At 52.9% G+C, this 57671-nt stretch carries 50 protein-coding genes; 21 read left to right on the forward strand and 29 right to left on the reverse strand.

The window, feature by feature from the left end:
• The 3 genes from rpsP to IEY39_RS24865 all read right to left on the reverse strand — a co-directional run.
• The coding region (gene rpsP / locus IEY39_RS29950) for a 30S ribosomal protein S16 (RefSeq protein ID WP_229689081.1) at positions 1-185 on the reverse strand (185 nt) is incomplete at its 3' end.
• 489 nt (positions 186-674) lie between these two features.
• A complete protein-coding gene (ffh, locus tag IEY39_RS24860; protein ID WP_444544442.1) occupies positions 675-1985 on the reverse strand; it encodes a signal recognition particle protein in 1311 nt (436 codons plus the stop codon).
• A 109-nt stretch (positions 1986-2094) separates the two neighbouring features.
• Complete coding sequence (locus tag IEY39_RS24865) at positions 2095-2970, reverse strand: sigma-70 family RNA polymerase sigma factor (RefSeq protein WP_229689082.1); 876 nt, start codon at positions 2968-2970, stop codon at positions 2095-2097.
• A 359-nt stretch (positions 2971-3329) separates the two neighbouring features.
• On the opposite strand from IEY39_RS24865, the gene IEY39_RS24870 reads away from it, so the two are divergent.
• Positions 3330-3710 carry an START-like domain-containing protein gene (locus IEY39_RS24870; RefSeq protein ID WP_188936744.1) on the forward strand — a complete coding sequence of 127 codons (381 nt, stop codon included), beginning with the start codon at positions 3330-3332 and terminating at the stop codon, positions 3708-3710.
• 58 nt (positions 3711-3768) lie between these two features.
• Here IEY39_RS24870 and IEY39_RS24875 read toward each other — a convergent pair whose 3' ends face one another.
• Positions 3769-4359, reverse strand: coding sequence for a hypothetical protein (locus IEY39_RS24875; protein ID WP_188936746.1), 591 nt, complete (start codon positions 4357-4359; stop codon positions 3769-3771).
• 44 nt (positions 4360-4403) lie between these two features.
• On the opposite strand from IEY39_RS24875, the gene IEY39_RS24880 reads away from it, so the two are divergent.
• The 4 genes from IEY39_RS24880 (at position 4404) to IEY39_RS24895 (ending at position 8973) form a co-directional block, all read left to right on the forward strand.
• Positions 4404-6113: an LptF/LptG family permease gene (locus tag IEY39_RS24880; protein ID WP_188936747.1), complete on the forward strand. Its 1710-nt coding sequence runs from the start codon at positions 4404-4406 to the stop codon at positions 6111-6113.
• 4 nt (positions 6114-6117) lie between these two features.
• Positions 6118-7152: a cation diffusion facilitator family transporter gene (locus IEY39_RS24885; protein ID WP_188936749.1), complete on the forward strand. Its 1035-nt coding sequence runs from the start codon at positions 6118-6120 to the stop codon at positions 7150-7152.
• Positions 7153-7315: 163 nt separating this feature from the next.
• The gene (locus IEY39_RS24890; RefSeq protein ID WP_188936750.1) at positions 7316-8593 is read left to right on the forward strand and encodes a thioredoxin family protein; all 1278 of its coding nucleotides are present in this window, start codon (positions 7316-7318) and stop codon (positions 8591-8593) included.
• Between the two features lie 62 nt (positions 8594-8655).
• The gene (locus tag IEY39_RS24895; protein WP_188936752.1) at positions 8656-8973 is read left to right on the forward strand and encodes a HigA family addiction module antitoxin; all 318 of its coding nucleotides are present in this window, start codon (positions 8656-8658) and stop codon (positions 8971-8973) included.
• 35 nt (positions 8974-9008) lie between these two features.
• Here IEY39_RS24895 and IEY39_RS24900 read toward each other — a convergent pair whose 3' ends face one another.
• Together IEY39_RS24900 and IEY39_RS24905 are read right to left on the reverse strand one after the other, a co-directional pair.
• Entirely contained in the window at positions 9009-9908 is a 900-nt protein-coding gene (locus IEY39_RS24900) for an AraC family transcriptional regulator (protein WP_188936753.1), read from the reverse strand.
• Positions 9905-10615 carry a YoaK family protein gene (locus tag IEY39_RS24905; RefSeq protein WP_188936755.1) on the reverse strand — a complete coding sequence of 237 codons (711 nt, stop codon included), beginning with the start codon at positions 10613-10615 and terminating at the stop codon, positions 9905-9907. Before IEY39_RS24905 ends, IEY39_RS24900 begins: the two co-directional genes overlap by 4 nt.
• A 114-nt stretch (positions 10616-10729) precedes the next feature.
• On the opposite strand from IEY39_RS24905, the gene IEY39_RS24910 reads away from it, so the two are divergent.
• Both IEY39_RS24910 and IEY39_RS24915 read left to right on the forward strand, forming a co-directional pair.
• On the forward strand, positions 10730-11539 hold the full coding sequence (locus IEY39_RS24910; protein ID WP_188936756.1) for a hypothetical protein: 810 nt from the start codon (positions 10730-10732) through the stop codon (positions 11537-11539).
• Between the two features lie 35 nt (positions 11540-11574).
• Positions 11575-12939, forward strand: coding sequence for a dipeptidase (locus IEY39_RS24915; protein ID WP_188936758.1), 1365 nt, complete (start codon positions 11575-11577; stop codon positions 12937-12939).
• Between the two features lie 24 nt (positions 12940-12963).
• On the opposite strand, the gene IEY39_RS24920 is transcribed toward IEY39_RS24915, so the two are convergent.
• Positions 12964-13131: a hypothetical protein gene (locus tag IEY39_RS24920; protein WP_188936759.1), complete on the reverse strand. Its 168-nt coding sequence runs from the start codon at positions 13129-13131 to the stop codon at positions 12964-12966.
• 27 nt (positions 13132-13158) lie between these two features.
• Positions 13159-13647, reverse strand: a complete 489-nt coding sequence (locus IEY39_RS24925; protein WP_188936761.1) for a DUF6934 family protein — start codon at positions 13645-13647, stop codon at positions 13159-13161.
• A 133-nt stretch (positions 13648-13780) separates the two neighbouring features.
• Here IEY39_RS24925 and IEY39_RS24930 point away from each other — a divergent pair, with 133 nt between their 5' ends.
• Positions 13781-14281, forward strand: coding sequence for an RDD family protein (locus IEY39_RS24930; protein WP_188936763.1), 501 nt, complete (start codon positions 13781-13783; stop codon positions 14279-14281).
• 57 nt (positions 14282-14338) lie between these two features.
• Complete coding sequence (locus tag IEY39_RS24935) at positions 14339-14833, forward strand: RDD family protein (RefSeq protein WP_188936765.1); 495 nt, start codon at positions 14339-14341, stop codon at positions 14831-14833.
• A gap of 20 nt (positions 14834-14853) precedes the next feature.
• Here IEY39_RS24935 and IEY39_RS24940 read toward each other — a convergent pair whose 3' ends face one another.
• The 8 genes from IEY39_RS24940 to IEY39_RS24975 form a co-directional block, all read right to left on the reverse strand.
• A complete protein-coding gene (locus tag IEY39_RS24940) occupies positions 14854-15015 on the reverse strand; it encodes a hypothetical protein (RefSeq protein ID WP_188936767.1) in 162 nt (53 codons plus the stop codon).
• 44 nt (positions 15016-15059) lie between these two features.
• Positions 15060-15527, reverse strand: a complete 468-nt coding sequence (locus IEY39_RS24945; RefSeq protein ID WP_188936769.1) for a DUF6934 family protein — start codon at positions 15525-15527, stop codon at positions 15060-15062.
• A 235-nt stretch (positions 15528-15762) separates the two neighbouring features.
• Complete coding sequence (locus tag IEY39_RS24950) at positions 15763-16632, reverse strand: retron system putative HNH endonuclease (RefSeq protein ID WP_188936770.1); 870 nt, start codon at positions 16630-16632, stop codon at positions 15763-15765.
• A complete protein-coding gene (locus IEY39_RS24955) occupies positions 16619-18700 on the reverse strand; it encodes an AAA family ATPase (RefSeq protein ID WP_188936772.1) in 2082 nt (693 codons plus the stop codon). The genes IEY39_RS24950 and IEY39_RS24955 overlap by 14 nt, the downstream gene beginning before the upstream one ends.
• Entirely contained in the window at positions 18697-20049 is a 1353-nt protein-coding gene (locus IEY39_RS24960; RefSeq protein ID WP_188936774.1) for a hypothetical protein, read from the reverse strand. The genes IEY39_RS24955 and IEY39_RS24960 overlap by 4 nt, the downstream gene beginning before the upstream one ends.
• Positions 20050-20055: 6 nt before the next feature.
• Positions 20056-22065 (reverse strand): ATP-binding protein, encoded by a 2010-nt coding sequence (locus tag IEY39_RS24965; protein ID WP_188936779.1) that lies wholly within the window; start codon positions 22063-22065, stop codon positions 20056-20058.
• Between the two features lie 193 nt (positions 22066-22258).
• Positions 22259-24643 (reverse strand): ABC transporter permease, encoded by a 2385-nt coding sequence (locus IEY39_RS24970; RefSeq protein ID WP_188936781.1) that lies wholly within the window; start codon positions 24641-24643, stop codon positions 22259-22261.
• 123 nt (positions 24644-24766) lie between these two features.
• On the reverse strand, positions 24767-25348 hold the full coding sequence (locus tag IEY39_RS24975) for a hypothetical protein (RefSeq protein ID WP_188936782.1): 582 nt from the start codon (positions 25346-25348) through the stop codon (positions 24767-24769).
• Positions 25349-25391: 43 nt separating this feature from the next.
• On the opposite strand from IEY39_RS24975, the gene IEY39_RS24980 reads away from it, so the two are divergent.
• The 5 genes from IEY39_RS24980 (at position 25392) to IEY39_RS25000 (ending at position 33567) form a co-directional block, all read left to right on the forward strand.
• Positions 25392-25931, forward strand: a complete 540-nt coding sequence (locus IEY39_RS24980) for a hypothetical protein (RefSeq protein WP_188936784.1) — start codon at positions 25392-25394, stop codon at positions 25929-25931.
• A gap of 75 nt (positions 25932-26006) precedes the next feature.
• Positions 26007-26741, forward strand: a complete 735-nt coding sequence (locus IEY39_RS24985; RefSeq protein WP_229689083.1) for a GntR family transcriptional regulator — start codon at positions 26007-26009, stop codon at positions 26739-26741.
• Entirely contained in the window at positions 26738-29494 is a 2757-nt protein-coding gene (locus IEY39_RS24990) for an ROK family protein (RefSeq protein WP_188936786.1), read from the forward strand. The genes IEY39_RS24985 and IEY39_RS24990 overlap by 4 nt, the downstream gene beginning before the upstream one ends.
• 9 nt (positions 29495-29503) lie before the next feature.
• The gene (locus tag IEY39_RS24995) at positions 29504-32449 is read left to right on the forward strand and encodes a glycoside hydrolase family 38 N-terminal domain-containing protein (protein ID WP_188936788.1); all 2946 of its coding nucleotides are present in this window, start codon (positions 29504-29506) and stop codon (positions 32447-32449) included.
• A complete protein-coding gene (locus tag IEY39_RS25000; protein ID WP_188936790.1) occupies positions 32446-33567 on the forward strand; it encodes an MFS transporter in 1122 nt (373 codons plus the stop codon). Before IEY39_RS24995 ends, IEY39_RS25000 begins: the two co-directional genes overlap by 4 nt.
• Here the strand turns inward: IEY39_RS25000 and IEY39_RS25005 are convergent, their stop codons facing one another.
• Both IEY39_RS25005 and IEY39_RS25010 read right to left on the reverse strand, forming a co-directional pair.
• Positions 33568-33723 (reverse strand): hypothetical protein, encoded by a 156-nt coding sequence (locus IEY39_RS25005; RefSeq protein WP_188936792.1) that lies wholly within the window; start codon positions 33721-33723, stop codon positions 33568-33570.
• 36 nt (positions 33724-33759) lie between these two features.
• Positions 33760-34215, reverse strand: coding sequence for a DUF6934 family protein (locus IEY39_RS25010; RefSeq protein WP_188936794.1), 456 nt, complete (start codon positions 34213-34215; stop codon positions 33760-33762).
• Positions 34216-34309: 94 nt separating this feature from the next.
• On the opposite strand from IEY39_RS25010, the gene IEY39_RS25015 reads away from it, so the two are divergent.
• Both IEY39_RS25015 and IEY39_RS25020 read left to right on the forward strand, forming a co-directional pair.
• The gene (locus IEY39_RS25015) at positions 34310-35089 is read left to right on the forward strand and encodes a hypothetical protein (protein WP_188936795.1); all 780 of its coding nucleotides are present in this window, start codon (positions 34310-34312) and stop codon (positions 35087-35089) included.
• A gap of 68 nt (positions 35090-35157) precedes the next feature.
• Entirely contained in the window at positions 35158-36537 is a 1380-nt protein-coding gene (locus tag IEY39_RS25020) for a DUF8728 domain-containing protein (protein WP_188936797.1), read from the forward strand.
• 24 nt (positions 36538-36561) lie between these two features.
• Here IEY39_RS25020 and IEY39_RS25025 read toward each other — a convergent pair whose 3' ends face one another.
• A complete protein-coding gene (locus IEY39_RS25025) occupies positions 36562-38472 on the reverse strand; it encodes a hypothetical protein (protein ID WP_188936799.1) in 1911 nt (636 codons plus the stop codon).
• Positions 38473-38573: 101 nt separating this feature from the next.
• Here IEY39_RS25025 and IEY39_RS25030 point away from each other — a divergent pair, with 101 nt between their 5' ends.
• On the forward strand, positions 38574-38960 hold the full coding sequence (locus IEY39_RS25030) for an RNA-binding S4 domain-containing protein (RefSeq protein WP_188936801.1): 387 nt from the start codon (positions 38574-38576) through the stop codon (positions 38958-38960).
• Between the two features lie 12 nt (positions 38961-38972).
• On the opposite strand, the gene IEY39_RS25035 is transcribed toward IEY39_RS25030, so the two are convergent.
• The 4 genes from IEY39_RS25035 to IEY39_RS25050 all read right to left on the reverse strand — a co-directional run bounded on the left by IEY39_RS25035 (position 38973) and on the right by IEY39_RS25050 (position 40909).
• Positions 38973-39425, reverse strand: a complete 453-nt coding sequence (locus tag IEY39_RS25035; RefSeq protein ID WP_188936803.1) for a protein-disulfide reductase DsbD domain-containing protein — start codon at positions 39423-39425, stop codon at positions 38973-38975.
• Between the two features lie 106 nt (positions 39426-39531).
• Positions 39532-39867: a hypothetical protein gene (locus IEY39_RS25040; protein ID WP_188936805.1), complete on the reverse strand. Its 336-nt coding sequence runs from the start codon at positions 39865-39867 to the stop codon at positions 39532-39534.
• Positions 39855-40460, reverse strand: a complete 606-nt coding sequence (locus IEY39_RS25045) for an RNA polymerase sigma factor (protein WP_188936807.1) — start codon at positions 40458-40460, stop codon at positions 39855-39857. Before IEY39_RS25045 ends, IEY39_RS25040 begins: the two co-directional genes overlap by 13 nt.
• A gap of 89 nt (positions 40461-40549) precedes the next feature.
• A complete protein-coding gene (locus IEY39_RS25050) occupies positions 40550-40909 on the reverse strand; it encodes an RNA polymerase sigma factor (protein WP_188936809.1) in 360 nt (119 codons plus the stop codon).
• Between the two features lie 66 nt (positions 40910-40975).
• On the opposite strand from IEY39_RS25050, the gene trmD reads away from it, so the two are divergent.
• Positions 40976-41668, forward strand: coding sequence for a tRNA (guanosine(37)-N1)-methyltransferase TrmD (gene trmD / locus IEY39_RS25055; protein ID WP_229689084.1), 693 nt, complete (start codon positions 40976-40978; stop codon positions 41666-41668).
• 559 nt (positions 41669-42227) lie between these two features.
• Positions 42228-43175, forward strand: a complete 948-nt coding sequence (locus IEY39_RS25060; protein WP_188936811.1) for a glycosyltransferase family protein — start codon at positions 42228-42230, stop codon at positions 43173-43175.
• Between the two features lie 147 nt (positions 43176-43322).
• Here the strand turns inward: IEY39_RS25060 and IEY39_RS25065 are convergent, their stop codons facing one another.
• A complete protein-coding gene (locus tag IEY39_RS25065; RefSeq protein WP_188936813.1) occupies positions 43323-44024 on the reverse strand; it encodes a hypothetical protein in 702 nt (233 codons plus the stop codon).
• A gap of 124 nt (positions 44025-44148) precedes the next feature.
• Here IEY39_RS25065 and IEY39_RS25070 point away from each other — a divergent pair, with 124 nt between their 5' ends.
• Both IEY39_RS25070 and IEY39_RS25075 read left to right on the forward strand, forming a co-directional pair.
• Positions 44149-44379: an HTH domain-containing protein gene (locus tag IEY39_RS25070; protein WP_188936814.1), complete on the forward strand. Its 231-nt coding sequence runs from the start codon at positions 44149-44151 to the stop codon at positions 44377-44379.
• 234 nt (positions 44380-44613) lie between these two features.
• On the forward strand, positions 44614-45840 hold the full coding sequence (locus IEY39_RS25075; RefSeq protein ID WP_188936815.1) for a c-type cytochrome: 1227 nt from the start codon (positions 44614-44616) through the stop codon (positions 45838-45840).
• A 12-nt stretch (positions 45841-45852) separates the two neighbouring features.
• On the opposite strand, the gene IEY39_RS25080 is transcribed toward IEY39_RS25075, so the two are convergent.
• The 5 genes from IEY39_RS25080 to IEY39_RS25100 form a co-directional block, all read right to left on the reverse strand.
• Entirely contained in the window at positions 45853-46284 is a 432-nt protein-coding gene (locus tag IEY39_RS25080) for an ORF6N domain-containing protein (RefSeq protein ID WP_229689085.1), read from the reverse strand.
• Between the two features lie 210 nt (positions 46285-46494).
• The gene (locus tag IEY39_RS25085) at positions 46495-47418 is read right to left on the reverse strand and encodes a hypothetical protein (RefSeq protein WP_188936817.1); all 924 of its coding nucleotides are present in this window, start codon (positions 47416-47418) and stop codon (positions 46495-46497) included.
• A 7-nt stretch (positions 47419-47425) separates the two neighbouring features.
• Entirely contained in the window at positions 47426-52090 is a 4665-nt protein-coding gene (locus IEY39_RS25090) for a DUF6443 domain-containing protein (RefSeq protein ID WP_188936818.1), read from the reverse strand.
• Between the two features lie 12 nt (positions 52091-52102).
• Positions 52103-55927, reverse strand: coding sequence for an RHS repeat domain-containing protein (locus tag IEY39_RS25095; RefSeq protein WP_188936820.1), 3825 nt, complete (start codon positions 55925-55927; stop codon positions 52103-52105).
• A 40-nt stretch (positions 55928-55967) separates the two neighbouring features.
• On the reverse strand, positions 55968-57530 hold the full coding sequence (locus IEY39_RS25100; protein WP_188936822.1) for a hypothetical protein: 1563 nt from the start codon (positions 57528-57530) through the stop codon (positions 55968-55970).
• Between the last annotated feature and the right edge of the window lie 141 nt (positions 57531-57671).

The raw sequence follows: 57671 nt of genomic DNA on the forward strand, positions 1-57671 counted from the left end.
TTGTGCAGCCAATCGAGCGCCTTCTGGCGATCGAGTTGAACTGAAGCAGGAACTGTCAATGGATTGTACGTGCCGATCTTTTGGATGAATTTACCATCCCTGGGCGCCCGGGCATCGGCTACTACGATGAAGTAAAAAGGTCGTTTCTTAGACCCGTGGCGTTGCAGTCTGATTTTAACAGCCATCTTAAATAGAAATTTAAAGGCGTGAATAAATAAGGTTACAGTTTCAAAAAATTGGAGTGCAATATTACACCTCCGTTATCACATTTCAAAAATAATACATCAGGAATTAAAGAGCGAATGTTACGGCGAAAATTTTATCCGCAGGGCCAAACTTTAACGTTAGCCGCGCCCACAGCGGGTTTCCGCACCAAAATACTCAAATTCTTTGCCAGAAAATCCCGCTTCCAGGCCCATCGTTTGCTATAGCGTTTTTGCACCGGCAAGGTCCCGCTTCCGCGGCCTTTTATCCCCCTCCAGGCGCCTTTTTGTCCCATTTTTACCCCCAAACGCTATTTTTGGCCTTGGGCGTCTCCCTTCGGGCCGGGCCATCTGCTATAGTCCTCGGCTGCGCCTCCGGGCTGCCGCTCCTGTCCCTGACGCGAATCCTACCGCCTCCCCACCCCTCTCATCGCCCCCAACATCGCCGCCTTCGGCGGCGCGGCATCTACGCTAATGTCTGGCCTTCGGCCGCGATGCCACTCCGGGCATCTTGTGCATCATCTTCATCATCTGCTTCATCTGCTCAAACTGTTTCAGAAACGCATTTATCTCCCCGATATCCTTCCCACAACCCTTCGCCAGCCGCCGCCGCCGGCTCTGATCGATGACGTCGGGATTGTTCCGCTCAAACGGCGTCATCGAATTGATGATCGCTTCGATGCCCTTAAAAGCGTCGTCGCTGATATCGATGTCCTTCATCGCCTTGCCCACGCCCGGGATCATGCCCATCAGATCCTTCAGATTGCCCATCTTCTTTATCTGCTCCAGCTGCTGCTTGAAATCCTCGAAATCGAACTGGTTCTTGCGAATCTTCTTCTCCAGCTTCTTCGCCTCCGCCTCATCGAACTGCTCCTGCGCCTTCTCCACCAGCGTAGTAATATCGCCCATCCCCAGGATTCGCTGCGCCATCCTATCCGGATAGAACACATCCAGCGTGTCCATCTTCTCGCCGCTGCTGATGAATTTTATCGGCTTGTTGACCGTATACTTTATCGACAGGGCAGCACCACCCCGCGTATCACCATCCAACTTCGTCAGCACCACGCCCGTGAAATCCAGCCGATCGTTAAAAGCCTTCGCCGTATTCACGGCATCCTGGCCCGTCATCGAGTCGACGACGAACAGTATCTCGCCGGGATTGACAGCCCCCTTGATGGCGGCCACCTCCTTCATCATCGCCTCGTCGATAGCCAGACGGCCGGCCGTATCGATGATGACGACATTCTTGTTCTTCGACCGCGCCTCTTTTATCGCGTTCCGCGCGATCTCTACGGCGTCTTTATTCTCGGGTTCGCTGTATACGTCGACCCCGATCTGCGATCCCAACACTTTCAGTTGTTCGATAGCCGCAGGCCGGTAGATGTCATCGGCCACCAGCAGCGGCGAGAGTCCCTTCCGGCCCTTGAGATAGTTGGCCAGCTTACCCGAAAAAGTCGTCTTACCGCTACCCTGCAGGCCTGCCACGAGGATGATCGCCGGGCTGCCCTTTGCGTTGAGTTCGCTCTCGACACCGCCCATGAGGCTCGCCAGCTCGTCCTTGACGACCTTCACCATCAGCTGGCCCGGACTCACCGCCGTCAGCACCTTCTGGCCGAGGGCCTTTTCCTTAACGGTATCCGTAAACTCCTTCGCGATCTTGAAGTTGACATCGGCATCGATGAGGGCACGACGGATATCCTTCACCGTAGCCGCGATGTTGAGCTCGGTGATCCGGCCCTCGCCCTTTATCTGTTTAAAGGCCGACTCCAGCCTCTCTGACAAACTCTCAAACATGGTAAAAAACAAGAGTGAATGTAAGCACGTTACATTCACTCCCGGGGCGTCAAAATTAACGATTTTTAGTGTATTTCTCTACTCAAATATTATTGATTTAAATTCCCAAATAACTCCGCAGCATCTTGCTCCTGCTATTGCTGCGCAGTTTAGTGATAGCCTTATCCTTTATCTGCCGCACCCGCTCCCGCGTCAGGTTAAACTTCTCGCCGATGTCTTCGAGGCTCATCGGATGATCCACCCCGATGCCAAAGAAAAAGCAGATGACCTCTTTCTGGCGTTCGGTAAGTGTTTTCAGGCTGCGGTCGATCTCCTGCTTCAACGACTCTTTATGCTCGATATTCGTCTCGGCGCGTTCGGCATTGGGGTTCTCCAAAACATCGATCAGCGTGTTGTCCTCTCCTTCGGACAACGGCGTATCCATGCTCACGTGCCGCGCAGCAATACCCAGCGTCGAGGACACTTCTTCAATGTCCAGCTCTAGCATTTCAGCGAGTTCTTCCGCAGAGGGTTCCCGCTCGAACTCCTGCTCCAATTGGGAATAGGCTTTCTGAATGCGATTCGTAAGCCCCACCTTGTTCAGGGGGAGACGAACGATCCGCGACTGCTCGGCCAGCGCCTGCAGAATGCTTTGGCGGATCCACCATACTGCGTAGGAAATGAATTTGAAACCGCGGGTTTCGTCGAAGCGTTGAGCAGCTTTGATCAATCCCAGGTTACCCTCATTGATAAGATCGGGTAACGACAGTCCTTGGTTTTGATACTGCTTGGCTACGGACACAACAAAGCGAAGGTTCGCTTTTGTAAGTTTATCGAGAGCTTTTTGATCTCCCTGCTTGATACGGATCGCGAGTTTTACTTCTTCCTCGGGACTGATCAACTCTACTTTACCAATCTCCTGCAGGTACTTCTCCAGGCTCTGAGATTCACGATTCGTTATACTCTTCGTGATCTTCAGTTGACGCATGCTCATAGGCAGAGGTCTTTAAAGGGTTTTTAGGTTTTAGGCCGTCTGATTTGATAATCTTCAGTAATCGATTGAAATTGTCTTATTTCGAATCTTTTAGCTCAGGTAAAAACGAATAAATAATTCTTTTCTTGTATCAAATAGTCGTCAACTGATTCCTGGGTAGATGTGATTAGCAATTTACCGATTTTGGGGGCCCCAACCAATTTTATTAATAAAATGTTGATTATCAATCCAAATTGGTTAAAATTCGATTAAAAACTACCCATTTGCCATAGTAATTTTTGGCGGAAAAAAAATTTTGATGGTTGAATTTTTTTTCTATCATTGCGCCTGAGGCGTATTCCAAAGTTCAAATGCAATAGATGACGAAGAAACAAATATTTACATTAGAGTATCCGGTCAGATGTTCACCCTCTATTTTATACGAATTTTTAAGCACCCCTGCAGGATTACAGGAATGGTTTGCAGACAAAGTCGATGAAAGAGATAATGTGTTCAGCTTTTCCTGGAATGGGACAACCGATAAAGCAGAAGTCACTGAAAGCGAATTCGAAAAGTTCATCCGATTCCATTGGATGAACGCTCCTCCCGAGGAGTATTTCGAGTTTCGCATCGAAAAATCGGAAGTGACCAACCAAACCATTCTCGTGATCAGGGATTTCGCAGGTAAGGGTGAGGTAAAAGACCAAAGTCAGCTATGGAGTTACCAGGTGAAAGACCTCTTTCACCGGCTGGGCAACTAGCGGCTACGTACTGGCGCCCGCGGCCCTTGCACCTCCCCTTCGATCGCACGGTTAAGTCTTAGAACAACACGGTTATCAGGGTTTTGAACATCCCAAGGAGCAATTCGGGCACATCTTCCCAACGGTGAAGCTCAACTGCCGCTGACAGCTTGAGGAAATCCCCATCGCGCCGCAGCGAATCTGCGTTGCTTACCACACCATAATTATCGGGTACGTGTTCATGCCGCCATTCGTCTTCGGACACCCCGACGTGGAAGCCCTCGTCGGCGAGGAGGAGCCAGTTTTTTTCTATAACGGGCAGATATAATTCCTTATAGCGCCCCTTCAGGTGGAGCGTGACACTAAAAGCATGGCCCCACCAGAACATCGTGCGGATGGCGAAAGTATCTTCCCGCCCGAAAAACCGCGGGTAATCGAGGATGGCCCAGGGCAATCCCAGGTAGTTCTCCCCCCGGGAGATCTTCGGCGAAGTAGCCCCCCATTCCTCGCCCGCCGCCGTCGCGGCGTCCCACACCGGCCGGTAGTCCTCGCTCAACCCCGCCAGCAGCTCTACCACCTTGGCCATCACCGAATTCTTCGTTAAAATGACGCCGGCGTCCGTCACCAGCCGCATTTCCTCTGCCGAAAGCAGTACCTTTGCTGCGCACATAATACTATTTTTTTCTATCCGTTCTAAAGATAAGCCATTCGCCCGTGCTCAGCCGCCTATTTAATAAACTGGATATTCTCCTCATAAAGGCCTTCGTCGGGCCTTTCTTCGCCACGTTCTTTGTGACCCTGTTCGTGCTGGTGCTGCAATTCATGTGGCTCTATATCGATGACTTCGTCGGCAAGGGCCTCGACACCTTCACGGTGATGCGGATGCTGTTGTATGTTGCCGCTACCACCGTTCCGCTCGCCCTCCCGCTGGCGGTGCTGCTTTCCTCGATCATGACGCTTGGGAATCTGGGCGAGACCTACGAACTGGTCGCCATCAAGTCGGCGGGCATCTCGCTGCTGCGCTTCCTTCGCCCGCTATTCATCGTTACCATCGGCATCACGCTTATCGCCTTTTATTTCAACAACAGTATTCTGCCGCTTGCCAATCTCAAAATGAACACCCTCAAATACGATATCATCGTCTCCAAACCCGCCTTCGCGATAAAAGAGGGAGTGTTCTATGACAAGATCGAGGGATTTGTCATAAAGATCGGGAAGAAAGAACGCGACGATTCCACCATCCGCAATGTCGTCATTTATGAGCAGAACAACGGCGGTAACCAGGACAACATGATCATCGCCGATAGTGGAACCATGGTGGTCTCGCCTGACAAGCAGTCGCTCGTCTTCACGTTGAAGAATGGCTCGCGCTACCAGGAGAAGGGCGACCGCTCGGTCAATAGCGGCACGGACCTGATCCGCATGGCGTTCAAGACCTATAAGAAGGTGATGGACCTCAGCTCGTTCAGAATGAACAAAACGGACGACAGCACCTTCAAGAGCAATTTCCAGATGTTGAGCATCAATAAGCTGGGCCACGCGATCGACTCGATGAAAAAGAGCAATGAGAGCTACGCTCAGCAGATGGAACGCACCATCTCGTCGGCACTGCGGTTCCCACCCTGGATGGATACGACGGGTTGGGCGGATATTGAGAAAGCCCCAAAGCCTTCCAAATACCTGATGTCCATTGACAGTGCCCGCGATTCGCTTCGCAAGGACTGGACGGTGGCGTTGAAGGCACAGGATTCGACGGACAGGGCCCACGATTCCATCCAAAAGAAACAGGATTCTATCCGCAAGGCACAGGAGGCCCTCGCAAAGGCAAAGGCCAATGCGGCGGGCGGCCATCCAACGCCCCCACCCACTGCGTCGCCCAACAACGCTGGCGCCCGGGTGCCAAAGACGGCCCCCGACCCCCAATTCTACGATCTGCTGCCCGACAGCATCCGCACCCAGGTACTCGACCGGGCCATCGGCGCGATCGCGGTCGCTAAGAACGGGATCATCCAGCCATCGGCATTCTATGACGCCGAGAAACATCAGCTTCTAATGCACGAAGAGGCCTGGCATGAAAAGATAACCATGGCCGTTGCCTGTCTCGTGATGTTCGTCATCGGCGCCCCCTTGGGGTCGATCATCCGCAAGGGCGGCATCGGGATGCCCCTGGTCTTCGCCGTCATCTTCTTTGTCATCTTCTTTCTGCTCAACAACTTCGGCAAAAAATTCGTGGGTCAGGAGGTGATGACGCCCCTTGCCGGGATGTGGATGCCTACGTATGTGCTTACCCCGATAGGGCTGTTCCTGGTCTACAAGGCCCTCAACGATTCACAACTATTTAATAAGGAATTTTATTTCCGGTTGACAAAGAAAATCAGACCTTTGTTTGCCTCTCGGCGCCGGCAGGCGCCGCAGAAGACATAAGCGAATGGACAAAGCCCGCCAAAATATATCCATCCAACGCTGGGTAGTGGCGATTGCCGTTATCCTCTTCCTGCTGAAGCTGGCGGCCTACTACCTCACGCAGAGCGTGGCCGTCCTCACCGATGCGCTGGAAAGCACGGTCAACGTTATAGCGGGCTTCATCGGGCTGTATAGCCTCCACGTTGCCGCCAAACCCCGCGATATCGATCACCCCTATGGGCATGGCAAGGCGGAATTTCTCTCGGCGGCCGTCGAAGGGGCGCTGGTACTGATGGCGGGGTTGATCATCATCTACGAGGCGATAATCGACTTTATCCATCCGCACCCGCTGCAAAAACTGGACAAAGGCATCTTCATCGTGGCCTTTACGGCGATCGTCAATTTTGCCGTCGGAGCCGTCTGCATCTACAAAGGCCGGCGCAACAATTCCATGGCGCTGACGGCCGGCGGCAAACACCTGCAATCCGATACGTATTCTACGATGGGCATCATCGCCGGCCTTGTCCTCATCTGGTTTACCCACCGCACCTGGATCGATGGCGTCGTCTCCATCATCTTTGCATGTATCATCCTCTACACTGGCTATCACATCCTGCGTAAGAGCGTGGCCGGCATCATGGACGAGGCCGATTTGCAGCTGCTGCAGGACATGATCGGTTATGTCAATCAACACCGGCGCGAGAACTGGGTCGATCTCCACAATCTCCGCGTGATCAAATACGGCGGTCTGCTCCACGTCGACTGCCATCTGTCTGTGCCCTGGTATCTGAACGTTCTAGAGGCGCATATCGAGATAGACGCCCTCACCGATCTCATCCGCAGCCGTTTCGGCGAGTCGATGGAGTTTTTCGTCCACACCGACGCCTGCCGCGACTTCTCCTGCCCCATCTGCACGAAGGAGGATTGCAATGTCCGCAAACATGCCTTCGAGGAGCGCGTCGAATGGACGCTCGACAATGTTATTGCCAACAAGCGCCACACGAGCCCCCGCATCCCGGTCCGCGAACAGCTGCCCATCGAGTTCCCCACCGAAGCCTGAGACACCGCTCCATCCATGCCCCGCCGTTGAACGGAGCGTCGCAACCGGGGCCCAATGCTTATTCCACCGCCGGCCCCCTGAAGCCCCACAGCACCGACACCCCGCTCATACAAAATTTTTGCCCTTTTCCCGCGGGGTCGGTAAATTGTGCCAAAACCATCCCATGTACCGCCTTCTCCATTCGCTGCTGCTTTTCTCAGCCATCGCCTTATCCGTTCATTTGGCCTCCGCCCAGGACAAATCCGACACCGCTGCGAAGGAGTCGAAGGGCATTCACTTCGATCACGACCTTTCCTGGACGGCCATCCAGGCGAAGGCGAAGGCTGAGCACAAATATATCCTGCTGGATTGCTTCGCCACGTGGTGCGGCCCCTGCAAGTATATGCGTACCGTCATTTTCCCGCAGGAAGAGTCGGGCAATTTCTTCAACCCCACATTCGTCAGCGTCGAGGTGCAGATGGACACCACCGCGAAGGACAATGACCATGTAAAAAGCTGGTACGCCGATGCCCACGATATCCTTACCAGATACGACATCCACGCCTACCCCACCTATCTCATCTTTTCACCCGATGGCCGTATAGTACATCGCCTCCTCGGCAGCACCCAGACAGCAAAGGCCTTCATCGATAGGGCGAAAGACGCTTTCGACAGTAGCAGACAATATTATACGCAGTTTCGCGAGTTCGAGCAGGGCCGCCGCGACAGCGCCTTCCTGCGCCGCCTTGCCGAGCAATCCATCGACCTCTACGTTATTAAGACCGGAACGCCAGTCTTCAACGCCTGGGCAGCCACCCAGCACAGCCTCTACACCAAAGAGGGGATGCATCTGATGGAGGAATTCACCAATTCCAGCAGCGACCCGGGGTTTGCCGTCTTCCTCCATCACCCCGAAGAGGTGAACAGGGTCCTGGGCGCGGGTAAGGCCCAGCGGAAGGTGAACGATATCCTCTATCGCGAGTATGTACGGCCGCAGCTGCAGGAGGCAGGCGAGGGCGGTCCGGATTGGAAGACGATCCAAAACGCCATTGCAGCGAAATATCCGGCACAGGCCGCCGAGGTGACCGCGCGCGGCAAGGTCGGGTACTACGAAGGCAAAAGGGATTGGCCCCATTTCCAGACGGCGATCGTGGCCTATATGCAGAAATATGGCGCACACGCCACCCCCAATGAACTGAACAATTACGCCTATACGGTTTTTAGCAACTGCCCTGACATGAGCTGCGTGGCCGACGCCCTCGAATGGAGCAAACGCTCTTTCAAGGACAAGCCGAACGCCGCCTACATGGATACTTATGCCAACATCCTGTACAAGATGGGCAAGAAGGATCAGGCTATCGCCTGGGAGCAGAAGGCCGTCAGTCTCACTACCGGCGACGACCGCTCCGAGCTTGAGACGACGCTGGATAAGATGAAGAAGGGGGAGAAGACGTGGAATTAACCCGCCACATGACACATGCAAGGCGCACGGTTCCCAACGAACACCAGAATTGAGGAAATACCATGTTAAAACGAGCCTTACCCCCCTCCCATCCGGGAATTGTCCTGCGTGAACTGTTCATGAATGAGCGCAACTTGACTATTACTGAACTCGCAAAAGGCCTTGGTATGACCAGGGCCAATGTTTCAGCGGTGGTCAACGGCCGGGCTGGGATTAGCCCGGAAATGGCGGTCAAGCTTTCTGCTGCTTTTGGCAATAGCGCCACGTTCTGGACCAACCTGCAAACGAATTACGAACTCTGGCATGCCGAGAAGAAAGTCAAGCGTTCCGCGATCCGACATTTTAAGCTCCCCAGAAGCAGGCAATCGGCACACGCATAAATGTGATAAGCACCCGGAGCACCCACTGTTCCCGGCTATTTCATGACATTCTTCCGCCTGAACTCATCCGGCGTCACACCCTCATACTTTTTAAAGAAGCGGTTGAAATAGCTGTTATCCTGGAAATTCAACTCATATCCAATCTCTGCCACGGTCATGCCTGCATTGGTGAGCAGGCGTTTGGCTTCCAGCAGCACTCTGTCGCGGATGACTTCACCGGCCGACCGCCCAAGCAGATCGCGACAGAGGGAGTTGAGGTGGTTGGGGGTGATGTAGAGCAGACCGGCATATTCGCTGGGCCGGCGGAGGGTCTTATAGTGCTGATCCATTAACTTGCGCAGCGCCAGCAGCAGTTGTTGTTTCTGCGTCGTGGCAGCGGTAGAGTCGGCACGGGGGGCGGCTACCCCGGATTGCACCAGGAGGAATAGCTGAACGAGCTGCGTCCGCAGGAGATCGGGGTTGACACCGCCGCCGCTATGTCCATGGAATTCGTCGGTCATCTCCGCCAGCAGGGTAACGACCTTCTCGCGCAACGGCGATGCGAGCCGGACGACACAGTCGGCTGCATGACCGCTAAAGAACGAAAAGCGATCGAGATAATTGGGGTCGAGCAGAAAGCCGCGCAGGAAACCTTCTGTAAAATGGATAATATATCCCTCGGGCCGGACATCGAAGTTCCAGCTATGCACCTGCCCGGGGACCATAAAATAGAGCTGGCCTACTTCTACGGGCCATTGGATGAAGTCGATGCTATGCGACCCTTTGCCACCAGTGAAACAGACAAGATGATAAAAGGTATGACGGTGGGCGTTGTGGATGTGAAGGGGCTGCCGCCCGACATAGGACGTGAGGGACTCGATCATAAAATCACCCGAATCCAGCGGTTGCGCGGCCAGGTTGGCGATGTTGTAAATCGGGATCTTCTCCTTGCTCATGGTTTCTCCTGTTCGACAGGCAAATTACCCTTTTTTGCGGAAGCAGCGGCGATGCGCCGGGCAGTGACCAAAACCAGCAGTCCCGGGGCCACCACGACGATCAATCCCCACCGGTGTGCCGAGAAGCCGCCGCAAAGGCAGCCGAATAGGAAAGCGCCGATCATCTTTAGGTTGCGGTTGAAATGGGCGATCTTTTCCTCGTCCCGCGGGCGGGCCATAAAACCCTGCACCACATCCAGTGCCGCCGCAGTGACATTACCGGTCATGACGGTGGTCGGGCCATAGGTGGCTGCGGCATACAGGCGGTTACAGGCATTTTGAAAGCCCATAGCCATGATGATGAGCATTTGCGCGACGAACCGGAGGCCATTGGCATCGGGAAACACCCATTGTAGCAGCAGGATCACCAACGCTGCGAGCAGGAGCATCGCGCCTTCCAGCTGCATCAGTCCCGCAGGGTTACTACCTTTTCTTTTTCGGTCATACCGGCCGGCCAGCATCACTGCGCCCACAAAGACAGGGAAGGCCAGCAGTTTTATATAGGCGCTACGATCGGCTCCAACAACCAGATCATAGGCCAACACGACAAAATTCCCCGTGACATGCGCGGAGAAAAGCCTGTCGGCCGCGACAAAAGTCGTAGTATCCGTAAACCCGGCTACAAAGGTCAACAGGAGGCTGACGACGCCAATTCGATTGCTTAGCATAATAGTTGAATTTCGACAAAAAAAACCATTTAGCATTTACCGTCGCCTGTCCAGGGAAAAAAGGGTGTTTTTCTCCCCGGCCCTTTAGTATAGGGCGTACTAATTTTGACTACGATGACAGATTTCTCTTCTCTGCTGGGGCTACCGGGAGCGACGTTGCAGCAGTTGGGCGACGCTTATGAAGGCCAGGCCGTGGCTTCAGGCAATTTCTATGTCCTGGCGGCTATCTACCGGAGTATCCTCGACCCCGGCTCTTCTATCCCCCTATTTGGCATCGCCGCGGGCATCCATCGCAGGCAGAACAATTCCATTTGGAAGTTGCTGGCGATCTGCGGATTCAACCAGGAATGGTTGTTGGGTCAGGAGGCCGCCTGGGTTGGTAGGGATGACTGGGGGGGTGGCGGCCGGGAGAGTGGAGACGCCTGGGTGGGTAGTGATGCCCGGGAGTTCTATCATGAATTGCTGCGGCAATACTTTCTCTTCAACAGCGGAGAGGAAAACGCCCTGGGCTGGCTGCTGGAATACGCTTCTTCTTCCAGCGAGTTGCCGGGGCAACTCGTAGGTGAGCCACCTATTCCTTTACAGGAATACCTTTCGCTTATCCGGGCGGACATCGAAAAAGGCTATCATATCGGCGAGCCCGCCGGCAACCCGGCATGGATGGCGTGCCTCAGACTTTTACTACAGCGGACGGCGGGGCAGTTGCAGCTTATGCAGCGCCACTATTTGCAATGGAGCGAGGCGACCTGGGATACGGGGGTGCGGCCATTCGAGCCCGATATCCTCGCCACCCTTCTGTGTTTTTGCATCCGCCATCGCAACAGGGAAGATTTTCGCCTTTTTATAGCGGAGGAGACGCATTCCGGTAACCCCGTGTTCTTTCTGGGGCAGCTGGCGGCGGAGATGATCGAGGCTGCGGGATAGGTCTGGTGGGGCTCCAAATTCCCTATATTTGCGCCATGTCAACATGGAAAGATTACCAGGAAAAGAATAAAGACCGCTTTCTCAGCGAACTGCTCGAATTGCTGCGCATCCCCAGCGTGAGCGCCCGCAGCGAACACAAGCCGGATATGCTGCGCTGCGCCGAGGCGGTGAGGCAGCGATTGCTGGACGCGGGCGTCGATAAGGCGGAGATCTACCCCACCGAGGGCCACCCCGTTGTGTATGGCGAGAAGATCGTCGATCCGTCGCGGCCGACGGTGCTGGTGTATGGTCATTACGACGTGCAACCCGCCGATCCGCTTGATCTGTGGCATAGCGGGCCCTTCGAACCCATCATTAAGGACGGTAAGATCTTTGCCCGGGGTTCCGCGGATGACAAGGGCCAATTCTACATGCATGTAAAGGCGGTGGAGATGATGATCCGGACGGGTACGCTGCCTACTAATATCAAATTCATCATCGAAGGGGAGGAGGAGATCGGCAGCCCCAATCTTGCGAAATTTGTCAGCACCCATAAAGAGCTGCTGAAGGCGGATGTGATCCTGATCAGCGATACGGCGATGATAAGTCTCGACACGCCCTCTATCGACATCGGGGTACGCGGCCTGTCCTACATCGAAGTAGAGGTGACGGGGCCCAACCGTGATCTGCACAGCGGCGTTTATGGCGGCGCTGTAGCTAATCCGATCACGATTCTGGCGCGGATGATCGCGACTTGTCACGACGAGAACAACCATATCACCATCCCCGGGTTCTATGACGGGGTGGTGGAGGCGACTCCGGCGGAGCGAAAACTCATGGCTGCCGCTCCTTATAATGAAGCGGAGTATATTCGCGACCTGGGAGTGAAGGCGTTGTGGGGTGAAAAAGGTTATACTACCAACGAGCGGACCGGCATCCGGCCGACGCTGGAGCTCAATGGCATCTGGGGCGGCTATACCGGCGAAGGCGCAAAGACGGTACTCCCTTCCAAGGCGACGGCCAAGATCTCGGCCAGGCTGGTGCCCAATCAATCTTCTACGGTGATCACGGAAAAGCTTTTGGCGTATTTCCGGCAGATCGCGCCGCCCGGTGTGACGGTGAAGGCCGAAGAGCACCATGGCGGGGAGCCTTATATGACGCCGATAGATAGCAAGGCCTACCAGGCGGCGGCAAAGGCGATCGAGGCGACTTTTGGTAAGGCGCCGATTCCCGTTCGGGGCGGCGGCAGCATCCCTATCTGTTCGCTTTTCGAGAAGTATTTAGGGGTGAAGATCGTCTTTATGGGCTTTGGACTGGATAGCGATAACCTGCATTCACCAAATGAGAAGTTCGAGCTGGCCAACTTTTATAAGGGGATCGAGACGATACCGTATTTTCATAAGTTCTTTGCAGAGGGATAGCCTAACCACTATTACTCAACGACCCTAGGCCTTGGGGAGGCCATTCATGGTGCTCAACTGCTGGTTAGCCAATTCCAGCTTCTCGGGTGCAAGGTTTTTCCCTTTCAACTTATTCAGTCTCTTGGAAACGGTTACTTTAAATTCGCCTTCCCAAAATTTCTTAGAAGTGCTATTGCTATGTTTCTTCTTCATGTTGGAATAGCTGTTTGCATATCAAAGTTACAAATTTTTCCCGGCTATTTTTGATTTTCGGGCAAAGGGCAATCTTCTCTTGACCAGGAAGCCTGTAACGATAAGATCCTTCTTAAAATGAACAAACTCCCTTTCTCCTTCAACTCTACAATAAATATCAAATTTCGCCGATAGTTCTGACAGATTCAGGCTTATTGCCATTCTGTAAAGTCTTGTTTTCCCTTTCGCATTTCCTGTAAAATATATCCATCGTCTCGGATACCTGTTCGTATACAGATCGACCGCCCGAACAATTGTAGCCAGTATCTTATTTCTATCCCCATTGTCACTGATAATCGCGTCATCGAGCCTGCCTTTAGCATCAAGATCACCAAAAGCCAAATTATATATATTTTGTACTGTCGTGCGTTGAAACCATATTTGCTTTCTGATATTACCTTGGCCGCCGCTGCTGATAAACTCGAATATACTCAGATCATCCGCGATGTATGCCGCGGGATAATATTCGTATTTCATAGTTCCAGAATTTATTAAATTTACTAATTAATTTATCATTAAAATAATAAAATTATTAGCAAATGGCCCAACATACTGTTCCTTGTAAATCCTGGCAATTTTCGCTACATTAATTGGGAAAAAACGATCTTCATTGGAAAACACGTATCCACCCACCGACACGACCGAACACGTTCTGGATGACATCGAATATACTTATCTGCAGGCCCGTGGGAGTCTGCGCTTCACCAACTGGATAGTCGATCGATTGGTCTTTTTCGGATTGTGGCGCCTGCTGCTCTACTTTTTCACATACCCCCTCGCCCGTTTTCTTGTTGCTCATCGGATTGAAAGCCGGGGTCTCTTCCTTCTCTTCTTCTTTTGCCTGGCGATCCTGGTTTTTGTGGCCTATTTCACTGTCTTCGAAGCAGCCACCGGAGGAAAAACGCCTGGAAAATTTATCACCCGTACCCGCGCCGTCACTGCCGATGGCTTCCGTATTACCGTGCGGACCGCCCTGCTTCGCAGCCTGTGCCGGGTCATCCCGCTTGAAGCCTTCTCCGCGCTGGGGAATCCAAGCTATCCCTGGCACGACCGACTGACGAAGACGCTGGTGGTGGATGAGAAGTTGACGCAACTGCCGCCCTGGGATTGATGCGGCGCTTGCAGGGGCGGCGCTTTTTACTTATATTCAGGATATAAACTCCTAACGATGGAAAATACCTACATTCCCCCCGATGAAAACCCAAACATCCTCGACGATGTGGATTATGACCTTGTCCAGGCCAACGGCGGTAAACGCTTTGGCAATTGGATCGTCGACCGGATCGTCCTCTGGGGCATTTGGCGGATCTTCAACGTAACCATCGGCCCAATCTTTCTGGCGAGGGTGTATAGCGTGGATGACAACTCCTTTACTATTTTTATGAAAGCGTTTTTGATTGCCCTCGTTCCCGACCTGTTGCTGATGGCCTTGATCGAATTCGCCGGCCGGGGTAAAACCATCGGAAAGTTCCTCACCGGCACCCGCGCGGTAAATGAGGACGGTACTCAGATCACGTTCAAGACGGCCTTGTTGCGCAGTCTTGTCCGGGTAGTCCCCTTCGAGCCGTTCTCTGCGCTCGGCAACCCCAGTTATCCGTGGCACGATCGGTGGACGAAGACGTATGTTATCGATGAGCGATTGTCGAGGTTGCCGGTGAAATAACCAGCGGGTATTAGCCTATACTATTTAGGTAATGATTTGATTTTGCGCAGCCTGCGATTGGCCTCTGCCAATTTTTCCGGACTCCCCGTCTTCCCTTTCAATTTGTTGAGATTTTCATCTACAATCAGGTTGAGGTCACCTTCCTGAAAGTAGATCTTCTTTTTCTTTTCGTCCTTTTTCATAGTGAAGTTTCTTGTTTATAAAGTTACAAAAATCACGAGCATATCTAAAATTTGTCCATTTTACCTATGTTTCTTCTTATAAAGAAACCTTCAATTACCATTCCTTTGTGAAAAGGTAAAACCTCCTCTGCATTCGCAACCTCCCCGTATATCTCGAACCAGAAGGATAGTTCTTCCAAATTCAAACTTATCGCCATGCGGTATAGTCGCATCTTTGCATGAGTATTGCCACTAAAATAGATCCATCTTCCCGGATAATTGAGTGTATAGGTATAAACTGCACGGAAAATGGTGGCCAGTATTTTATCTCTGTCGCCATTGTCGATGATCGTCTTATCGTCCAGTTCGCCATTCATTTTTACATTTACCAGTGAGAGATTGTATACATCAGGCAAATCTGTTTCAACAAAGTCGATCCTTTTTTTAATGCTGCCACGTTTTCCGACACTATCAAACTCAAAAACGCTAAAGTCATCCGCTATTGTCAAATCCGCATAGTATTCGTATTTCATAGTCGGAGGTTTCCACGAATATACTAATTTAATTAGTTTTAGTTTACTAAAATAATACGCATAAATGTGCCTCCTTCCCTTTCTATTGCATCTTCTCCGCCTTGCCCTCCCCATCAGTCCCCCTTCGAGCCGTTCTCTGCGCTAGGCAGCCCCAGTTATCCGTGGCACGATCGGTGGACGAAGACGTATGTTATCGATGAGCGATTGTCGAGGTTGCCGGTGAAATAGGATTAAGTTACCCCAGTCCCGCCGCACTGAAATATTGCCGGATAATGTACCGCGCGAGGCCAGCATATTCCTGGCCGGCGTCCCGGAAACGGTTGAGCGCCTCCATTTCCTCTCGCAAGAGACCTTCATACCAGGTTCTCTCTTCCTCGGAGTCGTCGAAATGAGCATTAAATTGCTCTACCGCCTCTTCTACCCTTCTTATCTGGGCCTTAACCTGGATGACCTTCGCCTCCCTGGCCAGCACCAATCCCAACCGCTGTAAGGCGTATACCCTGATGGAGGTTGCTGCCCGCTTTTCATCAGTCGCGCTGAGTCCATCCCCTACCATAATGACCCCTTGGTCATTGTACTTAAAATAGCGTTCGGTGTTCGCGTCCGTACAGGGTCTCACGAGCAGCCGCATGGATTCCTCCGCCTCGAAGGCCGTTTTATACGCGTTGCCTGTCGAAAAAAAGAGCAGTGCGTGATCGTCGTTCAACCGGTGAGCCTCCGTCACCAACGGGAACTGGCCCCGCTTTCCCTGCACTACTTCTTTTGTCGCCTCCTTGCCTGCCAGTTCGTGCGTATGGGTTTGATTGCAGAAAGGACAGGCAAACAAAAGGTTCTCCCAATCGGCGGCAAGCCAGTAGTAGCCACCACCTTTTGGCCGGAAATGTTCGATGTCCCCGCTATAAATGGCGGTAATCTGGCTTTCACAATAGGCGCATTTGCCATGGAACATTGCTTTCAGCGCTTTTCGCACGGTCTTATCCGCATATACTTTGTAGCTGCGGCTGCCCGACTCGATATTCTGGCGGGTCTCTGCCTGCCCCTTGCTCTCGGGGCTAAGACCGGTCTTTAATATCTCCGGACACTCGCTGCGGTTAACCTTGATCATGATGACGGTTGTTTATCTTTTTCCAGATGTCGCCGACCCGAGCGACCACCTCGGCCTTAAGCTGGTCGCGGTTGAAGGCTTGCTCATTATACATGACCTTGCTCGCCAAAAGGCTGTCGATAACGGTGTACAACAGCTCTTCGCGCAAGGTGGCGCCCAGCTGCTTTTGGGCCCTCAACTCATCTTTCAATTTGAAAAGTTCTTCCTGTTCTTCGGCGGCGAGGTTCCGTTCCCGGGCCAAAAGGGCATAATAGCGATTGAATTTCGCTTCCAGCAGCGGGTCTATCAGGCTGCTAAGGCCAAAGAATTCGGAGGCGAGAAGCTGGTCTACCCGCAAGGCCCTGGGGTCCGGCAACCCGGTGATGGGATGAATCTTGTTATCGATGTTACGCAACAACAGGATCTCCCCTTCTTCGGCGCCTCTTAAGCAAAGGGGATGGTGGGTGGAGACGATAAAATTCAGGTTCTTGAACACCGACCGCAGTTGTTGCACGATCCTCATCTGCCACCGGGGGTGCAACTGGTTGCCCAGTTCGTCGATGAGGACGATGCCCGTCATCTTGTCCATATCGGCCCGGGCGCTGGACAGCTTCATCATGATGTCCACGGCGAGGATAATGGTGCTTTTGAATCCATCACTGAGTTCGGAAAATTGCTTTTCGGATTTTTTGAACATGATCTCTTCGCCCACGGTAAGCTCATTCTCCGAAAAATCGTGGGGCAGCAATTGTTTTATAGAGTAAGCGATGGTATCGAAAAACACCGGGTTGGTCTTGTGAATATATTTTAGCCATTCCGTAATATCATTCAACGGGACGATGGGCCGAAACAGGTTTTCATAGCTGATCTTCGCCTTGTCCTCATCGGGATTGGCGCCGGCTTCATCACGGGAAAGCCGCAGCGATCCATAGCCCATGAGAAAGGAGTTGAATTCCCCCGTTTGGGTAATATCGTCTTTCGTCAATATGGTATGGAGGAAGTTGTCGCTATTCCTTTCTTTGATGATGATCTCGGCGGTTGACTGTCCCTTCCGGATGAGTTTCGGAAGCAGGGGCAGCAGCATTTTCTTGTCCGCCCGTATACCCACCGCCATCGCCTGCAGGATGGAGCTTTTCCCGACGCCGTTCTCGCCCAGCAGGAAAAGCCAGGATTTCTTTTGGGGTTCATCCTCCCTGAAAGAGATGGTGAGGTCTTCTATTCCTTTGAAATTTTGAATGCGGACCCATTCGATAGGGAAGAAGTCGTTTGTAACAAGCTCATTGGATGCGACGATGGGGCTTTTCTCTTTTGCTGGCCCTCTTTTCATTTTCTCTTCACCAATGAAATCGACAAACTCCCGGTGCTTATCAGGCCACTTGTACACATCCATCGAAAGCATCGCCCGTTGATAGGATATAAATTCAATTTCGGGACCTCCTACATAAATGCGCCAGAGATATTTCTTGGTGTCAAGGGATATCCGCCCTTCTTTTGGAATTTTTGCCCTCCGGTCGGCATTTGCCTGCTTCCGTGATTGCCTGAGTTCGCTCCTGTTTAGCCGTAACAGGTTGATCGTTTGATTGCCCTTCCCGGACATCGAATAAAGAAGATCCCCGCTGGTCGTAAAATGATCGGACCAGCTATCGCTACAGGGGTCAAACAACAAACAGTCCTCGATTCCAAAATCATCGCCTTCCTTCATAGCCCGCAGTCCGGCAATAGGGAAATAATTCGCCTTATACTGTAAGCATTCCTTACAACAATAGATAAGATTGTCCCATTTGAACGTAAGCCACCAATAGCAGTCGGGGAAATAGTCGTTCTTGTCCCGGATGCCCGAATGGGGCCGGAACCGGTCGACAAAGCCGTCCGTACGCCAGTCGATCTTTCGCTCACAATACCCACATTTTTCATGAAACACCGGCCGCAACAACTCTTTCAACACTACGTCTATCTCCTCATTAAAAGGGAAGTCATACCGCCGCTGGCTTCTGTTTTCCGACCGGTAGAATTCCTCCATCTTCCCGATGGCCAGTTTCACCAGGTCTGACCGTAAATATTCGGGCTCAGGTCCCCGGTCGATTATCATTTCTTCACGGTTTTTTTGGCAAACTTCTCCAAGATCTTCGTCCCGGACTGGGTTGACAGAGAGATGAGCTTATTGATCACCGCGATGGGGATCAGTGCATTCTCATAAATATCACAGCGCAGCTTCGCTATACAAAAAAGCACTTCTTGTACATTCGCAAAATCGGCAAGCTCGGGCCGATTATAATACGCAACATGGTTGTCGACGGGCATGCTCAAAACATAGACCCGGCCATCCAGTGACTTGTAGATAAGCTTTCCGCCATAATAGGTCCGTTCTCCATATTGCTGCGTTCTGGGGTCGCCCACCAGGATATAGGTATAGATATGTTTATTGTTCAACAGGAAGGCCTGACCCGGCTTTAGCTTATCCCTTATCTGCCGGGCATGATCTACAAAAGGTCCCGAGGATTCGACGCCAACAAGGTTGATATTGTTTTTGGCCCGCAGATAGCTGATCATCTTTTGCACCGGCCGGTAGATCCGGGAGGTTTCGCCGCTAAAGCTGAGGGGGCCGTCCTTTACCAATAAAAACTGGTTTACCAACCCATCCTCTATCTCCAGCAAACTTTTCATCGTATGAAGAAGCAAAAAGGTCTCGATGACATTCTTCAGATAGCCGACTATTGCTTCCGCGCCGGTTTCATTATCCATCCGCACGAACAACAGGAATACATCCGTGAGAAAGATGTTTTTCCTGCATTTTGGTTCGGTACATTCCCAGGAGTAATCGAGCCGCATCTTGTCCTTTTCCAGGACGATGTCGACGGTCCCGCAATGCGGGCAATGCGCCAATACGTACTCCTGTTTGACGGTGTCGGTGCGGTATTTTTCGAAGATGAGCCAAAAGACTGTCTCCAGCAGGGGCGTATTGCCGGAGTGCTCCTTCCGGAAGAAGTCCTGGATGGAGGTTCGGACAACGGTCTTGAAATCTACACCGTCGTTTTTCAGCGCGACATTCTTTGTCGGCATCACAAACTTATCCCGCTTTATTTCCTTTAATTTCTTTATATCGGCCGCGGCCACAAAGGGCTTCTTCTCTACATTATCGAGGTCTTCACTGACAATGACCAGGGTCCCAAACTGAAAAAAAGTCACCAGCGATGAAGGAAAACCTTCATTCACCGGCAGCGTGGTAGCCTCTCCGTCTACGGCGATAAAATAGTCAATGGTGTTGGCATCGGGATAGGCGATGTCATATTTGAAGCTGTCATGGAATTCCACTTTCTGCGCATCCACCGGTATGGTGCAATGGGAAAGATATGCCGCCACTTCTTCGTCATTGATGATGTGGATATGGGAGGTTCTGCTTTCCCTTTCAAATTTCCCGCCTGGTGCAAAGTCTGCCATGGTATGTTATTTGAAAAGTTCGACCTGGATAGGCACAACAAAAGGATTGGAATAGGTTTTCATCCGGACAAAGCCTTTGTCGTTGGCCGCGCTAAACCGGATGAGGGAATCGGCAAAATCACTGAAATCATAAAACTTCCGCAGCTCTTTCACCTCATCTTCGTTGTTGAGATGGGCGATGAACCAGTTTTGGGTATTCTTCAGGATATTACTGGAGATGGAGCTCACCTCCTGGGTGGCATAGATCATCCCAAGGTTGAGTTTCGCCCCTTCCTTGGCTATCCGGTTATAAACCTGGCTCAGATCGTTATCTTCCTTCTTCGGAAACAGGTTGTGCGCCTCTTCGAAATAGAACTGGATAAAATTGTTCGGCCTTGCTTCGATAAACTTCTTCATGCTGCTGTTGAAGATGGCCGTACATATTTTTTCCGAATACAGCCCTTGAATATCGGGGTCGCCCTGGGAGAGATCGACGATGACGATCTTCCCACTACGGACCAACTGCTCGATCTCATTTTCGAACAGGATGTTGGCCGTGGCGGAATGGTAGTTGAGCAGGGGCTTCAACTTGATATAGCTGTTGATGGGGCTCTTTTCATCCGGGTTTCTGAACTGAGACAGGAAGCGAAGCAGGGCCTTCAGGTCGGTGTCGGCCCACTCGCGGCCATTGTTGGTTTCGTAATCTCTTAGGTAGTCCCAGTTTTTATAGTTCTTCCATACCTGGCTAAACCAGAGGACGGCTTCGTCATAGGAGATACCGTTTTTGGGGGTGATCGTTTTGCCTGAAATGATTCTCTTGTCCAGTTCGGCGCTGCCTTGGAAAAAGACTTTTTCGAGGTTGGCAGGCACGGTAAACCCGGCCAGTTTGAGACAACATCTATAGGCGGCAACCTTGCGGCTATAACTTATCTGCTGTTCGACACCTTCGGGTTTCTCGAGGTTAACGCCCAAAAAGTCCTCTACATAGTCCGATTGTTTCCCCAACTGCTTGAAATAGCCGCGGATGAGTTCGAGCCCGGCCTCAAGTTCCTGGTAAAAATTGATCTTCAGCACCTTGAACCCTTCTTTCTCCAACACGCTATACCGAGTGACCTTTGACTTAAATTTCTCGAAAATCGCCGTCCCGTCCTGCAGGTTTTTGTTGGCATACTCTCCGTTGATGTCAAAAATTATCTGGCCCACCGGCTGCTTCGGAACTTCATTTTCGTAAAAAGGTTTCAGGTTGTCTTCGAAGCTGCCCACCGGCTGACCCATCTTGCCGTTGAGGGCGGCCGATTTGCCTGAGAGCTCTTCGGTTGCTTCGATGAGTTTCTTTACCGTATTGGACTTCCCCGTTCGGGTCATGCCAAACAGGGCGGTGCGTTTTCCCAGGATGTCCTTGGTGTGCATATATACCCGTTCGTCCCGGATGACGTCGCCTGTCCGGCTGCTGCTATAACGCACGGTGCCGATCTGGAAATTCGATTCCGGTTTCAGCGGCCCATCGATGTCCCGAATGTTGACGATATATTGCAGGTATTTCCCGGTGGGCTTATACACCCTGTACAGATGAGGGGAATAGAAATTCTCGACATCGGCGCCAAACTCGACCACGCCCTGCTTGTTCTTATAGAAAGTTCCCAGAATCGAACATTCGAGGCCCGAACAGCTGAATTCAAACCGCGTGAAGAGGTCTATCTGCCGGTGGTTGCCCGCCGTCTTCAATTCTTCCTTGAAATATTCAATTCGGCTGCTGATGACATTGTTGTCGGTCGGGATGGGGCAGGGCCGCAGCGCCCGCAGCAGCAGCGCCTCGTTGAGGTCTTCTTCGCCGCCAAAATCATTCTCATAGAATGCCAAAAGAAAGCAGCCCTGGGAGATGCCGCCAACCTTGTGCTTCCAGTCGTCACAGGTGAGGATGCTCGTGGTCGCGAAGTCTATTTTGAAGGGATTCCCGACAAAAGCTTCGGGTAATTTGGCCACTTCAAACAGATCGGTACCGGCGATAGTTTCAAGGGTGGTCGTCAAATCCTCCATTACCTTTTAGATTTAAGGGTGAGTTTATATACAATTTACTAACCCTTAACGAATTAACCCTTAGGTAATTGTTTCGCCGCAGCTATACCGCAGCGAGGTGATTTCGTCCAGTCATAAACAGGGTTCGTCCATGGTTTTTCGCACGGATTGCAACGCTGCTGTCATGGTGCAAGCTTGTCTGTCCGGCGGCGGCTCACTCCGTCCGCAGGCTCAGGACCGGATTGGCTCTCGCTGCACGCAGCGCATGATAGCCTACGGTTGCCGCTGCGATGACGAGGGCGATGAGTCCCGCGCTGGCCAGCATCCACCATTTGATGTCGATGCGATAGGCGAAGTCCTGTAGCCAATTGTGCATGATCAGCCAGGCAATGGGAGTGGCGACGGCCAGGGCAACGCCGATGAGCAGCAGGAAACTGCGCGATAGCAGCCGGACAATATCTATCACATCGGCGCCAAGGACCTTGCGGATGCCCACTTCCTTCACCCGGCGGCGGGTATATGCTGCAATGAGCCCGAACAGTCCCATGGCGGCGATGAATACCGTGAGCAGAGCGATATAGTTGGTGGCGTTGAGGATGCCTTCCATCAGGGCGTACTGTTTGTCGATGCGGGTGTTCAGGTATTCAAAACTGAAGGCCCGACGGGTAGGTATGTCTTTGAAGGTGCCCGCCACCAGCCGGCCAATCTCCTCGCCATCACCGGGGGCCACGCGGATGCTGAGGTAAGGCGGCATCAGCTTCTGGCGGCCCATGGGCCAGAAGATCACCGGATCGATGTCCCGACTCAGATCGCCATAGTGAAAATCTTCGGTCACGCCGGCGACGGTATACACTTCCTTATCGCCTTTTGGCCGCAATTGCCGGCCGACGGCATTGGTCCAACCCATAAGCATAGCCGCACGGTGGTTGATGATGACGGTGTGACGGTCAGCGCTGTCAGTGATGCCAGAGAAGTTTTTTCCTGCGAGCAGTTTGATCCGATAGGTCTGCAGCATCCCGGCGTCAATGCTCGCCTGGCGCATGCTTTGTTCGCGGCTGGTGACAGGGTCGACAAAAATATTGAAGTTGTTGCCATAGGCGGTGGGGATGTTGTTGCTGTTGGTAAAGCCGAGGACGGCAGGGTTGTGGCGGAGGTCATTTAACAATACATCATAGCGGGCTTCGGCGGCCTTGGGGTTGTGATAGGCCAGATCGGTATTAGCGATGAGCACATTGTCCTGGTCGAAGCCGAGGGCGGCGCCTTTCATATGACGGATCTGGCTATTGAAGATGATGGCGATGCCGATGAAGACGGTGGCAAGGGCGAACTGTAGGGTGATGAAGAGGTTGCGGGTGGTGTTCCGTTCGCGCTTTCCGGTGATCTGGCCCTTGATGGCATCTATGGCGCGCAGCGAGCCGAAGTGCAGGGCGGGAAAGCTACCCACCAGCACGACGATGAACAGCCCGGCAATGATAAAGATGCCCAGCAATGGATAGTCATGCCGGATGTTGAGGGCGATGGTCCCAAACCGATCGCGAAGTATTTCGTTCATCATCGGTAACAGGAGGCTGCGGAAGAGCAGGAAGGCGAGGAAGAGACCGGCAAAGATGGTCATGGCGTTCTCCAGCAGGAATTGGACCATCAGATGAAGACGGCTGCTGCCCATCATTTTTCGGACGGCCATTTCTTTTTGGCGATCGAGTAGGGTCGCGGCGTTGAGGTTGATGAGATTGGCCACCATCACCAGCAAGATAAACCCGATGGCGCCGGCAAGGGCTTTGATAAGCACCATAAAGAGGTTGCCCGATTCGGCCCGGACAAAATGCGAATACGGTGCGAGGTAGGCGGTGCAGTTGCTCACATTCTTATCGAAATTAGTCTTGACGATGCGGTTTAGCTGGGCATTTATCTTAGCCGTGTCCGCATCACGGCGCAGGAGCAGATAGTTTTCCGCAAATCCGTTGTACCAGTTGGCCATGTCCATAAACTCCTGGTTGGTATTGATAATTTCTGCTGGTAACAGGACTTCCGGTCGGGCGGAGGTGTTGCTGGCCACCGATTGCAGGACGCCTGTGACGGTCATCAGTACACTATCATCCCTTACCAACGTCTTGCCGATAGCGCCGGCGCCTGAACCAAAGAGTTTGGCCGCCATTTCGTGACTAAGGACAATGTTGGCCTTGTTGCGCAGGGCGGTGGCGGGGTCGCCGTATTCCAAGGGAAACGAGAAGACTCGGAAGAAGCCCGTGTCGACAAACCAGGTTTTATCCTGGAATTCTTTGTCGCCTGCTTTCAGCCAGGGCTCCACAATAGCCTGCAGGTGCGTTCCGGCTTCGACGTCGGGGCAGGTTTGCAGGATCGTATAGAGGAAGGGGTAAGGCGTATACATGTATTCCGCGCCATCCGCGTTGCGCAGTTTTACATAGTACATGCGGTCTTTGTTTTGGAATTGACCGTTGGCTGTTACGTATTGGTAGATCATGATGGCCATGACCATGATAGCCGAGAAGCCAAGGCTGAGGCCGATGAGGTTGATGAGCGAGAAGCTCCGGCGCCGGAGTAGGCTGCGGAAGCCCGCGCGGAAGTAGATTCGTAGCATAGGCAGTGGTGTTGCCGGTGCTGCATCAGTTTCTATGCCAGTTTTGCAAATGGCTGGCCGTCAAAGGGCTGGCTGAATGTTCACGGCGCCGATTGACCGGTTTTACCGACCGGGGTGTACGGTTTACCGCATCTTCTTCGCCTCCCCTTCGCCGTCCGTGCGCCAATTCACGCCATCATCGGAGAATTGTATTTTGTATATGTAACTGGACGGACTGGTGAAGATATTCAGCGTGCGGTTATATACCTTCTTCCCATTTTCGGTATACTCGCCGTTGTAGAAGAGCGTGTCGCCCCGATAGGTAACGGGCGTTGAAAAAGGCTGCATACCCGGAATGCCCACGAGGCTCAAGGTATAATCATCCTTGTCGGGGTTATAATGATAGATGGAGAGGTTGTTGGTTTCGCGGCCATCGCGGTTTATCACCTGATCGGCGATGAGATACTTGCCGTTGGGCGACCACTGAATGGTATTTATCGCGGTGATCTTGTCTTTGTGCGTGGCGTCGACGGTGCTTTCGCCTTTCCAGGTGCCGATGAAGACGCCGAGTTTTTTCAGGCCGGGCTGCGTGAGGACGCGGGCGGTGGCGCCCCCTGCGGACTGGACCCGGGCTGACTGGGCGGGTTGGGCTGGATTGGTCGTCTGGGCATGCGCGGGAGCGTAAATGGCGGCCGCCAATAAACAAGCAATGGTTAGTTTGGTCATTTTTTTCATAGTTTGTGTTCCTTAAATATACAAAACACCGTCGATGAAATACCTCCTCTCTTTGCTGACCGTTCTCCTTAGCCTTTCCGCTTTTGGCCAGACAGTCCTAGATAGCGGACCCGGATTCAAAGTGATCGAAGAAGACACCCTCAGTCTAAAAGGGTATAGGCTCACCGCTGTTTACTACCCACTAAAGGAAGGTTTCAACAACAAGAAGGACGCCGGGAAGCCTACCACGCAGATGGTCGAGATGGCCATCAACTTCCATCCCTCCGATGCCTATCTCCTCACCGGCAAGGAGGAAGTGATCAAAACGATCCTCATACAATACCATCCCAAGCCGCAATTCCTGGCCATGAACCCCGGCACCTTTCAAATGACTCCCTATCCCAACCCGCTGCAAGGCGATGTCAGTGAGAACCTGGCTAAGGAACTCATCAAGGCCGGCTATGACCCTGCGGCCAGGATACAGGATGGGAAGCTCACCTTCAACAACAAACAGTACACGATTATCCCCAACAGCGCTATCAAACAAGCCGTGATCCAGTTGATCCGGGCTCAGCATTGGGCCGGTGGCCGGTGAGGCGCGGCAGAAATATTTGGCCGTTTCGGGTTTTCCCCGCACCTTTAATATGTCTGAACATACCAACAAACTATCGTGATAGACCATACAAGCAAACTACCCCTCCACGTCCAGGTGGAGGACTATCTTCGAAAATTGCTCGGCATGGAGAAGTTCCGCAAGGGCGCCTTCCTGCCAAAGGAGGTAGAATTGGCCAACCGGCTCGGGGTGTCCCGCAACACCATCCGCCAGGCGACGAACAAACTGGAGAACGAGGGCCTCATCGTCCGCAAGAAAGGCGTAGGTACCCGGGCCGCAGAGAAGAAGGGGCTGATGACCGAGCTCGACCACTGGTATAGCTTTACCCAGGAAATGAAGGAGAAGGGCATCGTGGTCACCAATCTCCAATTGCGGGTGGAATGGGTGCAGGTGGATGAGACGATCCGCAATTTTTTTCACCTGCAGCCGGATAAGAAGGTACTAAAGCTGTCGAAGCTGAAGGGAGCAGAGTCGGGCGAGCCCATTGTATATTTCGAGAGCTATTTTCACCCGCGTATCGGCGTTAGCGAAAAAGACGAATTCGGTGTGCCGCTCTATAGCATGCTCGAAGAAAAATATGGCGTCGTAGTACACCGCAGCTCGGAGAATATCAGCGCCCGGATGGCAGGTTCGATGGCAAAGAAGCTGAAGGTGGATGCCAAGTTTCCGCTGCTGTTTCGCGAACGGTTTGTATATGATATCGGAAACCGACCGGTGGAATATAATGTCGGCTACTACCGGAGCGACAAGTTTACGTATAGCATCGACATTAAAAAGGGGAGGCGGGAATGATGCGCGTTGGAGTCGATGTCGGCGGGACCCATATTTCCGCGGCGCTGGTCGCAGATGATGTGGTGTTGTCCGAAACGTATCGCCGGGCGGCGATCGATCCGGCGGCGGATGCGATGACGCTGCTTGCCGCTTTCGCCGGCTTGATGAATGCCGTTATGGGGGCGGCCGCTTCGCCTGTGGAAGGCATCGGTCTCGCCATGCCCGGTCCGTTCGACTATTCCACGGGTCTCTCCCTGATAAAAGGGTTGAACAAATACGAGAATTTTTATGGCCTCAATATAAAAGAAGCGCTGCGGTCCTGGGGGAAAGCATTGCGGCGTGGGGGGGAACCTCTTCCCATCTGTTTTGGCAACGATGCTGCCTGCTTTGGGCTGGGTGAAGCAAGATCGGGGCAGGCGACCGGGCATGAAAAGATCATCGCCATCACCTTGGGTACCGGGTTCGGCGCTTGTTTCGTCCAGGGAAAGACCCTCGTAACAACGGGCGATGGTGTGCCGGCCAATGGCTACTTATATTGTATTCCGTTCAAAGACGGAATAGCCGAAGACTATCTCTCCACGCGGTGGTTGCTTGCGGCTTATCCCGCGGCGGATGTAAAAGCTATTGCCGAAAAGGCCCTTGTAGACAAAGACCCGGCAGCGATTGCGGTATTCTCAGCATTCGGCGCCAACCTGGGTCTGTTCCTGGCGCCCTGGATAAAGGCTTTCGGCGCTGATGCCCTTGTCATCGGCGGAAGCATCTCGCAATCTTTTGGCCTTTTCGGTGAGGCGATGAAAGCGGCTTTTGCTCAACACGGAGCCGGGGCTACCGTCATTGTCTCACAAGATGCGGAAGGGATGGCCATCGCCGGCGCGGCAAGCCTGGTACAACGGGAGGTAGCTGCGCCGCCAAAGCGCAAATCGTTGCAAGCGATGCTGCCGAAACGCATCAGCGAACGTGAGAGCGCAGGCTTCAGCGAGCGAGAGGGCGCAGGCTTCAGGGAGCGTGGGGCCGCCGGTTATGACATCTATCCAGTCGAATCCCTTGACGATGGTCGGATCATTTCCGGGTACATTCCCCTTGCCCGGTGGATCATCTACCAGGGAGGCGCAAGGCTCGATGGCTATGCCGGCATCGACTGGGATCTTGTACGCAGCGGGCTCTGTGCGGCATTGCGGGCCGAAGGGGCGCGAGTACTTTGGTACGAGACGCGCGCCTGGCAAAAGCCCGAAGGCGAGATCGACGCGCTGGTCGCGCCTTTTCTTGGCGAGGTGGGTTCGGTGTGGGGAACGAAGACGACGCTGACGCTGGCGGACTTTTTCACCGGCGAACTGCACGATTGGCAACCCTTGGCGGCCGGCAGGGCGACCAACTTAGGGCCCATCGGCGGCGCAACCGACCGCAACCCCATCATCATCCTCGCCGGCGTCGGGGCCGGTCTTAACAGCAGCACCGGTCTCAACAGCTGGAAAGCGCCAGTGATCTATTTCGATCTGCCCAAGAATGAACTCCAATACCGGATGCGTGCCGGCAGCGCCAGCAATCTGGGCTCTACCTTCATAGGGCCCTTTGCGGAGATGTACAAACGCAGTTATTTCGTCGACTGGGTGATCTTGAACCGGCACCGCCGCGATATCAGCGGGAAGATCGCCATCGTAGCAGATGGCCAGCATGAAGAGGACCCTAATTGGGTTCCAACTAAGGTGCTTCGCGACGGCATGCGGGCTATGGCAACCAATCTTATCCGCGCCCGGCCCTGGTTCGAACCCGGGGTCTGGGGTGGGCAGTGGTTGAAACAACATATCCCGGCCCTCTCGCCCGAAGAGGTGAACTATGCCTGGAGCTTTGAACTCATCGCTCCCGAGAACGGCATCGTCTTTGAAAGCGATGGCTTGCTGCTCGAGATTGCCTTTGACTGGCTGATGCAATGGGAGTCTTCGGCGATCCTCGGTGTCGATGCCTCTCGCTTTGGCCAGGAATTTCCCATCCGCTTCGACTTTCTCGACACGTTTGACGGCGGCAACCTGTCCATCCAATGCCATCCTTCCCTACCCTATATACAAAAGCATTTCGGCGAGTCCATTACCCAAGACGAGACCTATTATATCCTGGATTGCAAGCCGGGGGCAGGGGTCTACCTCGGGTTCACGGACGACATCGGTCCGACGGAGTTCCGTCAGGTGCTCGAGAATAGCCAGACCGCCAACCAGGCCGTCGACATCGAAGCCTATGTCCAGTTGCTCCCCGCGCACAAACACGATCTCTTCCTCATCCCCAACCGGACGATCCACGGTGCAGGAGCAGGCAATCTTGTCCTGGAGATCAGCGCGACGCCCTATATCTTCACTTTTAAGATGTATGACTGGATGCGGCTCGATCTGGATGGAATGCCACGGCCGATAAATATCGACCACGCCTTTCATAACCTCGATTTTAGCAGAAAAGGCGCCAGCGTCCAGGCAGAGCTTGTCTCTAAACCCCGGATACTGGAAGCAGAGGAGGGGACGCAGCTCGAACTCCTGCCCACACATCCTGAACACTTCTATGCGATTCACCGCATCACCCTCACCGGAACAACACGCATAAGCACGGAGGGCCGGTGCCACCTGCTGATGCTGGTGGAAGGAGAGCGGGTTACGGTCACTACAAAGCAGGGCCGCACTTATCACCTCCATTACGCCGAGACCTTTATTATTCCAGCAGCCGCGGAGGGATACCAACTGCACAATCCCCATGATACACCAATAAAAATCGTCAAAGCCTTTGTAAAATAAATTGCCGTTATGAAAAAAGCCTCCCTTCTTCTCCTTTGCCTCGCCACCGTCGCAGCTCAAGCACAGACGCCTCCGGCCGCTAATACCGGGGCGCCGCGAGCCGCCATCACGATAAAAGCGGTGAAGCCCCTCCCCTTCCTCTCCACCCGCGACGGGCACGACTACCAATCGGTCGAGCTGACGTTAGCCAACAGCGGCGACCCGACCAGTGTCACGGTACACGTCAAAGGCGAGCCCGATCAGCAATTGGGGATAGACAGCGGCAGCCGCCAACTCGAGATATTCCTCCCCGAGGTGAAGAAGTCAACGACCATCGCCTTCTCGCTGCTCACCAACGGCAAGGTTGTCGCCACGGGCAAAGCCGATCTGCAACCTGTCCGGAAGATGACCATCTATGTCCTGCCACACAGCCACAACGATATCGGATATACGGAGATCCAGACCGATGTCGAACGCAAGCAAATGAACAACCTGCTTACGGGCATCGACTATGCACGGCGGACAAAGGACTACCCCGCCGGTGCCCGTTTTGTCTGGAACCTCGAAGGTGTATACGCGGCCGATCTGTTCCTTCATCGGATGACCGAACAACAGCGGCAGGCCTTCATCGCCGCGGTGAAGGACGGAAGCGTAGCGCTCAACGGGATGTATGTCAACACCCTCACCGGGCTCTGCCGGCCGGAAGAGCTGCTGCAACTCTTCCATCGGGGCAGCGAGATCGCGGCCCAATGCGGAACGACCATCGATGCGGCTATGATCAGTGACGTACCGGGATATACCTGGGGCACGGTGACGGCCATGGCCCAGGCAGGGATAAAATATTTATCCGCCGCACCAAACTTTTTCGATCGCATCGGTGACATCCTACAGGCATGGGCGGACAAGCCTTTCTACTGGGTGAGCCCCAGCGGCAAGGAGAAGGTGCTGGTCTGGATCCCTTACAGAGGATACGCCTATTCGTATGACATGCCCCATGGCCTGACACCACAACTTGTGGCCGATTATATCGCGGAACTAAAACGCGTGAATTTCAACTATGATATTTCGTATATCCGGTGGATCGGTCATGGAGACAATTCCGTTCCTGATCTCACCATCAGTGAATTTGTAAAGAACTGGACCACGAAATACACCTGGCCGAAGTTCATCATCTCTTCCACCAGCACCGCCTTTCATGCCTTCGAAGAAAAGTACGGCAGCCAGCTGCCGCAGGCAAAGGGTGACTGGACGGGTTATTGGGAAGACGGCGCCGGCTCTTCGGCCTTCGAGACGGCGGAGAACCGCGCCACCAGTTCGAGGCTCAGCCAGGCCGAAGCACTGTGGGTGATGAAGGGAGCCTCGGGCCCGGCTGTGGATCGCGACCATACGGCTTTCCCCGTCGATCGCGACCGCGATGCCTGGAAATACGCCATCCTCTATTCCGAACACACCTGGGGAGCCGATTGCAGCGTGACGCGGCCGCTGAGCCAGAAGACGATGGAGCAGTGGATCATTAAGAAGTCGTACGCGACCCAAGCCGACAGTCTCTCCCGCCAACTCCTTGATAGCGCGCTCGACCAAAGCGCAGCGCCTGCCACCAACAACGCGATCGACGTCTTCAACATCAACTCCTGGTCCCGCACCGGTCTGGTCCTGCTCACCCGCGACCAATCGCAGGCAGGCGACAGGATCACCGACGCCACCGGTCACTCCATCCCATCCCAGCGGCTCTCCACCGGGGAACTGGCCTTCGTCGCAACCGACATCCCCCCATTCGCCGCAAAGCGTTACACCATCACCGCAGGCAGCGCCACAACTACCGCGGGCCCTGCCGCCGACACCCATTCCCTCGATAACGGGATCCTTCATCTCAACATCGACGCCACCACCGGCGTCATCACCAGCCTGAAGAACCCCGCCATCGACAACGAGTTTGCCGACACCGACAGCAGCGGCGGGCTAAATGATTATCTTTTCTTAAACGGTAACAACCTGAAAGACCTGCAACGCAACGGCCCCGTAAAGATCACCATCAGCGAACAGGGCCCCGTCCTGGCCGAACTGCGCATCGAGTCCGCAGCCCCGGGCGTCGAAAAACTAGTAAGAAAGGTCCGCCTCATCGCCGGCCTCGACTACGCAGAGATCACCAACATCCTGGACAAGCTTCCCGCCGAGCTCGACCCGCATCCCGGCGACTACGCCTGGGCCAATCTGCATGGCAAGGAGAGTCTCAACATCGGGTTTCCTTTTCATGTGCCGGGTGGTGAGATACGGCTCGACCTTCCCATGGCTATCATGCAGCCGGAGAAGGACCAGATCCCCGGTTCGTGCAAGAACTGGCTGGAGGTGGGCAGCTGGGCAGATGTCTCCAACAAGGATTATGGCGTCACATGGGTGACCCTCGATGCCCCGCTGGTGGAAGTGGGTGGCATCACGGCAACGCTGCTGGGTGGTCAGAGCAATCCTGCAGTTTGGCGCAAACATATCGAACCCACGCAAAAGCTTTATTCCTGGGCGTTGAATAATCACTGGGAGACCAATTACCGCGCCTACCAGGATGGGATCATCACCTTCCGCTATGCGCTGCAGCCGCACAAGCTATTCGATGCGGCGGCTTCGACGAAGCTGGCTACGGCCCTGTCCCAACCTTTGATCGCCGCCACAGCCTCGGTACCCACCGCGCCCGCACCCCCCGCTGCCGCCGCTGCCATGTCCGGCAGCCCGATGAGCACTTCGCGGCTGCAGCTGAGCTCACAGCAATTGGTGGTATTGGCGCTACGACCGGCCCTCGATGGCAAGGCATGGATCGTTAGCCTCTTCAATCCGACCCAGGAACCCGTGGCAACCACGCTTACCTGGAATAGTCCGGTCGGCGCCGCGCATTACAGCAATACGACCGAAGCGGCTCTTGCACCCGTGGAAGGATCCATCGCCGTCGCTCCGCAGGATGTAGTCACGATAAGGGTAGAGAAATGAGAAAGCAGCTACCCGTCTTCCTCGGCTTCTTTGTCATGGGCTTTGTCGATGTCGTCGGCATTGCGACCAATTATGCGAAGAAAGACCTTCACTTGCACGACTCCGTGGCGAATCTGTTGCCGCTGATGGTCTTTCTGTGGTTTGCACTTTTCAGTGTTCCCACCGGGTTATTGATGAACCGCATCGGGCGGCGGAAGACGGTCTTATGGGCCATGGTCATCACACTGCTGGCGCTGCTCGTGCCTTTCCTCGCCTACAACTTTGTGGTACTGCTTGCCGCCTTCGCCCTCATCGGCATCGGCAACACCATCCTGCAGGTGTCCCTGAACCCGCTGCTGACCAATGTGGTGCAGCCGCAGCGGCTTACCAGCGCCCTCACCGGGGGACAGCTGATCAAGGCGATTGCGTCCTTTCTCGGCCCTGTCATCGCCGGCGCCGCGTCTTTTTGGCTGGGGGATTGGCGACTCATCTTTCCTTTATTTGCTTTCGTTACCTTGCTCAACACGCTCTGGCTGTGGTCGACACCCATCGCCGAACAGGGCCACTCCGGGCGCACTACTTCCTTCCTCGATTGCCTGCGGCTGCTAAGCGACCCGCTGATCGTTCAATTGCTCATTGGCGTCATCGCCATCGTCGGGCTCGATGTCGGTTTCAATACCACGCTCCCCAAGTTCATCATGGCGCACAGCGGCCTTCCGCTTGAAAAAGCCGGATTAGGGACCAGTCTGTATTTTATTGCGCGCACTACGGGTAGTCTTGCGGGTGTGATCATCCTGGCAAAAGCAAGGGCCCGACGCGTCTTCCTCGCCACCACCATCATTGGCATCTTCGCCCTTACCGGCCTGCTGCTCGCCTCACCACTCTGGCTCATTTTGGTCTTCATTTTCCTGCTTGGCTTCTCGGTCGCCAATGTCTTCCCCATCCTCTTCGCCACCGCCCTGCGCCGCGCGCCTCAGCGCGAAAACGAGGTATCCGGTCTCCTGATCATGGGCGTCTCGGGCGGCGCCATCCTGCTGCCGATCATGGGGATCATCGGCGATGCGAAGGGTCCTGCATGGGCGCTGGGTTTCCTGCTGGTGGCGTGGGGATATCTCGCCTGGGTGGGGAGGCGATTATAATTATTTAGGCAATTTCATCTTGCTCAGCTTTCTGTTGGCTTCCGCAAGTTTTTCGGGGGCCATTGCCTCCACATTCAAGTTATTGAGCCTCTTATCGACAATAAAGATGACCTTGTGATCGAAAAGGCCCCGCTTCTTTTTTGTTGTTTTTTTCATAGACAAAATAAATTTACAAAATTATAAGGAACCTTGCTAAAAATTAATCCTTCTCTTGATCATGAAGGCATCTACAATCATACTTCGTTGAAACGGAAGAAATTCATCATTGCCATCCACTACAGCAAGTATTTCAAATTTTTGTAACAGTTCCCTCAAATTTATACCTATGGCCATTCTATATAATCTTGTTTTTGCAGGAGTATTCCCTTTGAAAAAGATCCAACGCCTCGGATACCGTTGTGTATATTTATCCACCGCTTGGGCCACCGTTGCTAAAATAATATCTCTATCACCATTGTTAGTTATCAATTCGTCATCAAGACCACCATTGTTCTCAACATTTCCAAAGGCTAAATTATAGATCCCCAGCATATTCGTTTTTGCAAAAACAATCCGTTTTCTAATGATGCCGTGCTTCCCTTTACTCAAAAACTCGAAAACACTCAAGTCCACAGCCTCATACACAGGCAAGTATCGTCCGTATTTCATAGTCGGGGTTTGATACAAAAATACTAATTATATTAGCATACAATACTAAATAATTGACCAAATCATTACCTTCGAAAAAGTATATCTTAGCCTCATGGGCTTCAAATCTTCCATGATCATTATCAACAAACCGGCCGGTGAGATCGACGAGGCGGCGTTGCTGCCGGCGCTCGGTTTCGGCAACTATTCCTACGCAGAAGACACTACGCTTGAGGATTGTATTTATCCTCGCGACAAATCGGTCAGCTTTGGGCGATACAATGACAGCCTCATCATTTGCGAGGATTATTTGTTGACGGAAGTGCTCGAAACGAATGGAGCACCGGAGGCGCTTGCGGAATACGAGAAGATATTGACAGGACTGTTTCCTGGTTCTGAGGTGCTGACGGTGGCCTGTCACAGCGCCACGAACTGGCATCTCTATGCCCTGGCAAAGGACGGTGAACGGATTCGATTCAAATCCATCTCCGCCGATACGCCGGTGACGGAATGGGGCGATCGGCTCGAAGAAGAAATAGCCGTCTACGCACATTCAAAACTCATCGGTGGCAAGCTACTATTCAAAAGCTCGTGGAAAGACGATGAGGTCTATGACAATACAGAAGATCAAATGATGGAAGATTTTGCGTTTGGTGTGGCAAAACGGCATCTGGGCGTCAATATCTCCACCGGAGAGGACGAAGAACTTATGTCCGATACTCCATTCCGCAAGTATACCAAACCCAAACGGCCGGCGCAGCCAACAGCCGTAAAAGCAGCCGCGCCGGAGTCGATCGATGCCGAACCGGGCGCAAGCGAAGCCGAGCCGCATGCCTCACCGGATATGCCCGCCGGCAAAACGGTGAGGCCTAAGCCCTGGTGGAAGTTCTGGTAATGGGGATTGCCCCGCATTCTAATTGCGTCCATCCGCGATACATTAGTCCTCCACTAATGTAATGTCCCATGCAACTCCCCAAGGGAAGAAGCCTTATCGTCCTCCTGGCAGCCATCGTCGCGCTGGTCGTCCCCATCATCTTGCTTGAGAACAACGTCCTGCGGCATACGAACGGCAATATCGCCTTTCCGCTCGACAGCGCCTTTCTCGACATCAGCGTAGGCAAGAACCTGGCCTTTTATTCGGTGTGGGGAGTCTCGAAATACGCGTTCCAGTCTGCGTCCACTTCTTTACTCTATCCCGTCCTGTTGGCGGTGATCTTCTTTGTCATTGGGTCGCATCTCATCATCCCGATCGTCCTCAATGGTGTTGCCGCCATCTGCTTCGTCTATGCGCTGCAGCAGGCGCTTATCCACCGGGGCATCAAGCCATTACATCAACTGATCATCCTTCTGGCGGTGATTTTCCTGGCGCCACTGCCGTTGATGGTGGTCAGCGGGATGGGCTATACCGTGCAATTGCTTTTTTGTTTTTTGTTTATGGAATCGCTGGCGACGGCGATAGACCAGGGAGTCTCGCAACTCCCGCGCCGCGTTTACCTCTATGGACTTCTCGCGGTAGCCACACGTTACGAGGATATTGTGCTCGTCGCCCTTGCCTGCCTGTTATTGGTTTCCATAAACCGGCGGCGCGAGGCGCTGCAACTGGCCGGTATCTCCCTGCTACCGCCTGTCCTCTTTGGCGTGATCAGCCTCTCCAAAGGCAGTTATTTCCTACCTAATTCCCTGGTGCTGGGCCCCTACCCATCTTATATTCTTTACCTCGCCATCGCAGGGCTGATCATTGGTTGTCTGTTCATCTGGCAATACCGTCAATTGGCGGTGGGCCCCGTGGAGGGGCGGGGCACCATCCGGCCCCGGACCAGCATCTACCGGCTGTCATTCGCGCTACTTACCGTCCTGGGCCTGCCCTTTATCGCGCGGAACATCGCCACGCTGCGGCATTTCGAAGGCGACAGCATCCGCATCTACGAACAGCAGTATCCGATGGCTGCGTTTGTCCACCGGTACTATCACCGACAGACCATCGGAGTAAATAACATCGGCGCCGTCGCCTGGTTCTCGGATGGCCGGAAACTCGACTTCACCGGTGAAGCCAGCGCCGATGTCATCAAAAGCCAGCGGGAACATTCCTGGGGCCCCGTGCTGGCCGATTCGCTAAGCCGGAAAGACGGCGTCCGTGCTGCTATCGTTTCCGACCCCTGGTTCAGCCCCGGGGAGCTCCCCAAATGGAGTAAGGTCGCCTCCTGGAAACTGCCCGACACCCAGTCCAGCAGCGGAGAGGTGCTCAACTTCTACGGCATCAACAACGACACTTCCTGGCTCCGCAAGAGTCTTCACGATTACGAGCTGTACCTCCCCGCGAGGATAGCGGTGAAATACTATTGATGCCCCGGCCATCGACATCCTTCGTCAATTAGATGAACTGATCTTCCCCGCGTCTTTGAACAGATCGGATAACTTTGCAAAGCTGAATCCGAGATAAAAGTAAAAAGGAGCATCCTTGGGATTTAACAAAGTCAAATTAACGCCATAACCGAAAAAGATCTTATTATGAAAGAGGCCCAATTGAAGCCCGGTGCCGATCTCCACGTCTTTAGTCGTATTGAAATCCACATAAGAAACATTGACCCCTATCGAAGGCTGAAAGAAATTCATCAATACATTCTTCCGCCTGGTGAAATACCCATCTGCATTTTGATGCACGTTCAGTCCCCTGTCCTCTCGCGAATAGGTCCACATCAGCACTGCCCCACCGGCGCCTTTGAATACACTTGGCGATTCATGGGCCGGATCGATGGTACTCGATGGATTTATCCTATCGACCAGGGAGAAGATGTCCGACACATCAACTGACCATCCGCTTTGGATAAGCTGGTATTTTCCAATCTCGAGCCTGGGGGAATTTTGCAAACTGTCCGTTTCGTCCATTATCCACGTGAGGTATAGAGAAAGTGTTTCTCCTTCGGCAGCGCCGCTTTTTCCAAGATCGATAGTCGCTTTTACCAATTTTTTATATATCTGCTCGCCTGCTTTACGGGCGATGAGAATGGAAAGCGTATCCTTATAATTGTTAATAATGTCTGCAATGATACGTTGCTCTTGAGTCGATGAACCATATCTGAGCAGGGAGTCAACTGCGGATGGACGCGCACTCACTTGCATATTTTTTATGTTATCCCTTCCAATATCCAGGATGATGTGTTCAATCTCCGACCCTTGTAGTCTGGACAAGTAGTACAGCGCATTGACGGCCTTTTCCAGAGGGTCTTTATATAGCAGCAGGATTGAATCCGAAATGATGACCTTTCCATCCTGCTGCGGCAGGTGAAGCGTCGAGAGGGTGTCCACGTCTCTAATGAGATTGTTCTTGATATCGTTGTATTTTATCAGCGTGAGACTCGTCAGAGACAAGAAAGCCTTTAAACCCTCCTGTCCCCCTTTTTCAAAAGAACTAAGGAATTCCAATATCAAGGGAAGCTTATCATTAATATAGTTGGCTGCGTACTGATAGTTTTGAACAAAGGGATCTCTGATATATCTGCTGTAATAATCATACGTATCGCCCTTAAGCTTGCTGATCAAGTCTTTCAGTGTTGCAATATCTGTAGCATTTCTAATTGCAAATTCCAATCTCCCATCGGTTCCAGCCAGGTGAATTGTGGTGTTGTAGAAATCATCATAGCCATCGAGCACTTGCTTCCCTATAACCACCGGTTTTGCACCTGGTTTGTCGCAAGAATCCATCGCCTTTCTAAGGATCTCACCAAACAGATTGAGCGCGCTTCTGGAATTAAAACTATAGACAGTCTTCAATGACCTTCTTATACTATCCACCTCCGATAGTTCGATGATCATGTTCAACAATTTGTTGCTTACATCATAAGGAGGATCGGACTTAATGCCGATGGCTTTTCTTGCAACGCCAATTTCCGAATAGGGATTAACTTCGATCTGCCTCGTCCCCTTTGAGCCCGATATCTCAGCCTCCAGGGTGACGTTACCGAAAAAATCCGTATTGCGGATAAATCCGGATTTGTCGAATATTATTTTGATTTGTCCGTCCTTATCCAAGGCGTTATACTTCTGAGAAGGTACGTTCTTTCGATCTTCCCAATTCCAAATGGTGTCCAGTTTCTCTCTAATCCTATAGCGGTTGTATAACACTGTAACATACTGTCTGGGGTCGATCTCAACTGCATTAACTGTGGTATCCTTCACAATCCTGAGATTGTCGGGAATTTGCGATATTCCGTCCAGGTAAAGTATGAACAAGAAGCAATTTAAAAAGAGCAGTTTTTTCGGCAGGGGGGTAATGAACATAGCTATTCCGGGTTTAATGGTCCAGGAAATTAGAATTTCGCGCCCAACCCCGCAACGGGAAAAACACCGTTTTTCACCTAACTTTACTGGCATTTTTCCATATGGCCGAAAAAGAAAAACTCCGCCTCGATAAATATCTTTGGTCTATCCGCCTCTTCAAGACACGATCGGAGGCTGCTGAAGCCTGTGCAAAAGGGAAAGTCAAATACAATGGCGATTCCGCCAAGGCCGCCAAGACCGTGAGTATTGGGGATGAATATGAAGTAAAGACGGAAAGCAAGCGCTGGCGTATCAAGGTCGTCGGGCTGCTCGACCACCGGGTGCAATATGCGCAGGCGATCGAGTATTATATCGACATCACCCCTGCCGAAGAGATCGAACGGCTGCAATTCCAGGCCGCCAGCTTCAATACCGGCAAACGCCAGAGCAAGATCGGCCGCCCGACAAAGAAGCAGCGGCGGGAGCTTGATGATTTTCTGGAAGAGTGATCGGAAGGGCGATTAGTCGATAGATACTTCGAACGGGATGGTTTGAGGCGTCTGGCACTGCTCATCGGTGCACGCCTGGTAGGTGATATGTCCGGTGATGGTTGACTTAACCGTAGCTTTCAGCGTCAGCGTTTGAACAAACTCCACCTGCCCGCCATACTGGTATTGAACGATATCGGCAACCTTATCCTCGTACTTCTTTTTATCCCCGTTTTCTTTGATCGGCCCCTTCAAGGCATACAACGGGCTGGAGTTGAACGTGATGCGGGTCGGTTGGGAGATCGCCTGTTTAGGCTGATCCTTGCTGTAAATATGCCAGCCATCATTCATCTTTGCCAGAATGTGTATCTCGTACACTTTGTCACTAATTTTTTTCGCGTGGTAGTCGAATTGTACCACATTACTCTGGGCGGTGGCGGCCAGGCAAAAAGCTAACCCGCTGATTATCAATTGCAGTTTTTTCATGAGTGAAGTTATCCTGCATAATAACGTACGGAAAGCCTATTTTAACTAATTTTTTATAGTTAAAATGAAAGGCCGCCGCTTCCAGCGGCTCCTAAATAGGAAAGGTTCAATGGCTATGGTATAAGATCAGCGCAGCGATCATCGCCCAGATTCGGATCGTCCGGCTTTTACCCGCCGGGTTGCCCACCCATGACCGATGTTCGAGCGCGGGCAGCGGTAGTTGTTCGGGCATCGTAGCCGCACGGGCCTGCATCCGCGTCCAAATGGCCTGCTTGTCCACATCCTTATAGCGCTGCCACTCCTGCATCCGCCATTGAGCGTCGCGCAGACATGCCAGCATCCGGGCGCGGGCAGGATTGTTCTCCAGCCAGGCCTTCACCTGTTGGTCTTCGGCAATGCTCAACCGCTCGCCGGTGATCTCCCGGACAACTAGTTCAGCCAATAATGGTTGTATCTGCATAGCAATACCAATAACAATAATATCTCCGGATCGATGCCTTTGCGTTTTGCCTGCTTTTCTTTCAACGCCCGGAGGGCAGCCTGCCGGTGCTGGTACACTGTCGATGGTGCGATCCCCATCTTTCCGGCCACGGCCTGCACGGGCTGACCTTCGAAATAGATGAGGGTCATCACTTCTTTTTGCTGCCGCGGCAGTTCTTCTATCAGTTCGATCGCCTGCAACAACAGCGCACGATGGGTCTCTTCTTCGCCATCGGCGAGGTCGGGGGCCGGGTCAGGCATCGGAGGGGTGCGGCCGTTTAGCATCGCGAGCCGCTTCTGCGCTTTCAGCCTGTCGAGGCAGGCATTATTTACCGCTGTCTTGAAATAGGCCGGTTTCAATTCGTCCAGCGAGACTTTGCCGCTCATCAACCGGGCCCTGATCTTCAACAGCACATCGATGACGATGTCATGCGCCTCCTGTTTGTCCTTTACGATATATCCCGCCATGTACACCAGCCGCCGGTAAAAAATATCATACTGCTGCTCGAAGATCCGATGCCAATCGTCCTGAGGTAGCTGCCCGTGATCTGTCATTTGAAAAAGGTTTAAGGTCAACCTTATCCTTAACTGTGAGACGCGGTTATTTTATTAGTCGGTGGACAATTTTTTTTGACCCACAAGGTTTACGCCCCCACTTCATCGATCTTATTCAACCATTCCGCCTCTACCAGCACGGCGTTGAAGAAAGGATCATCTTCCTCCGGCGCCAGCGCTACCGCGAGCCGTTGCGCGTCGCTCATTTCCTCGCCGGCGTTGATGAGGCGATCGATACAGACCCATTTTACCGCCCGGTAGACCTGCGACTGCACCTTTGTCTGTTCGAGATCGGCGTCGTTGTGATAGAATTCCAGCAGCACATCGTCTGCGATGTCACGGGCAATATCTTCATTCTGCATATAGCGCCAGGCGAAATACCGCAGGGGCCTCACCAGACTGCGATAGGCCCGGCCGAAGGATTCAAGGTTTAGATTTGTGTGTGACATAGGGGTAATGTTTTCAGTTGGTTTTGTTAGGCCACATCCGGCCACAATATTTCATAGCTTTGCGCCATGAGCCTGCAGATCGACATCCTCACCGTTTTACCAGAACTCCTGGAATCTCCGTTTAACCATTCCATCCTAAAACGCGCAAAAGAAAAAGGGTTGCTGGAGATAAGAGTGCACCACTTACGACAGTGGGCCGTCAACGAATATGGGCAGGTGGACGACTACCAATATGGGGGCGGAGCGGGTATGGTGATGATGGCAGAGCCCCTTGCCAATGCCATCGAAGCGCTCTCACAGGATGGCCCATTCGAGGAGATAATTTATCTGACCCCAGACGGCGAACGGTTCGATCAGCGCACGGCCAACCGGCTTTCGCTTAAGGGAAAACTCTTACTCATATGCGGGCATTACAAGGGCATCGACCAGCGCATTCGCGACAAGTATGTCACTCGGGAGATCTCCATCGGGGATTATGTCCTCAGCGGGGGTGAATTGGCGGCGGCCATCCTGGTGGATGCCATCGGGCGGCTCCTTCCGGGGGTGCTCAACGACGAGACGTCCGCACTGTTCGATAGTTTTCAGGATAACCTGCTTGCGCCACCCGTTTATTCCCGGCCGGCGGAATGGCGGGGTATCCGCGTTCCCGAGATATTGCTTAGCGGCGATCCGCGGAAGATAGAAGACTGGCGGCATGAACAATCCCTCCAGCGCACCAGGCAACGAAGGCCCGATCTGCTGGAGGGAGAAGAGGACTGAGATCCTTGGGTCGTGGCAATTATCTCAGGATCATGGCGATCCAGATGAGCAATTGCAGGACTAAATAATAGCCCAGGATAAGGAGCGTGTTGATGACGATCGTCTTTCTCATAAGGTAGGATTTTAACTTTCAAATTGACACGCGGCATGGGCCCGCTTTCTGAATAGTGATAAAGGTTCAACGGCAATGAACTGATAATAGCCTGTCGGCCCGGGCGGCCAACACACCCAAAGAGGGCGAAAACTATACCAATTCGAGTTTATCCACATAGGAATTCTACCCCCAGAGGCGTGAAAATGCCACAAGGAAAAAGCCCTTAACACTCTTTTAATCATTTTTTAATGACGCTAAAACGCTCGTTCACCGAGACTTTTAGCCTACTAACACGTTAATTACCAGTTATCCATTTGTTAAACCGTGCGCTCATATACAATAATCCGTTTATCAGCGTTTAATCTTCTCTTAATATTTTTAGTCCAACTAAGCACGGTAATTGTTCGTAATTGCGGAAGTAAAGTACCCACTCCTTTGAATCTCGAAACACAAACTAAAACGGCTATGACTATCAGCGGCTTTACCATGGTGCGCAACGCTACCAAACTTTATTATCCTATCAAACAGGCTATTTCCTCTATCCTCCCTATCGTTGACGAATTCGTCGTTGCCCTGGGAGACTGCGACCCCGACGACCGTACCCTTGAAGAGATTCAGAGCATAGGCTCCGATAAAATACGTATCATCCACACTGTCTGGGACTTAGACAAATATCCGCGGGGGATGGAGCACGCCCACCAGACGGACATCGCCAAGGCCGCCTGTACAGGCGACTGGCTTTTTTACGTTCAGAGCGATGAGGTGGTGCATGAGGAAGATCTTCCCCGCATCCGCCAGCGTTGCGAAGAGCTGGTGCATGATGATTCCGTCGAGGGCATCCTTTTCAAGTACCGGCATTTCTGGGGAGACTATGACCATTACATTACTTCCCATGCCTGGTATGCTAATGAGATCCGCATCGTCCGCAACCGCCCGGACATCCATTCCTGGGAGTCGGCCCAGTCGTTCAGGCGCATCCCGGAATTCGATGGCCTTCACTATCGGGAGAAGAAAGGAACATACAAGCTGAAGGTAGCCCGCGTCGACGCCCACATCTATCATTACGGCTGGGTCCGCCCACCCCGTTATATGCAGAACAAACGCAAGGCTTTTGCTACGATCCATAGTGGCAAGGCTCACGCCCAGGAATATTTCAGCAAAAGAGAAGAGGAGTTTGACTTTGGCAATCTCAGCCAGCTGTCCATTTACCAGGAGACTCATCCCGCCGTGATGCAGGAGAGGATCCGCCTTTTTAATTGGGCCGATCAGCTCGAACGCCGGCGATACCGTCAACCGGTCGAACGCCACAAACACGAACGGCTGAAATACCGCGTACTGACCTTTATCGAACAAAACTTTTTGGGTGGCCGGCAGATCATGTGTTTCAAGAACTATCGGCTTGTCAGCCGATGATCGAATGCCGGGTCGCCCCATAGCCAGAAGAACCTAAGCAAAGAAAAAGCCGCTGCAAAATCAGCGGCCTTTTCATTGGCCTTCGGCCTCGTGGGCGGCTACGCCCTATGGATAGGTCGACTCTAAAAAAGTTATTTCAGGAATCAATTATTTCGGCATGTCAAAAATAGTCGGATCTATATCCTTGTTCACCTCTACTTTTTTGTGGGTGATATTGAGGGTATACATCGGCGTGCTCACCTGCTGACCGAAGTTGAGTACAAGGCCGCCGTCAAGCTTCCGGTAATCAGAGAAGGTGACGGTCGTTTCGATATCCTGGCCTTGAACGGTGTTTGTGCTAATGGCCTTGTCGATGAGCCAGGTCTTCATGTTGATGAAGAAGGTGACGATGATGCCATCGGCGTTGGTGAGCTTTACCTTGTAGTCTGCGCTATCTTTTCCGGAAAGTTCAACCTTGCTGCCTTTGGCGGCGTAGTTGTATAACGGTCCACCAACATTGATCTGCCCTTTCAGCGGCTTCAGCTGTTCGTCGGGAATAGCCGTGGGCGTGGTCGAACCTGCAAAGGGATTGATCATCCAACCACCCTTGTCGGTGATACATTGTACAATTTTAGTCCCGCCGATCTCCGACTCTGACTTGGCGGCTTTGCCGTTGACGATCCATGTTGTGCTGGGTCCTTCGTTGCCCATGACTTCGATGCTGCTTTCGATATAAAGTGACTTGGTGGCGTCTACTGCTGTCTTACCACCGATGGCTGTGACATGCTTGGCGACAATCTCGTCGGCCGTTTGAGCGTGCAAATTAGTGCAGGCAAGGACGACCGCTAGTAATATGAACGACTTTTTCATGAGTGTTTCCATGTAGTTTACTTTATAAAAAATATTTACCATACAACAAACTTAGCCAATATTTGGCTGCGGTGTGTTACCTTTCATATAATTAAATTAAACCTTTTCATTAAACCTTATTTCTATGCAAAAAGAGATCTTCCAGCGGCTGAATCGGATCGATCACCTGATCCGCATCAAAGGTACCGGCACTCCTTCTGAATTGGCAGAAAAAATCGGGATGTCCGAACGCAGCATGTACGAGTACATTCGCCTGATGAAAGAATTTGGTGCTCCTGTTGTCTATTCGCGGTCAAGAAAAAGCTATTACTATCTCGAAGATGGGAGTTTCACTATACGCTTCCTGTCGGAATAGACCTTACCTAGCCTACTTGCTTTTCATTCAAAACCCGCTGTGGAGGATTCAGCGGGTTTTTTTATTGCTAAAAAAGTGAAGCGGAGCCACTAGTTGACATCCGCTTCGAGGTTTGGTATGGTGAAGGACACAAATGCCTTGAGGTCTTAAAAGTACAACTTTTTTGAATAAAAGCCACTATTTACAGACGAATGGACGCAGGTTTACGTTGTTGCTATAGCTAAACCCTTATCTATGCGTATTATCGCATTGGCCGTTATAGTATTACCGATGATGCTGTGGTCGTGCAACGACTCCGGTGGCGTTCATGATCCGAATGTCGGCGACTTGTTGCCGTCGATTTCGTTCGTCGTCGATCCGGGAAAGGATACAGTGCTGAAGACCCCTGGCGGCGCGCTTCTCCGCATTGCTGCCGGCACTTTCGAGACCAGTACCCCCAGTGCGGTGCAACTGGAAGTGAAGGAGGCCTTCAACCCGACGGATATGTTGCGTGGGAGGCTTATACGAAGCAATAGCGACGATCTCAGCAGTGGTGGTATCATTTATATCAACGTCGCTGCAGGGCAGTCTGTGTCGATCAATAAGCCGATCAGCGTGTCGATACCGGCGAAGGATCCGCAGCCGGGCATGATGGTTTATAAGGGGGAAGCAGCCGACAGCGACAGAGTCAACTGGACAGACCCCAGGTCGCTGGAAGGCAGTTCGGCTGCGGCCGCAGCGGATGATGCCGGCAAGACACTTTTCGAGAGTCGTTGCGCATCCTGTCATGGGTTAAGGAACGAAGTTGCTGCGCCGCCGATGGCCTGGATCACGCGGCGCCGGGACAGACAGTGGTTGTATTCTTTTACCCGCAACAATGCGACCCTGCTGTGGCGCGGGGATGCCTACAGCTGTTATCTCTTTAATCGCTATAAGGCGCCCATGCCGCTCTTTAAGGATCTTAGCGACACCGATCTCGCCAGCCTTTATCATTACGTGGATCGTGCCAGCAGGGGTATAGACAGCAATTCAGTTGTCGACCACCGCCGCGCCTTCGACAGTTGTGTCCACAACGACCCCACCTGCGCCGGCACAGCCGATAGGGCACAGGCTTCCGCCCCTTCCGCTTCACAAGACCCGGGGGAGGGCGCCTCCGCGTCCCAGGGCGATGCCGCCGCGTATTATACTTTTAGTATCGATAAACACGGGTGGTACAATGTCGCTCGCAAGGGGGGTGAATCCGCCAGGGCCGGCGCCAGCACCAGGCCCGACGCCGACGCCGCGACCAACACGACCGCCAAGTCCGACGCCGCTGCCTCTTCCTCCACCAGCGCGTCCGCGTCTTCCGGGAACGACGCCACGACCGCCGACCCGGTGAAGCAGGCCGACGCTTCCCTGCAGGCCTGCCCCTGCTGGTGCAACGAAGCCGCCTACCGCCGCGCCGACAGCCTCGGGCGCGACAGGTCCGGTGGCCGGCGATGATCCCCCACGAGGTCACTGTTCTTCGCTCTGTCTTCGGAAACCGATCCGTCGGCTTTCCGACTGTTCAGCAGGCATTATTAATTGCCTGAGATGATCAAAAACAACCTGTATATCCGCCGTATTCTGCAAGGTCTGCCTTTCCAACTGTTCGAGCTTTAATAAGATCTCCTGATTCGTGAGCAACATCTCCCTCATCTTCGTAAAGATGCGTACAATCTGAATATTAACTTCAATAGCCCTTTCGCTATTTAGTACGCATGCAAGCATTATCGCTCCATATTCTGTGAAAACATAAGGCAATTGTGCCGAGTACTTCAGGGTTTCAAGCTGGTCGCATTTTGCGACCACCTCCTCCTTCTCTTCCGCCGTCAGTTGATACATAAAATCAGTCGGAAAGCGCTTTAAGTTGCGTTTGACCTGTTCGTTCAGCCTTTTCGTAGACACGCCATACAGTTGAGCTAAGTCTCTGTCTATCATCACCTTCTTTCCTCTAAGCGTCGCATAAATTTACGCCTTTGACATTGGATATACTAATTTATTTAGTATACACTGACGCCAGGTTTGATCCGTTTGGAGACCACTCTATTTTCACGTAGAACGCTATCCACTGCAACGGGCATCATCACGCCTGAGAATATGGAAGATTTCGTACTGTTAAGGTAACACTATAGCATCCAGGATATTGCTTTCATTTCTCCTGTCTTCAAAGACTGTTTCCAGATTGACGCCGTCCCTGGTCCTGTAAATGTTGAATCGTCCCGAACAATACAAGTAATCGCCGACAACACTAAACCACGTAAAATCCCTCTCGGGAAAATGCTTTAACCAAACATTTTTAGCCCCGGATTGAACATGGTATGCGATCACCTGTCCAAAATCATTTCTCTTGACATGCTTATAATATAACAAAGTGCTTGCGTCCTTCCAATACGCGGAATTATCCTCGTCGTCATTACCAAACAATTCATCCCGTTTCGGAGCGGCACTATCGATCACCGTTGCCTGCCCCTTCAAACGGTCGTACAACACCAATCTGAATCTCGGGTTTTTTTCCACATCCCGGGTGTCGATAAAAGAAACCCATCGCTCATCGGGCGAAACGGTCAGATTGGTAACATTATAGCCGCGCGGGAGGCGGAGAGGCTCTTTTACGAGTGTCCGCAAATTAATGCGGCAAAATTGAAGGCCCGGGGAAAATCGGTTGTCGTCAATGCCTTCCTCCCGGGAAGGGTTATACAGGACGTAAACGAAGTCGCCCCGCACGAAGAATTCCAAAATAAAATACAAATGGGCATATAGTAGTCTGCTTTCATTCTGGCTATCCAGACTGCAGGCATAAATGTTCTCTCCATTTGTCCAATACAACTTGGATCCATCCGCAATTCCCCATCTCTGCAGGTGGTGAAATTGGCTCTTGTCGGTTGGCGCATAAGACCCGATATATCTTGATATCTGGCCGTCCTTTGTTCTTACAAAGGAAAAATAACCGGCACTATCCGTCTTCCGGATGACGATTTGCTGGGCGGAGACAACGCCGACCGCGCCCAACAAAAGGACAATAATAAATACTAGTTTCACAACTTTGTCATTTAAGCATATAATATGTCTTGGGATTATCCATTTCATGTGGCGGACCAAAATCAAGGATCGAGGTCTTGAAGAGATTCATATATGCTTTAAAAACCATCATTTCTACCACCTTGGCCATGAGAAGCTTAGTCGTCAGCTTCGTCCGATCTATCTGCACCTTGAAATTTTGGACTCCATGCATCACCTTGTTGAAATCAGCCCACTGGTCGGGATTGATCAACAGGCATCCTTTGGAAATAGCGACCATTTGCCCTTTACTGTTCTTTTTCACTCCGGCAAAACCATCGAGGTTACTCCTGTGTATATAAACTCCGTCTACATAAGTCTTTCCGGTGTAAGGATCATACCCATTCATGGCCGGAACACCGCGTGTATCATTCACGGCCCAATTAGACGCCAAAGGACCGGTTTTTCCCGGATCGCGGTAATTGGCATCATACATGCCATCGGCCACTACGCCGTAATGGTCAGGGTCCGAACTCATGGTATATCCACTGTAATGGTGGACGTCATTTGCCCCGTCGGGTCCATATACCGTCACTTCGGCAGCGACTGCACCCCAGGTGTTGAACTTCCCGTTAGCATCCAGTTTTTCGGCTTTTGATCCATCGAATTCCACAACGGCCGTGACGCCCTGCAGTATCACGTCATTCCCATCGGCATCTTTTACCCCGGTATTATATTGATTACCATCGTGCCAATGCCAGGTCGCATCGGCATCTTGATCGCCCGGGTCTTTGTAATAGAACCAGTCCTTCCCATTAGGGTCCACCAGCAGCATCGGGTTACTGCCCACATAAAGATAAGGGGAGAACTGACTGTAATCGGCAGCATGCGGATCGATCACATTCCATCTGCCGATTTGCGGCTCATACATCCGGGCTCCATAGTCGTATTCTTCCAACCCACTTCCATCACTAAACTCCTGGTTCTGCAGCTCCTTCCCATTATACCTATACCTGTTCTGCGCATACTTGGTTTTCACGGCCTTGCTGCTGATGCCCGCCATCGTCAGCCCAAATGGGTAATAATGCGTCTCTTCCAGCAAAGGCCCGTGTTCATGCGTCACCTGAAAGTTATCGAAATATACGAGGTTATTGCTCTCGTTGCTGAGATAAATATACACATACCCATTCCTGGGCGCCACCTTGGCAGTGGCCCCTATCCGCGTGACGGTCTGACCGCTGCCTTCAGTTGTCAGCTCGACCAGCTCGCTGTTCTGCTGGACGAACTTAAACTGATCGTCGAAGAACAGGATATTCAGATAGGCCTTGGGGTTGAGGTCGGTGCTGCTGCTGGTCTCCGGCGTAAAGAACCCGCTAAAGATCGGATCGGCATTCAGGTTGCCATTGATGGTGGCGGCACTGCCATGTAAGGGAGCGGGCGCCAGCGAACCGTTCAGCAGGGTGAGCAGGCTCGACAACACGGAGTTGAGTCCGTTGGCGCCGCTGTTATCGGTGGTGGCGGTGGGGATATAATAGTCCACCTTTATATCCAGCAGGTCGCCGGCCATCACCTTGTCCAGCTTGCCCGCCCCGACCGGCTGGGTGGTCTTGCTCAGCACCTGCGCCTGGTTGCCATTGGTGTTGCTGGTGAAAAAGGCGCCGGGCCTTGCCGTCCGCTGCACATCCACATTATTATAATAGATCTCTTCGGTGCTGACATTGGCATCCTCGAAGTCCACGACGGGATATTGGTCCTGGGCCAGCTCGTCGGTGAGCACCACCCGCACATCGCCCAGGTGGTCTTTGACAAAATAGTCATACACAAAGTTGCCCGTACCTCCGCCCGGAGGGATGACATACCGGGTCCGGCCTTCATCGTGGCCGAAGAACTGTAATACATCGGCGTAGGCCGGCTGGGTCGGGTCACCGGTCTTAGTCTCGTATACGAATTCACCTATATACCGGGTCGTGGTGGTGATGGTGCTGCCTGCCACGCTCTTGTCCACGACGATCTTGTCCAACTTGTTCCCCACCGCATCATAGGTATAGCTGATGGTCCCCTTGTTATTGCCCTGAGCATCCTGGAAAGGCACCTGGGCAGGCAGGTTCTGGTAGTTGTAGCTGATAGCGCCGCCCGAGGTCTGGTCCAGCCCCGTGGCGCCGGTGATGCGTTTGTTCAAGTCGGTGATCATGTTGCCGTTGAGATCATAGCCGTAGCCCGTCGACTGGATATTGTTATCGGTAAAATCCCCTAAATGGTAATTTGCACTAATGCCATCGCTCACCGTCTGCAGCTTATTGCTGTTGGTGAAATACGAATAGGCGAGGTTATCTATCTGGTGACTGCCGTCGAGGGCAAGTCCCCATTGCTGCATCTGCACGATATTGCCATTGGCGTCATAGGCCTTGGTCGGATCGAGCCCGTCCCCCATATAGGCATCGAAATTGATGGCCGCGTTATCCGAATAGAGGCTGCCGTCATACTGCGCAAAATCCCCGCTCATCAGCCGGTTGGCATCGTCATAGGTGAAGCCGTACGACCGGCTTTCGCCACCGCCCTTGCTGCGCCATTTCACCCCCGCGATATTGCCGTTGAGCTGGTTGCTATTAAAGCCCCAGTCATAGTTCAGCTCCATGCCGAACCAATGGGCATCGGTGCCTCCCGGTGTACTGTAGTCCTTGTTGATCCCCTGCAGCCAGCCCCGCACATTGTAGGTGTAGCCCAGCGTCTCTAAGGGAGTAGCGGTATAGGTTCCGTCCGATGCCCTCGTTTGGCCCAGCCGCTTGGACACCAGGCGTCCCAGCTCGTCATACTGATTATTGGCGATCAGCACCTGCTTCGTATTGTCATCATTGATCATCTTGTGGGTTTGCAGCAGCCGGCCTGCATGGTCATATAAGTGGGTGGTCTTCACCGTGGTCTCGGCTGGCGTGCCGCCGGGATTGTTGAGGTCGAGATAGCTGCACAAAACCTTGCCCGTAAAATCGTAAAGCTGAGTAGTAATGTCGTTACCCCCCTTTTCATTGTCTGCCTGTGTCTGGATCACCCGGCCTTTGTCATCATAAAAATCCACCGTCGCCAGGAAGCTCCCGGCTGCCAGGTTATTGGGGTCGCTGATGATCCGGACCTTAACCCCCGTCACCATCCCGGTCGTCCAGGTAGAGGCGGCGGTGGGCGGGGTCTCCGCATGCAGGTTGGTGCCCGCATCCAGCTTGCTGTTATAGCCGCTGTTGAAGGTTTTGGTGGTCCAGCTGTAGTCGTCGTAATAGGTGTGGGTGAGCGACACAAAGGTCGCTCCGGCCGGGATGGGGTCTTTATCGACAGATCGGCCCTCGACAATATGCACCGGCTCACCGGCCCCATTGACGATAGTGGCGCTGAAAGGGCCCCCGCTTGGTGTGGAAAACCCGGGCGCCAAGGTGATGCTGTGCAAGGCCTGGTAGTTGCCGGTGGTATTGGGACTGGCCAGCGGCGGCAGGTCCCACTGTAAGCCCGAAGGTTGCGCCGGCGTAACGGTAGCGGTGGTCACCGCCTGCTGGAAGGACGCCGGGTCGCTGCCGTAGGTGGTTATTCCCGTGATGATGGGCCGGTCGAGGGGATCATACAAGGAGGTCATCCACTGGCCCTTTGTGCGTAGATTACCGTCCTGGGTGAAAACCAGCCGGTCGCGCGTGTCATAGATGAGATACTCCCATCCTGTACCAGGCGTCTTTTTGGCGATGAGCCGGCGGCGGCTATCAAACTCATAGCGAAAGCACAGCTCATTGAGGATACCGGTGGCGCCGGAGAGTGACCAGCTACCCTCGAGGGCCTGCACGGCTTTGGGCGGGATGATGAAGCGCAGCTGGTTCAGATCATCATAGATATAATAGGTGCACAGGAACCCGGCATCACCGCTATAGTCGGATGCGATCGTCCCCGCCTGCACTTTTTTCAAGATCGTTCTTCCCAGCATATCCACGTAATCCACCTTGACATGACCCGCCTCATCGATCGTTATATTCTTATGCAACACCCCGGCGCCATAGGCCCCGGCGGAAACCGGAATGTTCGTCGTGACATCATTGTTGGAGTATGTCAGGGCATTACTGCTGATGTTCCACTTTTGCACTCCGTCGGCCGCCGTATTCTCCAGGTATTGCTGTCCGATGCCGACCCCGTTGCCTGCCCAGCTATTGCCAGGCGACATCGATAGTACCGGCCGGCTTAAGGGCGAGGACTCGAAATTGATATTGCTGTAGAACACCCCCTCGGCCGGAGCAGTATACTGAGCGGAAAGATAGGCCTTCTGTTCGTCGAAAGGGTCGACCCGGAAATTGCCGTCCGTCGCACCCGACACATAGGCCAGATACTTGTAGGCTTCGCGGCCCATCGCATCGTATTCCATCGGGGTCACCAGGTCTATCCCTGCCGGGGTTACCTGCCGGCTGACGGTTTGCGCCGGCCTGCCCAGGCCATCGAGATACTGGTTGTTCTCCTTTACATGGAGATAACCGGCGGCCAGCAGGTCGACCGTATTCTGATAGGGTCCCATCGCATCCAGGGTGCTGATGGAATTTGCAGACGCGCTGCTGCCATAGGTGCCCGGGGTATGCACGTTCGAAGCCCCCGGGATCGTAGAGGCGGCGTTGGGCTTATTCGACTGTCCCAGGACCGTTGCCGTCCCCGCGAATAACCCTACCGTTAGCAGGAAAAATAAAGCGATAGATCGCATAGCAATTATTTTTTAGTCGTTGTCTTCGTTAAAGGCAATGTTCAGTGTGTTCTGCATGATCGTGATATTACTCAGCGTCATCGTGACCGGGAATTGGTAAGTAGCATACTTATCAAAATAGATCGCATGCTGCACCGTATTCCCCGCTCCGCCGGTAGCGTGGATGTCCACGTTATACACCCCTACCGGTATCTGGCCGAGGGACATCCCGGCAGTAGTGACGATCGCAGGGATATTATAGGTATACAGCACACCCGTCGATACATTGGTGAGGTTGACCACAAACGTGGTATTACACTCATTGTATTGAACATTCAGGTTGACGGCCATCGGGCAGCTTTGCGGCTGACCCGTATAGTTGTAGCAGATGTGCCTGACGATGTTGTGGTCCTTATCCCTCACCTCGATGAGGCGGCCCAGTGCGTCGTATGAATAGTAGGTGACCTTGTTGTTCACGTCGCAGCTGCTGGTCATCCCGATAAAGGGATTATAGGTATAAGTCGTCATCTGTGCGCCGGCAGGGTAAAGCCGCAGCTCATCGATGAGGCTGGTGCCGACGAATTGGATAGTAGTTGTACCCGTGATCGTATGCTGGTAATACGTCCAGCCATTGATCGTGGGCCCCTGCGAAACACTGTTCGAGCTGAGGTAGTTGGTGCCATCCGTTACTCCCAGGGGGCCGGTACTGTTCTTCATCCAGTAGGAAACGATATAGGAGGTGGTACTGGTCAGGCCGGTTTTGGCGATGCGGATGTCGCTTCCCATGTTATAAGCATTATTGCCGGTGGGCGAAGTAGGGTCGGCGACATATCCCGCCGTGCTGGCAATACCCCAGCCGCCGGTGCCATCGGCCTCGAAGGAGCAATACGCAATATCAGCCGGGGAAGCATTGGTTACCTTGGCAACGGGATAGTCTTTGGCATAATCATAGATGTAACTCATGTGATAGCCGTCCTGTTTGGACACATCCTGTACACTCCCCAGGTTGTCATAAGCGTAATAGTGCAGCCGGGTTTGAGGCGTAGTATTGGCAATATTGCTCGTGGTTACCGTTTGCGGCTCAATAATATTGTTACCCCAATTGAAGTAATTGTTATTCAGTTGTTCCAGGAAAGTATTGGTCGTGAGATTGGTGCTCGTTTGCTGGATGATGGGGTCGATCTGGTGGCGGGCAACCATGGCGTCATAAGGGGACGTGGAAGCATTATCAGGAGGATACTGGTAAGCAGTCCTTAGCGTCTCCCCCTTGCTGTTGAGCACTTCCGTTCGGGTGAGCAGGGCCGTCGAGGGGTTGTCGTAAAAGTAATTGGTCGTGGTCACGATCTGGTTGCCATTGGCGTCCGTCTCTGTTACCTTGTCCGTTGCTTTATAGTTCCAGCCAGCAACGACATCATACCGGCCAAAATACATGTCCTGCGGCCGGCCTGTGAAGTAATGGACGATCTTCAAACCTGAAATAACCTTTCTGTTGTTGCCATCAGTGACAGGATTATAGAAGCATTCCACTTTCTTCCTCGGCACGGTGTTGTTGGTCGCATCATAGTACTCCTCGCTGGTGAGCAGTCCCCGCTTCCAATCGAGGTTGGACGCGGGCGGATAGGGGTAAGCATGGTTAGTAGGGGTGATATCGGCTGCCGCAGTCCATCGAAATCCCCAAGTACTTTGATTCCAGGCAGTAGTCGACGCGGTGCAGGGGGCTGCTCCATCTCCAAGAAAACAATAACCGTACGCCTGGCTGCTATTGACATCCGCATAGTCATCGGGGGAAGTATACCGGTAGAGTTTGTATCCCATCGGCAGGACGGAACAGGTGTTGTCGGTACAAAATTGTTCCTGTACTTCCTTGTATCCGACGAGGCTGCCATTGGTGGCCCCCAACTCATACTTCGACCCGGAGGTCAATTGCATGGTCTTCGTTATAATATTAACCAGGAAGTGAGGAAGATACAATCCTGCGGTCTTATCATAAAAGATATCGCCGGAGTTGTAAATGGCAGTTTGTTTCCAACCTGCGTCAAAGTACAGCGGGAGGTCAAGGATAGTGCCGGAGGAGAGCTTGGAATTCTCCATCATCTTGTAGACATACCGATGGATCACCGGAGACGACAAATTACTGTAATCGCTGATCGTTCGTATCCGGATGCCCCCGAGGGTGCCGTTGTACTTCACCGATCCGTCGGGGTTGGTGACATAATTTCCGGACTTCAGGTCGTAATCGTGGGCCTCATATTCAAAAGCAGTATAGCCACCTGTTGGATAGTTGATCTGGGTCAACATGGCCGTCTTGGCATAATTGAAGTCCGGCGTGCGGTCGGCGCCGGCATAGAGCAGGTTCGCCAGGCCGCCGTTGTACCACGTGATCGATAACGGAGTGGTGGACCCGGGAGTAACGGGATACGCAAAATAGCGTTGGGTGATGACAAAGATCTGCTGGCTTTGGAAATACGGCACCAGCGTCGGATTATTGCCTGCGTCGACATTCACCTTGCCGTTATAATACCCCCAATGGTCCTGGCTGCTGGACAGTTTGGAAGGGATGGGGTGGGTATTGTCATAGGTGAAGGTATACGGCGGCTTGCTGATCGTGCCATCCCCGCTCTGTTCGGTGACGGAGTTCAACCGGAGCCGTTGCATCAGGTAAGCCGCACCGACATCAGGGCAAACAAAATAATCCGTGTTGAATATGAAATTCCGGATGGGTCCGCCGGAATTATTGATCACTATCTTTTCCAGGGCCATAGCAGCCGTAGGACCACTATTGGCGTCGTTGGCATCGCCCATGTCGGCCCTCACCTTGGTTGCAATAAAGTCTATGCTCCCGTTGGAGAAAGAGATATGCGCCAGCCTGTATCCGTAGGTGAATATCCTGGCGCCGCTTACCGACATGAGGCCGGCAGGGTCGAATGCGGTAGCCGTCGACATATCCCATTCGAGACATTGGGTTTGTCCGGATTGGTTCACGAAATTTTCGCTCGCATAGGTGAAGGACACCTGGTGACCGGTAGGAGATTGTATTGTGCTCAGATACCAGGAGGAATTATAGGGCGGCTGGTGGGTCGATCCACTCCCGTCCTTCTCATTCCCCGCATACGCGCCGAATACCAGATTGCTGACCATAGTGTTATCGACAGCCCCGCTGCCGCCAAACGTATACTGGGTGCCGTCGGCCATTGTGACTGTCCATGCGGTGATCCCGGAGGTACCCAAAGTCGCCTGTATCCTGATATTCTCGAAGGGGATGGTATAGGCATTCCCATTCTGGTCGAGAACGAATTTGCCGGAATGTCCGTTGAAATTATAATAATAAAGGTCCGGCTCGGAGTCATAAGAGCCGTCGGTGACGTTCTTCGCAAACTGACAGGCGGCCGCCACATCACATATCGCTGCATTCGGCCCCAGATCGACCGGGTCGAGCAGCAGGGCTGGAATGGCGTTCTCCTGGTTGGAGACGCCTTGTCCATTGAACAAATAGCCAAATTCATCCGGCTTGCCTCTTACCGCCCGCGTGATCACGCCGCCGGCATTCAGGCTCCAGCCCAGTCCTACCCAACTGGCCTGCTCTTCCACTTTCAGCCCGGTGGCATGATAAGACAAGGAAATAGGCACATGGATGTCTCCCTCCGTTATTTGCCAAAGCGGAACAGTGATATCCGGGACACCGGTATACTTGCTCACCGGGATATCCCCGTATTTCCCCAGGGCGGCGGCGGTGGGGGAAGGTGGGATGGGCTGAGGCAGGGCTATCTGGTCAGAGCTCGTTTGTGCACTGGCAGAAGCCAGGAAGATCGTGTATACCGCGCAAACCAAGAGCGATCGGTAGAGAGTAGCGATTGTCATATTCACCAGGTAATTGCTTTTTGGAAAAAGGATGATCTGATTAAAAAGAATAGCCTACCCTGAACACCCAGGGTTGCGTCGCCGGCACATGCTGACGGTACAGGAAGTCGTAGAGCAGCTGTACATTGCCGTTGAGTTTCCTGCCGGCCTTGTATTTCTTGCTCAGCCCCAGCAAGGCGCTCTTCTGCCAGGCGTTGTAGCTGCTCAACGCAGAGAGGGTGCTGACCAAGGGTTGGTAATTCAGTTCGGCCCCGCCGCTGACCCAGAAGCTGCCTTTCAGCTTCCAGTCCAGGTAGCTTCTGAACCCCGCGCCCTGTTCGCTGATGGCGATATGATGGATATCCCGTCCCCAGCCCATTCTATAGCTGGCGCCGATGCCCACCACGCTTTTGTCATTGAGCTTATAGCCTACCGACAGGCCGAAGGCGGTGGTTGCCGGGAAGAAGGAATTGCTCTGGGTCGTTTGCGCATTGATGCCGTATTCCAGCCGTTGCCCGAATTTTTTCGTCTTTTGCCCATTGGGTTTGAAGTTCGGCATATCCTTGTCGCTGCCGCCTGCGCCATCTCCACTGATGCCGCCGCTACTGCCGGTGCCGCTGCCGCCAAGACCGCCGGTGAGGCCGCCTGTGCCGCCGAGGTCGGTGGTCTGGCTGAACTTGTCCTTCAGCTGAGTCAACTGTGAAGCATCGCCGCCGCCGGTAGCTTGCTGTGCCACCTGCTGCAGATCGGGCACCGAGCCAAAGCGCTGGGTAAGCTCTTTGTTGAGATCATCGGCGGTGGGCAACCCCGGAATGGCGGCGCCCCCTGCTGTAGGAGTACCGCTGCCCGGCAGGCGGAACAAACTTCCCAGCTGCGAATTTTTGGCGAAGAAATCCCTGAAGGCCGGGAGGTTGGAAAGGGCTTCCATTGTCTTTGCCTCTATCTTTGCGGGGTCTTCGAATGTCTTTTTGTATTCGGCTACCTGGGCCTTGTAGTAATAAGCTGTTCTTTTAAACTGGTCGAGCTGCGCCGTCATCCCGAATTTTTGCAGCTGCTGCTGGAGATAGGCCTGCCGCTGCGCCAGGAACTTTTTGACTTCTTCTGCCTGGTTGAGCCTGCCTTGCAACTGGTCTACACCCGCCACGGCATCTTTTACCTTGGCGGATAATTCCTGGTTGGGCTGCTGCAGGAAGCTGAGCGCTGTCTTCATGGAATCCAGGTGCCCGCTGTAGACATTGCGCAATTTATCCAGTTGTCCCGTGCGCTGCTGCAGGCTTTGTTGAAGCTGCTGATAGCCGGCTTGTGAGCCGGCAAAGATCCGGCGCGCGGCGGCAGAATCCTTTTTTTGCAATTGTTTATTGAGCTTGTCTTCTTCCCTGGCCAGGCGTTGCAGGTACTGCCGGGTGGTTTTATCCAGGTCTTCATCTATCCGGTGGGTCTTGCGGTCCACCGCATCGAGATAGGCTGTGGGGGCTGACCCTCTTGGGGAGATTGATTCAGTCGGGGTCGATGACTGTCCATAGGAGGATATGTGACAGAAGAATACCAAGAGCCCAAGACAGGCAACCACTCTTTTCAGCATGGACGACGGGAAAGACCCGCCTTTTACGCAGGCATTCATCATACGGTTAGGTCGGTTTTACGTGTGGATAAAAACGTTATTCCTCAGGGTAGGATCAAATCGGTAGAATGAAAATAGAGGATTTTTCGCTGTCTCCAAATCGTGATACCGTCGCGACTGGCAGAGGCCGTTCGGATGCGTTGC

The sequence above is a fragment of the Puia dinghuensis genome (assembly GCF_014642875.1).
Taxonomy (GTDB): Bacteria; Bacteroidota; Bacteroidia; order Chitinophagales; family Chitinophagaceae; genus Puia; species Puia dinghuensis.

Excerpts from the sequence above, each read along its gene's own strand:
- IEY39_RS24865 (WP_229689082.1), bottom strand. The coding sequence starts at position 2,970 with ATGAGCATGCGTCAACTGAAGATCACGAAGAGTATAACGAATCGTGAA.
- IEY39_RS24870 (WP_188936744.1), top strand. The coding sequence starts at position 3,330 with ATGACGAAGAAACAAATATTTACATTAGAGTATCCGGTCAGATGTTCA.
- IEY39_RS24875 (WP_188936746.1), bottom strand. The coding sequence starts at position 4,359 with ATGTGCGCAGCAAAGGTACTGCTTTCGGCAGAGGAAATGCGGCTGGTG.
- IEY39_RS24885 (WP_188936749.1), top strand. The coding sequence starts at position 6,118 with ATGGACAAAGCCCGCCAAAATATATCCATCCAACGCTGGGTAGTGGCG.
- IEY39_RS24890 (WP_188936750.1), top strand. The coding sequence starts at position 7,316 with ATGTACCGCCTTCTCCATTCGCTGCTGCTTTTCTCAGCCATCGCCTTA.
- IEY39_RS24895 (WP_188936752.1), top strand. The coding sequence starts at position 8,656 with ATGTTAAAACGAGCCTTACCCCCCTCCCATCCGGGAATTGTCCTGCGT.
- IEY39_RS24900 (WP_188936753.1), bottom strand. The coding sequence starts at position 9,908 with ATGAGCAAGGAGAAGATCCCGATTTACAACATCGCCAACCTGGCCGCG.
- IEY39_RS24905 (WP_188936755.1), bottom strand. The coding sequence starts at position 10,615 with ATGCTAAGCAATCGAATTGGCGTCGTCAGCCTCCTGTTGACCTTTGTA.
- IEY39_RS24910 (WP_188936756.1), top strand. The coding sequence starts at position 10,730 with ATGACAGATTTCTCTTCTCTGCTGGGGCTACCGGGAGCGACGTTGCAG.
- IEY39_RS24915 (WP_188936758.1), top strand. The coding sequence starts at position 11,575 with ATGTCAACATGGAAAGATTACCAGGAAAAGAATAAAGACCGCTTTCTC.
- IEY39_RS24920 (WP_188936759.1), bottom strand. The coding sequence starts at position 13,131 with ATGAAGAAGAAACATAGCAATAGCACTTCTAAGAAATTTTGGGAAGGC.
- IEY39_RS24925 (WP_188936761.1), bottom strand. The coding sequence starts at position 13,647 with ATGAAATACGAATATTATCCCGCGGCATACATCGCGGATGATCTGAGT.
- IEY39_RS24935 (WP_188936765.1), top strand. The coding sequence starts at position 14,339 with ATGGAAAATACCTACATTCCCCCCGATGAAAACCCAAACATCCTCGAC.
- IEY39_RS24940 (WP_188936767.1), bottom strand. The coding sequence starts at position 15,015 with ATGAAAAAGGACGAAAAGAAAAAGAAGATCTACTTTCAGGAAGGTGAC.
- IEY39_RS24945 (WP_188936769.1), bottom strand. The coding sequence starts at position 15,527 with ATGAAATACGAATACTATGCGGATTTGACAATAGCGGATGACTTTAGC.
- IEY39_RS24950 (WP_188936770.1), bottom strand. The coding sequence starts at position 16,632 with ATGATCAAGGTTAACCGCAGCGAGTGTCCGGAGATATTAAAGACCGGT.
- IEY39_RS24955 (WP_188936772.1), bottom strand. The coding sequence starts at position 18,700 with ATGATAATCGACCGGGGACCTGAGCCCGAATATTTACGGTCAGACCTG.
- IEY39_RS24960 (WP_188936774.1), bottom strand. The coding sequence starts at position 20,049 with ATGGCAGACTTTGCACCAGGCGGGAAATTTGAAAGGGAAAGCAGAACC.
- IEY39_RS24965 (WP_188936779.1), bottom strand. The coding sequence starts at position 22,065 with ATGGAGGATTTGACGACCACCCTTGAAACTATCGCCGGTACCGATCTG.
- IEY39_RS24970 (WP_188936781.1), bottom strand. The coding sequence starts at position 24,643 with ATGCTACGAATCTACTTCCGCGCGGGCTTCCGCAGCCTACTCCGGCGC.
- IEY39_RS24975 (WP_188936782.1), bottom strand. The coding sequence starts at position 25,348 with ATGACCAAACTAACCATTGCTTGTTTATTGGCGGCCGCCATTTACGCT.
- IEY39_RS24980 (WP_188936784.1), top strand. The coding sequence starts at position 25,392 with ATGAAATACCTCCTCTCTTTGCTGACCGTTCTCCTTAGCCTTTCCGCT.
- IEY39_RS24990 (WP_188936786.1), top strand. The coding sequence starts at position 26,738 with ATGATGCGCGTTGGAGTCGATGTCGGCGGGACCCATATTTCCGCGGCG.
- IEY39_RS24995 (WP_188936788.1), top strand. The coding sequence starts at position 29,504 with ATGAAAAAAGCCTCCCTTCTTCTCCTTTGCCTCGCCACCGTCGCAGCT.
- IEY39_RS25000 (WP_188936790.1), top strand. The coding sequence starts at position 32,446 with ATGAGAAAGCAGCTACCCGTCTTCCTCGGCTTCTTTGTCATGGGCTTT.
- IEY39_RS25005 (WP_188936792.1), bottom strand. The coding sequence starts at position 33,723 with ATGAAAAAAACAACAAAAAAGAAGCGGGGCCTTTTCGATCACAAGGTC.
- IEY39_RS25010 (WP_188936794.1), bottom strand. The coding sequence starts at position 34,215 with ATGAAATACGGACGATACTTGCCTGTGTATGAGGCTGTGGACTTGAGT.
- IEY39_RS25015 (WP_188936795.1), top strand. The coding sequence starts at position 34,310 with ATGGGCTTCAAATCTTCCATGATCATTATCAACAAACCGGCCGGTGAG.
- IEY39_RS25020 (WP_188936797.1), top strand. The coding sequence starts at position 35,158 with ATGCAACTCCCCAAGGGAAGAAGCCTTATCGTCCTCCTGGCAGCCATC.
- IEY39_RS25025 (WP_188936799.1), bottom strand. The coding sequence starts at position 38,472 with ATGTTCATTACCCCCCTGCCGAAAAAACTGCTCTTTTTAAATTGCTTC.
- IEY39_RS25030 (WP_188936801.1), top strand. The coding sequence starts at position 38,574 with ATGGCCGAAAAAGAAAAACTCCGCCTCGATAAATATCTTTGGTCTATC.
- IEY39_RS25035 (WP_188936803.1), bottom strand. The coding sequence starts at position 39,425 with ATGAAAAAACTGCAATTGATAATCAGCGGGTTAGCTTTTTGCCTGGCC.
- IEY39_RS25045 (WP_188936807.1), bottom strand. The coding sequence starts at position 40,460 with ATGACAGATCACGGGCAGCTACCTCAGGACGATTGGCATCGGATCTTC.
- IEY39_RS25050 (WP_188936809.1), bottom strand. The coding sequence starts at position 40,909 with ATGTCACACACAAATCTAAACCTTGAATCCTTCGGCCGGGCCTATCGC.
- trmD (WP_229689084.1), top strand. The coding sequence starts at position 40,976 with ATGAGCCTGCAGATCGACATCCTCACCGTTTTACCAGAACTCCTGGAA.
- IEY39_RS25060 (WP_188936811.1), top strand. The coding sequence starts at position 42,228 with ATGACTATCAGCGGCTTTACCATGGTGCGCAACGCTACCAAACTTTAT.
- IEY39_RS25065 (WP_188936813.1), bottom strand. The coding sequence starts at position 44,024 with ATGAAAAAGTCGTTCATATTACTAGCGGTCGTCCTTGCCTGCACTAAT.
- IEY39_RS25070 (WP_188936814.1), top strand. The coding sequence starts at position 44,149 with ATGCAAAAAGAGATCTTCCAGCGGCTGAATCGGATCGATCACCTGATC.
- IEY39_RS25075 (WP_188936815.1), top strand. The coding sequence starts at position 44,614 with ATGCGTATTATCGCATTGGCCGTTATAGTATTACCGATGATGCTGTGG.
- IEY39_RS25090 (WP_188936818.1), bottom strand. The coding sequence starts at position 52,090 with ATGCGATCTATCGCTTTATTTTTCCTGCTAACGGTAGGGTTATTCGCG.
- IEY39_RS25095 (WP_188936820.1), bottom strand. The coding sequence starts at position 55,927 with ATGACAATCGCTACTCTCTACCGATCGCTCTTGGTTTGCGCGGTATAC.
- IEY39_RS25100 (WP_188936822.1), bottom strand. The coding sequence starts at position 57,530 with ATGATGAATGCCTGCGTAAAAGGCGGGTCTTTCCCGTCGTCCATGCTG.